The sequence below is a fragment of the Rhizobium sp. SVR5-2C genome (genome assembly GCF_056755115.1).
In genome coordinates, this window is the sequence record NZ_JBNDHT010000023.1 from 1 (window position 1) to 56723 (window position 56723).

The window sequence follows — 56723 nt, forward strand, 5'->3', positions numbered from 1 at the left end:
GCTCATCATGCTGACAGTTCTGGCCGCGGCCGCTCTGTTCGTTCTGGGCGTGCTCGACAGCCTGCGCAGTGCGGTAATGGTCAGGATGAGCTGCTGGCTGAACGACAGGCTGGGGCCAGTACTGATCTCGAGTGGCGTTCGGGCCCGGCTGGTCGGCGACAGTGCCGGCGCACAGCCTCTGCGCGACCTTGCCCAGGTGCAGTCCTTCCTGTCCTCGCAAGGCTTGACCGCGCTTTTCGATGCGCCGTGGACGCCCGTCTGCCTCGCCCTGATTTGGCTGCTTCATCCGGCACTGGGAATCTTTGCAACCGGCGCAGCACTGCTTCTGGCGCTGCTCGGACTGCTCAATGAACTGATGACCCGGCAAGGGTCTCATACCGCCAGCACGACCCAGATCGCGGCGTTCCAGCAGGCCGATTCGATGATCCGCAACGCCGAAGTGGTGCGCGCAATGGGAATGCTTCCCGGATTGCTCGAACGCTGGCGCAGGAGCAATGATTCCTCGCTCGAGGCAACCCGCTCCTCGGCGGAACGCGGCGCCACCATACTCGGGATCACCAAATTCCTGCGCTTCTTCGTCCAATCAGCCACACTCGGGCTGGGCGCCTATCTCGTCCTGCAGGGGGAAGTGTCCGGCGGTACCATGATCGCGTCGTCAATTCTGCTTGGCCGGGCGCTCGCGCCGGTGGAGCTCGCGATGGGAAGCTGGCGGAGCTTTCTTGCGGCGCGGATCGCCTATGACCGCCTGAAGTCGCGCCTGCAGGCCATCCCCGCCGAGCCACAAAGGACGCGTTTGCCCGAACCGCTCGGGAACATTTCGCTGAAGAATGTCTCCTACTCCGCGCCCGGGGCCAAGGCGCAAGTGCTGGACAATGTCAGCTTCCGCGTAACGCCGGGCGAAGCGCTGGCAGTGATCGGGCCATCGGCCAGCGGCAAGAGCACGCTGTGCCGTCTGATTGCCGGGATAGCCGCACCGTCGGGAGGAGAAATCAGGCTCGACGGATCCGAGCTCCACCACTGGAACCCGGAACAGCTGGGCCGCTATGTCGGCTATCTGCCGCAGGACGTGGAGCTGTTCTCCGGCTCCATTCGCGACAACATCTCACGCATGGCGAGGGCGGACGACGACGAAGTCGTTCAGGCAGCGATGCTGGCGCATGCCCATGAGATGATCCAGCGGCTGCCGCAAGGTTACGAGACGCCGATCGGTGATGCAGGCGCGCGGCTCTCGGGCGGGCAGCGGCAGCGCATCGGCCTTGCGCGTGCCGTCTTCGGGAATCCGAAGATCATCATCCTGGACGAACCCAATGCGAACCTCGACCAGTCCGGCGAGACGGCGCTTGCTGCAGCGGTGAGGGCTCTAAAGGAGCGTGGCGCCGCCCTCATGATCGTCGGCCACCGCCCATCGACCCTGGCTCAGGCCGACAAGATATTGTTTTTGCGCGATGGGCGGGTCGAAGTCTTCGGCACGCGCGAGGATGTTCTCGGCAAGCTTCGGCTGGCAGGCGGCGAATCAAAGCGCCGGGAGTTGCAGCTGCGCGATAGCTCGGCAGCTCCGCCACGGGCGATGGAAATAGGCGAGTGACCCCGCATGGACCGGCACGATCGCGGCGCTCTCAATAACCTCGGATCGAAGGACTACCCCGTGACAAACAGTAGATCGAATGTCGTTGCGCTTCCGGGAAGCACGATGCTGCGTCAAGAGGCTCTGCCGGAACTCACCACGGTACGCGAAGCGATCAAGGGCCCCGTTCGGCTTGGTTTTGCCGTGATTGTTGTATTCGTCCTTGGCGGTCTTGCCTGGTCCCTGCTTGTCCCGATTGCGGCTGGAGCGGTTGCGCCGGGCATTATCAGCCCGGACGGCAGCCGGCGGACGGTACAGCACCTGGAAGGCGGTATTATCCACGCGCTGAAAGTCAGGGATGGGGATCTTGTGCGAGCGGGAGATCCGCTTCTGATGCTCGAAAGCACTCAGGCGGCCGCGGCGAACGAACAGCTTCTGGAGCAGTCAAGAACCCTTGCAGCAACGCGGGTGCGTTTGCTGGCCGAACAGGTGGGCAGCGACGCGCTTCACTTTCCGGACGAAATGCTGGCCCGAGACGATGCCGGGCTGCGCGAGGTCATTCAGGGGCAGATCTCGATCTTTGAGATGCGCCGGGCATCGCTTGCGGCCCAGCTGCAGGTTCTCGACGACCGCGAGAAACAGTTCCAGGAGCAGATTAGCGCCCTGGAAGCACAAGTGCAGGGTGCCGACCGACAACTCGAACTCATCGCGGAGGATCTTGCGGCGAAGGAGAAGCTCCTTGGCCGGGCTCTTGTCACCAAGCCGGAAATACTGACGCTTCGTCGCTTCGAAGCCGCCCTTCAGGGCGACCGCGGCGAGTATCTCGGCGAGATAGCCGAGACGCAGCAGAAAATCGGCGAGATCGCGACCCAACGCATCTCCCTCCGCGCCACCCGGGCGGAGGAGGTCTCGACGGAACTTGAAAAAGTTCGCGCGGAGATGGCCGGCGTATCGGAACGCCTGAGCGCAAGCCAGGATATCCTCGATCGAACTACCGTGACCGCTCCGGTCAGCGGCAAGGTCGTCAACCTGCATTTCAAGTCGATCGGCGGCGTCATTCTCCGCGGCGAGCCAATCCTCGATATCGTCCCCACGGAAGAGCGGCTGCTCATCGATGCGCGGATAGCTCCTGGCGATATCGACGTCGTAACGGTGGGGCTCACAGCGACTGTTCACCTCACCGCATTTTCCAGCAGGGGCCTGCCGCGTGTGCAAGGCGTGGTCCGAAGCATTTCCGCCGATCGCATCGTCGACGAGAAGACAGGCCAAGCCTACTATCTCGCACGCGTCGAGGTCCCGCGCGAAGAACTCGCCGCGCTCGACAAGGGCATGGTCCTCGTTCCGGGGATGCCGGCGGAGGTCTTGATCGTGACCGCCGAGCAAACCGCCTTCGACTATATGGTTGAACCTTTCCGCGCAGCCTTTCGCAGAGGCTTCCGGGAAAGCTGAGGATGCCGGTCGGGCTGCCATTCCCGCTTCACGTCTTCCGCTTCGCTCCGGCGTGGTTCTGGCGTTTGAAACCGCACAAGCACGCGCAGGATAAAGCGCGGATAAGTGCCGGCGGCATACCGGATGCGCAGTTCGACCCTGGCGGAGCCTCCGTTTGGCTTCTCGGGAGAATTCGAGCTCTGCGCCGAAAGGATGAGCCGCGCGCGCCGCATCGCCGGCTGCAGCACAGACGGCGGGAAGAAGTGTCCGCCGTTCAGGATGAAGGTGAGGGCCTTAAGCGCGAGTTCCGGAGCGATACTGGTCGGCACGAAGCCTCTTACTCCGGCCTCGAATGCTTTGGCCATCTCGCCCGGATCGTCGAGATCGGAAATGACCACGACCGGCACTTTCACAGCTCGTTCGACAAGTTGCCGGAGTGAGATATCCAGACCCGCGCGGAAGACCGACGTGTTACCGATGTTCACGAGGATCATGGCCCGGTCGCCCGGCGGGTCCGCTAGGCACTCGACGCCGGAGATCTGTCCCAGCTCGATGCTGGCGCCGCAGCCGTCAGCCCAAGGCGTAAGCAGGGACGCGACAGCGGCGCGACGCAGACGCAGGTCGTCTATCAGCAGGATGACCGACTGCAGGGCAAGTTCGTTTGTTTTTTGCATCGACGCTCCCATGTCATCCACCGCGGAGCCGCGCTGATGCGCGGCAGGGCGTTGACGAAGCAATATTACGACAGCGCCGGAGAATTGTTTAGATCACCTTGTGGAACGGAAACGGCATTCACCTTTGTATAACAGCGGTTTACCGTTAGGAGGTGTCCCATATTTATAGAGAAGTCGTTCGGCTTTTGTTTCGTCGGTAGCAATAACGATGTAGTACGCAATAATCATCCGTTCGCCGTTTGCACGCTGGAAAGAAAAGCGGCTGGCAGTACCATCGAGAGAGCTCAATGAGTGCGCGGCCACTATCGCTGCAAGCGGCGGTTCGGGCTGGAACGGGACAAGTAGGACAAGCGGTGGCTGCTGTGGCAACGTCGAAGATTGATTTCTCCGCAGCGACGGAGTGGGCGGGACCGCTTATCGCTTATGCGGATCCTTATATTTCATTCGTGCTTGCCGCGATGATAGCCCTGCCACTGCTGATTGCCCTGTACTCGGGCCATGCTGCCAGTGTGATGGAAGCATTCGTCTTCGGCCTGCTGGGTTTGTTCGCGGCGGGCGAGGGGGAGCCTGTTTTCGTCCTGCTTTTCTTTGCAATGGCGGCTCGCGCGGCAGTCAACGGTTTCCGCCGGCGAAAGGACGAGCACTTCCAGGTGGAGATCAAGGAGGACATCGGTGACCTTCGCAGAAGGGTCGATGACTTTCTTGACGCGCTCGACCGCCGCACAAAGGACCTCGATCTGGCCATCGCGGACGCGACGCCCAATCGTGACCCGAGTGAGGCCGACGGGGTGGAGGAGCACGGCGGTACGCCGACGCGGCTGCATAACGGTCCTGCAGATTCGCCGGTCTGACTTCGTTGTCGAGATGATGAGGGCTCGCCGCGGCAGGCGACTTGCGCATGTGAACTCGCTTCCGGCTCTGACGCTATGGGTCCTCTTTCCGTTGGTCGGCCGCTTCTGCTTCCTCAGATGAGCTCTTGTCCTTGTCACCGACGGGAGCATCTGACTTGCGCAGATGAACGCGCACGCTCCGCAGCAGGACGAACCATGCCAATGCGATCAGGCAAACCCCAATTATTGACCAGGGCAGCACCCAGAAATCCACGACGCTCTCCCCTTTGCGACGCGGCCGCACCAAAATTGGAATGGAAAGAATGCGCTGAATCGCGCCGCTCATACAGCGCTCAATGGGAGATGCGTCTGATGAGGTAGATTGGATCCAAGTATTAATCAGTAATAAGCATATGCATCCGCCATGACCGCGCTGACACGCCGGTTCGTAGAACCGCATTGGAAAGACTATGTTTTCTTCTGGTAGGATTAGTGTGTATTATTAGCGCCTACTAACGTGGGTCCTGACGAACAGCGCAATGACAAACCGTAAGCAGAGACGTCTACCTTGATTTAATGACATTACCGGGTGGTTCAAATCAGCATGTTCAAGAAGATCATGATAGCGCTCGGAATTACTGTCGCCGGCTTTACACTCGGCGGTCTTCTTGTGCGCATCGCTTCTTGGCCGCCTGTGCCCAGAAGGGTTCAGGCCCGAATGCCCGGCTTGCAGTCGCGATTGGCGGATTGTCTCGGCGCGTTCGCCACATCGGCAGCACGGATGGCCTATTTTGCGCGCTCTTCGTGGAAGCGGCACAACCAGACAAAAGCGGCCCTCACTCGCGCATTTCCAAATGAGCACTTCGTCAGCCGCGTCTATGCCAGCGAGGATGGCCGGTACGGGTATCTACCCCTACGTGCCGGGGATGACATCTGGGACGAAAGGCACAAGGATCTCCATCAGGAAACGCGTTTGACGGCCCCCAGGCTCGGCGGGCAGGCCGGGCTCTACGACTTCGTTTTTGTCGAAAGAACCAACGGAAAGGGCTTCTCAGTCCTCCCGGCGACCTCAACGGAATGTTCCGCAGATATCAAGGTCATCTTCAAATACAGCGCGATGCGACGGTTGCTGATCTCTATTCTGGTCACGGTGCACCGCGTGTTTTCAGAAATCACAATCCCCGGGGTTGGACCCGCGCTAATCTCGTTTTGCGTGTCTTCGGTCAGCGCGATCCGGTTTGACCAGGAAGAACGATGGAAGGATTACTGTTCAACGGCGCTCTGGCCTTACGTGGCGATGCAAACGCCAGAATTGCCTGCGCCTCCATCGGGACTTTTTATCGGAGCTCTTGAAATAACTGCCGAACGCTCGAAGAGCGCTCCGCCAATCACGTTTCGAGAAGAGATCGCATACGGCCCGAAAGAAGCGGGGACGGCCATTCTCCAGACGATGCATCTCTTTCCGTTCGGAAGCCTGAAACAAGCGACGCTTGAGGAACCCAGGTTCATCGACGACTAGGGCTGAGGAGGGCGGTGCGCCGTTAGAGCCGCATAAGTCTTACGATCAGTTCGGGCCAGCTCCCGATGACCACTAGGCTCCAGCCAACTCCTTGTGAGATGTTTGATGCCACCGGAGTGGCATCAAACGAAACGGTATCTCGGCTCACTTCTTGGTCACCCAGGCGCCTGCATCGCCGTAGCGTTTGCCGGCGAATTTCTCCGGTGCCAGCATGTCGCCGAGCACCTCGAGCTCTTCAGGTGAAAGCGCGATATTCGCAGCGGCAATGTTCTGCTCCAGATGCGCGATCTTGCGTGCACCGGGAATCGGCACGATGAAATCTCCCTGGTTGATGACCCAGGCGAGTGCGAGTTGCGCAGCCGATATGCCCTTCTCGGTCGCCATCTCCTCCAGCAGCTTCACAAGCGAAGCGTTGGCGGCCATGTTGTCTGCGCTGAAGCGGGGAAGATTTCGCCGGAAGTCGTCGGCGCCGAAATCATCCGGCTTCTGAAGTTTGCCCGTCAGGAAGCCACGACCGAGCGGACTGAATGGCACGAAGCCAATGCCGAGCTCACGGCAGGTGTCGAGTATTTCGCCTTCCGGATCTCGGGTCCAGAGCGAGTACTCGCTTTGGAGAGCCGAAATCGGGTGGACAGCGTGCGCCCGGCGGATCATCTCGGCTCCCGCCTCGGAAAGGCCAAGGGCGTGCACCTTGCCTTCCTTCACGAGGTCCGCCATGGCGCCGACGGTGTCTTCGATCGGCACCTGCGGATCGACGCGGTGCTGGTAGAAAAGGTCAATCACCTCGACCCCGAGCCGCTTCAGCGACGCCTCGGCCACTTCGCGGACGTGTTCCGGCCGGCTGTCGACGCCGGACATGGCATTCACGCCCTCCTTGCTCGCGTCGATCCGGAAGCCGAACTTCGTGGCGATCACGACTTTGTCCCGATAGGGCTTCAACGCCTTGCCGACCAGGATTTCGTTTTCGAAGGGGCCATAGACCTCAGCCGTGTCGAAGAAGGTGACACCGCATTCGACGGCCCGGTGCAGTGTTCGAACGGACTCCTTCTCGTCCTGCCCACCGTAGGCGTGGCTCATGCCCATGCAGCCGAGCCCGACTGCCGAAACGGTGAGATGAGGGCCGAGTTTACGTGTCTTCATCGCAGTGCTGGCATTGCGGCCGCTTTCGTTACCTTCAGCGAGCGTTGGCCCGCCGTGCTCCAACCGGCTTTCGTCGGCGTTCTGGTGGTGCTGCGTCATAGTCCTTCATCCTTGTCGTTGTGCCGGCATAGCCGGCGATCTTGTTGTCGAGGACGAGAAGGCAATCCGACAATTCGGCAAGGCGGGCCCGCACGCGTTCGCGATGCTGTTCCAGCAGTATCCGTCGCTCCGCGTCCGTGCCGACGCCGCGCTCCCGCAAGGCTGCATAGCGCAACATCTCCCGGATCGGCATCCCGGTCTCCTTCAGGCGCCCGAGAAATTCGATCCAGTTCAGGATTGACGCATCGTAGTCACGCAGCCCCGATTGGTCCCTGTCCGCAAAAGGAAGCAGCCCGATCCGCTCATAGTAGCGGATGGTATGGGCCGTTAACCCCGAGCGTTTCGCCAGTTCACCAATCTTCATGGATGTCTTCTTTCGCCACGACGCTTCCAAGGCTAGGGGTTAGAGCGCACTCTAAGTCAAGGGGCAAAATGGTATTGCTGTTCTTCTGGCAGAAGCGACGGCTGTATGCGCGGCATCGGGCCGGATCGCGAGCCTTGTTCCATTCGGCACTAAGGTCGGGAGGCGAAGCGGTATCCGCGCTCAAAGCAAGTTTCGCGGATCTCATGCGGCCAATGGCGTTGATTGGAGCCTCCCAATGCCGGTCCTCGACCCTGCAAACGAATTCGCACGTTCTCTCGCCAAAGTGCTGGTGGACGAAGGGCATGACGCATCTGCTGATCTGGCGGCACACAAGGTTCATGCGGCGGAAACCTTCGCGACGAAGGCAGGGATGCAGGAGCAAACCGCCCGACTGCTTCGCGCCACTGGAGGCGTGGGCAACCGCATTGACGGGCTAATTAAACGGCTCGATCGCTTTTACGAGAACCAGCCGCGCCGCACGCGCTCTTAACTAACTACCGCCCCATCAGCTAGCTGCCCGAGGTGCGCTTTTTGCTCCGGTATTTAAACGGGTTTCTAGCCGCTTCTTCTCTTGCGAGGGCTACTAAATCGAAAATTTGAGCCCTGCTTAAATGCGGATATGCTGTTCTAACTTGCCTTACGAGATCCCTAAACTCTCGCTCTGACATTTTTGCACTGGGGTCAAACAGCTTGTCTTTGAGATAGTTGGAAACTGGTTTGCATAAATAGAGGCCCGCAACGGTACCCACGGCCCCAAGGGCTACTACGCCTAGGGGATTCATAGATTTGCGACCAACTTGCAACCCGACACTGGCTGCGCCGGCGACGCAAAGCGCGTAAGCCATGTGACTCCTGAAGTTTTCAGGAAAGAAGTCGAAATCATCAAGCGACATTCATCCTAGCTCCCTGAAAACGGAGGAAGAATGAGTAGGCCATGTTCGCGGTGCAGCATCAACTCGTCAATTAGAGCTAACGTGCCACCGCCCCATCATCGTGGAGAGGCGGCAGTGAGGGTGTCGAACAGCGCCGCTACACTGCCGATGCCTTGAAGCGCATCGCCCCTGTCATCACGGCGCGATAACGCAATTCGATTCATCGAAGCGGGGGATCCTTCAACCGCGCCCTATCGATAGCAAACGCGGGTCGACCTCGTGACCCATCTATCCTGACGTTCGCTATAATATCGCTCCTTCTTCGTGTGGCAGGAGGCATTCTGCGGCCGGTAACGGTCGCGATAATAACGGTGATGGTAACGCGGGTAGCTGTGATAGCCGGGACCGACATAGACCCCGCTCGGTCCAACCCGGAAAACGGTATCGGCAAGCGTTGGAGCTGCGGTACCCGTCAATCCAGTAAGCGCGACAATGGCTGCGATTAAGAGCTTTCTCATGTTCATCTCCATCCAAGTATCCGATTTGTCAAACACGTGCTGTCGCGGTGACAATCAGAAGCTTTCACTGTTTTTTCCTCACGTTGTAGTTGGAGGATCAACGAGGGAGATGAGAAACGGTTCCGTGCTTGGACTTCAGTCCGAAGGCGGCGGGACGAACGTCTCGCAGCGATAGTAGTTATTGCGGCAGCGCGCGGGAACGTGGAACGAAGTGGGATTTGCAAATGTTAGGCTGAAGCGAGCACTCAATTCGGGCCGGCTGATGAGAATATTGTTGATGCTGATAATCGCGGCGATGATAGCCTCCGTCCTGGATATCCTCGTCGTGCAACCATTCGATCGAGGGAACGGCAAGAGCGACACGCCTCCGGCGGTAATCCAGCAGCCCGAACCGAAGTAGGCTTTTGCCAGGCGCCATGATACCGAGAAGGGCCTGCCATGGCAGAAACGGACCCTTTGCCGGTTGGACCTAGTCGGGAAGAAGGGACGGCACCACCCACTCGATCCGCTGCTTCAATAGACAACTTTGTTCCTGTGCGGAAGCGCACGGTTGTCCGTTCAGTTGGGCTTGTAAGGAGAGAGCTTCGTACGCACGTGCTCTTACCGCCGGACAACGGTCATGGTACGTTCCTCCGGTTAACAGGGCCAGTCCCTTGGGACAAAAATGAACGCACCTAGCTAGGCGCTTGGTTCGCCATAGGGTTGCGAAGGCCCGATCACCTAGGGAGAAGCCTCATGTTCAGACCCACTGTTGCTGCAATATGTGTCGCATCGGTAGCTGGGACCGGATTCGCCGCTGACAAACCGCATAACGCCAAGGTCACCACGGTTTTCGACCACAAGCTTCCGAACGTTCCCGGGAAGAGCATGCGGGGCGTCCTGGTTGAATACGGTCCCGGTGGATCTAATCCCTCGCACACACATGCCAAGAGCGCCTTCATCTATGCAACGGTGATCGAGGGCCGCATCAAGTGCCAGATCAATGATGGCGAGCTCAAGGTCTACAATACCGGCGAAAACTGGATTGAGTCCCCTGGCGACCACCACCTCGTCAGTGCAAATGCCAGTGAGACGGAAAATGCAAAGATCCTTGCGGTCTTCGTAGTAGATACAGAAGAAACGGAACTAACTATCCCCGACAAATGATGGACTCAGTAAAGAAGGATGATCAGCAAGGCGCAGAGCGGACTTCTGGCGCCTGACATGGACTCTTCAAGCACTCTCTGATGATGTACTGAGGGCATGACAATGGCCCTCGGAGGACTGCAGAGCCTCTTCAGAAAAGCTGCCGCACGTCGCTGGGTAGTCTCAGATCAGTGTCGGGGTCGATCTGTTCGATGATATCGGGGCCGTCGGTCTTCGGTGATCCGACTTTTCTGTCGATCGGCCACATCATCATCAGTTCGGACAGGAACGGCTTCATCAGGTCGTTTGGATCCGGCTCTGGAGAGAGCCAGCGATGATGATCTTCGGGATGCAGAATGACCGGCATGCGGTCGTGGATCGCAGCCATCATCTCGTTCGCCGGGCAGGTGACGATGGCGAACGTGCGGATTTCGATGCCGGCCTGATCTCGGAATGTTTCCCAGACGCCGGCAAGGGCAAAGGGCTTTCCCGACTTCATAGCAATGGCATAGGGCTGCTTGTTCTTGCCCGTTCCGAAAGGCACGGATGGAGGATGGCGAAGGCACCGAGAGTGGGAGCCCTTGGACCTTGGTCCACTACACAGTCACGCTGATTAGCCTAGCTGTTGAGTGGCATCATCTTTTTGAGGACTTTCAGCGCATCGGTATGCGCGTATTGCATTTTCAAATGTTCTAGCAACAACCAGTGATGCGAGGATTGCACTGTCCGCGCGCCTTTTCGATCGCATAGGGCCAATATTTGAGAGTGATTTATAGCATTGCCGAGGCCATATGCCGGCAGTCTTTCGATTTTCATCGAAACAGGGGAGGGAACATGATGAAGCAAATGCTCTTGCTCCGCTGCAGAATTTCGGTCCAAAGTAAAACTTACCGCGTAGCCCATGCACATCTGAGGTTTGGCGAGACTTGAATCGTGATCGTCGCGAGGGAGGAAGCGATAAATTTTCGTCAGCTTACCTATTTCCGTAAAATAGTCGAAGCGGGAAATATTACCGCAGCGGCAGAGATATTGCGCCTTGCGCAACCCGCGCTGGGGGCGCAGATCCGGCGCCTCGAAGAGGAGTTGAATGTGGAGCTCATCGTTCGGCATTCCCGGGGGGTAACGCCGACGGAAGCAGGCAAGGTGCTCTACAAGCATGCCCAGCGCATTCTTGATGATCTCGAGCAGACGACGCGGGAGATGAAGGTCCTGAGCAGGGGAAGGCCGGAGCAACTGCGCATCGGCGTGAACTCCAGCATGATCCTTGTTCTTGGTCCCGATCGGCTGATCGATACGGGGCAGACCATACCCAACGTCGTCGTCAGCGTCCTGGAGGAGCGTACGGCGGTATTGCTCGACGCGCTGACACAGGGACAGGTCGATGTCGGCTTTCTCAACAATATCGATGAACAGACGGATCTGGAGCGAAAGGCCATTCTTGAAGAGGATCTACTGCTCGTCACCGCGCCAAATGCAGGACTGGACGACGATACGATCAGCTTCTCCGAGGCGTTGAAACATGACCTTGTGATCGGCGGCGAGCGCAGTGTTCTTCGCCACATCGTCGAAACTGAGGCCCGCAAGCTCGCCTTGACCCCCCGCATCGCCTACGAAGTCCATTCGCTGACCTCTATGAAGGTGATGATCATGGGCGGCGCCGTCGCATCCGTGATGCCCTATGGTGTCGTTTGCAAGGAGTTGCGGGAGGGGACCCTGGCAGGACGCCGGATTCTGCGTCCAGCATTGACGCGTATTCTTTATGTGGTGCGCCAGCGCCATCACAGCGGTTTGATGGATGATCCGCGGGTCGTGACCTATCTCGACGGGCTTGCCGACGCCTATGTCGATATTGCGGGCGCCTGGGCCCGGCGTATCATGTGAGAGGCCGGGCCGGTTTTCAAAGGCTCAGTATGAGATGTTCACGTTCTTAACCTGCGTATAGCTGAGCAGTTCCTCGGTCGAATGTTCCCGGCCGATGCCGCTGCTCTTGAAGCCGCCGAAGGGGGCTCCCTTAAAACGCTTGTTGCCGTGTCCATTGATCCAGATATAGCCGGATTCCACCGCATCGGCGAACCGCAACGCGTTGGTCAGGTCATTGGTCCAGATATTCGCACAGAGACCGAATTCGCTGTCATTGACCTCGTCGAGCATTGCGTTCGCACTATCCCAGGTGACGACGCTCATGACCGGGCCGAAGATCTCGTCGCGCTCGACGCTCATGCCGTGCCTGACATCGTCAAGCACCGTCGGATCGATGAAGAACCCGGACTCCAGATCCGCGCCCTTGGAGTGCGCTCCGCCGTAAACGACGCCTGCGCCTTCGTTTCGACCCAGATCGACATAGCGCATCACGCGGTTATATTGCTTGCGGGATACGACCGGACCCATCTGGGTCTCGTCGAGTTCCGGCAGGCCCACTTTGATTTTCTCCACGCAGGCAATCACTTCCGAGAGGAATGCATCGTGAATGTCCCGATGCACGAAGACGCGCGAGTTCGAGCCGCATGACTGTCCCTGCGATCGGGTGAAATTCATCCCCGCGACGGCCGCAGCCGCTGCCTTGCCGATATCGACATCCGGAAAGACGATGAGGGGGTTCTTGCCGCCGAGTTCCAGGCTGACAGGTTTGATGCCCGCGGTACTGACGATCGCCCTGCCAACCTCGACGCTCCCCGTAAAGGCCACGCGCCGGACGTCCCTGTGCGCGACAAGAGGGCCGCCGCAATCCGGCCCGTTGCCGACGACGATGTTGACCACGCCGGGTGGCAGATGCTCTTCGACAAGCCGGCCGAGAAAAAGTGCCGAAAGCGGCGTTTGCTCGGCCGGCTTCAGCACGACCGTATTGCCGGCGACCAGTGCCGGGGCGATCTTGCCGACGGCGAATGAAATGGGATGGTTGAAGGGAATGACACGGGCGACAACCCCGAAAGGTGTCGGACGGGTGTAGTTAAGCCCGCCGCCCGGCGTCGGGATGGTTTCGCCCTTGATCTCCATGCCGAGGCCGCAGAAGAAATCGTGCAGCCCGGCACCCTTTTTGGCATCGTCGATCATTGCCGTGAAGGGATTGCCGCTATCGAGCGTATCGAGCATGCCGAATTCACGGGCCCATTTGCGCACGCCGTCGGCAAAGGCCTTCAAATATTTCGCGCGCTCGTCGACATGTAGCCGGCTCCAGGCAGGAAAGGCCTTCTTGGCAGCTGCAACAGCAATGTCGACGTCCTCCGCGCCTGCATCAGGCACCTCGGCGAGAACCTCGTCATAGGAAGGATTGATCGTCCTTGTCCGCTTTCCGGAGCGGCTGTCGACCCATTGGCCCCCGATCATCATCTTCCAGCCACGGGTCTCTTTCTCAGCTATTTCCATGACTTCGCGAGCAAATGGATTGGCCGTCCTCATCTTCAAATCCTTCAAGGTAAATATTCGGTCCTTCCCGGACCGATCTCATGAGATCCGATGTCGTCCGCCGGGTCCTACCTTCGGTACCAGGCCGGCTTGCGCTTCTCGCGAAAGGCGGCGAGTCCCTCGATAGCTTCGGCGGAGCGCTCAAGTCCGGCGGGCGTTGCCCTTTCTATTGGGAAAAGCTTCTCCTGCGAAGGGTTCGCGAATTCCGCCAGGGTTTGCTTGAAATCGGCCAGAGCGCCTGGCGCATTGTGCAGGAACGAGTCCACAAGGGCTTCAAGTTTCGTTTCGACGGCATCCGCCGCAACGACCTGATGGACCAATCCCAAATTCCAGGCCTCGCCGGCTGTCATGCGAACGCCCGAGAGCCCGTAATAGCGCAATGCCCTATTGCCGATGGCGCGTGTGATCAGCGCGGCAAATCGCGGCGAGGGAGCGATTCCGACACGCAACTCGGACATTGCAAAGAAAGAGTCCTCAAGCGCAAGCACGGCATCGCAGCAGGCGACGATCGCCATCCCGCCACCGACGCAGCCGCCATGAACCACCGCAATCAACGGCTTCGGCAGGTTGTCCAGCCGGGCGAGGACCTGATTGAAAGTCACGTCGCCTTCCGAACGATGCTTGCTACCAGATGCATCTGCTCCGGTGCAGAAATGCCGACCATTGCCGCGCAGGCCAATGACGCGAACCTCCGGATCTTCGGCTAGGGCTGCAAAGCAAGCATCCAGCTCCTTTAGCATCGTTGCATCGTAAGCATTGCCCTTGTCGGGGCGATTGAGCGTAACCGTGACGATTTCTGCCTCACGCGCGGTCGTGATCGTCGAGGGGTCCATCATCTTACCTCCTCTTTCAAGACGACGAGCGCGTCGAGTGCAATGATCCCCTTTTGGCCCGGCACAGCGACGACAGGATTCAGATCGATGCTCTCCAGCCGGTCGCCAAGATCGGCAGCAAGTCGCGAAAGGCCGAAAAGTGCATCGACGACGGCATCGTGGTCGCATGGCGCGCTGCCCCGGAAGCCCGCGATCAGTTGGCTCACCTTCGTTCTGGCAACCATTTCCTCGGCCCGTGCCCGGGTAAGGGGGACCGCACCGAAGGCGACGTCCTTATAAAGCTCGAGCAGTATGCCGCCGGTGCCGAACATGATGACCGGGCCGACTTCCGGATCCGATTGCACGCCGAGCGCCACTTCGACGCCCTTTCCGAACTGTTCGGCGACAAGAACTCCCTCGAAGGCGGCATCCGGCCTGGCGGCGGAAAGGCTGGTACGAATTCGTTCGAACGCGCTCTCCACGGAGGCACTATCCCGGATATCGATGACCACGCCGCCGACTTCCGTCTTATGCTGGACATCGGGTGAAACCAGCTTCAGCACGACAGGATAGCCGATTGTATTGGCGGCAGCGGCCGCAGCTTCCGCGGTTGCGGCAAAGGTTTCCCGAGGGCCGCGAATGCCATAGGCGTCGATCAGGGCCTTCGAATCCGCCTCTCCGAGGATACGTCGGCCATCGGTTACGGTTCCAGCCGCCAAGATCGAAGAAAGAGTGTCGGATTGCGGCGTTCTCTCTTCTTCGGGGATCGTTCTGTCTCGCTCCCTGGCGATGTTCCAGCGGCTGACCGCAGCGATCGCCCTCAGGGCGCTGTCGATCTCATGCAGGACTGGAAGATTTGGAAATGTCTGGCGGTAGTCCCTCGTATAATCCGTATACATGTAAGAGGCCATGGAAACGACGGCGACCGGCTTTCCACCGGGAGAGGACGCGATATCGTCGACCAGCCTCAAATTGTCTGCCTTGGCATTTAGCCCTTCGCGGGACGGCAACTCCTCCTGCACGACCAGAAGGTCGAGGTTGGGATCCTCCTTGAGGATCTCAATGCACTTCAGATAGGCCTCGCCGCTGGTCAGTGCCGTGAAGCCGGCATCGAAAGGATTGCCGAGAGAGGTGCCGATCCCGACGATTTCGCTGAGGCGGCTGAGCGTTTCCGGGCTCAGTTTTGGAAAGGAGATGTCGTTGCGCGCCGCGGCTTCGAGCAGTAGCCCCTTGAAGCCGCCGGAAAAGGTGATCGCGCCTACCCTTGGGCCGTCGGGAAGCCTGCCATGGGTCAGCAATTCGACGACCTCGACGATGTCGTCGATCGTATCGACACGGATCACGCCGGTGGCGGAAGCCACGGCGTCGAAACAATCGAGCGAGCCCGCAAGCGATCCGGTATGGGCGAGTGCCGCCGCACGGCTTTCCTCGGATCCGCCGATTTTCAAGAGCACAACCGGCTTTCCGGCCCGGCGGGCGGCCATGCAGGCCTCGCGAAATGCAATGGGGTTCTTGATCGCCTCCACATAGCCGACGATGACGCGCGTATCCTCGTCTTCGGTGAGGTAGCGAATATAATCTGCCGAATTGAGGCCGATTTCGTTGCCGACCGTCAGTGCATAACCTGGCTGGATGCCTCGCCCGAGCAGCGCACGATAGGAAGCCGTAACGATGCCGCCGCTTTGACCGAAGATGGCGACCGGGCCACGTTGAAGTTGGTCGATGCGCGTATCCGTCAAGGTCATTAGCTTATGAGGTGCTGCGAGATTGCCGAGGCAATTAGGTCCTGAAACCGCAAGACCGGATTCCGCGATGGCGGTACGCAAAGCCGAACCGAGTTGAAGACCTTCGCCATCATTACCTTCGCCAAAGCCGCTGGAGAAGATCGTTGCGCTTCGGGCTCCCGCCGCACCCGCTTCTCTGATGACGTCGATGACGGCTGCACCTGGCACGAGGATGACGACATGATCCGGGGGCTCGGGCAGATCCGAAAGGCTTCGGTAGCACGTCTTGCCACCCCAAACGGTCTCGCTGCGAGGGTTGACGGGATAAATCGCGCCATCGAACCCCGTACGGGTCAAGGATCCGAAAACCCGCTTGGACCAACTTCCCGGCTTGTCACTTGCACCGACGATGACGACATTGCGAGGCGAGACCAGCGCTCTGACGCCTTCGGCACCCATTCTTGCCATATGCATTTCTAACACCTTCATTTCTGGTCCGATCATCAAACGGACCGCAATTACTTAGACAGAGCCTTGAGTGATGCCCGCGCGCCGCATGACCGCGTGGAGGATAACGGCGAGCAAAGTCATTGCGACGGTCCACATTAGGCCGAAGGCCGCAAGTTCCGGAACCTGGCCGTTGCTCCACAGATCGAACATTGCGACCGAGATCGTCTGTGAACCCGGGCCTGACAACAGGATCGGCAACGAGAGCGCACGCGTGGACAGGAGGAAGATGAACAACCATCCGGCAAGCATTGCCGGGCCGAGCAGCGGCATCACGATACGATAGAAGCCGCGCAGTGCCGATGCACCCGACATTGCTGCAGCCTCCTCGAGCTCACGGTGAAGCTGCAGCATCCCGGCGTGGCTGTAACGTCCGCCGAAGGGCAGATAATTGATGATGAGTGCCCAAATGATGATCCAGATCGTTCCGTAGATACCGACAGGCAGAGCCAGGAACAACTGCATGACGCCGACACCCAGCACGATACCGGGAATGACCAAGGGTATGTTCCCGAGATGGTCGAGAATGCGTGCGCCGGGAACGTTTCTTACCGACAGCCAGGCGGAAAGCACCGTCAAGCCCATCACGATCGAGGCAGTCACCATCGCGACGATGACCGTATTGATAATGAGGCCGCCGTAATGCGATGTCTCCAGGACGTTGATGTAGTTGACCAGAGAGAAGGACGAGATCGCCGACATCCGAACACCCTGATAGAAAGGAAGCAGCGACACCCACAGGAGCATTGCGAGAGGTAGCATGACGAGCAGCATGAAATTGACAACCAGAACCGCACCCGCAAAGGCACGCCACTTTCCGAGCCGGAAAAGATTGGGCCGAAAATTTTTGCCCGTGACGGTCGCGAAACGTTCGGCATTGCGGGTAAGGCGTCCGTAGAACCAGAGCAGCCCGACGACGATTACGAGAAGGATGATCGACAGGGCGCTGGCCGTGCCGGTGTCCGGCGGGATCTTGCGGTTCATCAACTGGTAGATGTCGGTCGTCAGAACGCGCACATTCGCGGGAACGCCCACCAGCGCCGGCACTTCGAATGCTTCGATCGTGCGGACGATGACGAGCATGAGAAGGGCCACCACCGATGGCATGGAGAGGCGGATCGTGACCCGTCGTACCGTGCGCCAAGCGCTGGCTCCGCACATCCGGGCTGCTTCCTCGAGTTCCGGATTGAAGTTCCTCAGCGTCGCACACAACAGCATGAAGACCAGCGGCGACCAGATCAGCCCTTCGATCCAGATCATGCCGCCGAAGCCATAGACATTGATGAGCACATTGTTCGTCCCGGTCACCGCCTTGAACCACGTATTGAATGGGCCGGAGCGCGCAAGAAGCATGAGCCAGGAGCTCGTATAGAGGACGTAAGGTGTTCCGAGCGCAATGAAAGTAGTGATGTAAGTCAGCGACTTGAACGGAGCATCGGTCCTTTCGACCAGCCAAGCCGCGACCCCGCCAATCAGCAGCGCGACAAATGCGCTGCCGATCGCAAATATGAAGGAGTCGCCGATGCTCGTCAGCAGACCACTTTGGCCGAGCAGTACTGCAAAACGATCGAAAGTGATGCGGACGACGCCATTTTCTTCTGCGGTGAAGGCGCTCTCCAGAAGGAAATAGACGGGCGGCAGAACGAGAACGGCAACGAGCAAGCCCACGATGACAAGGACAATGCTTTTTTCGCTGGGTATAAGCCTGAGCGAATGCCGGCGCTCCTGGGTCAGGGTGCTGTTTTCAGGGACGGTAGTTGCCGAACTTCTGTTCATCAGGCCGGCCTCCTAGCGGAAGAGCTGGTTGTAGATGTCCACCCAGGCCGGCATTTCCTTTTCCAGCTGTTCCGGGGTTTTGACGATCAGTTTGTAACCGCCTTCATGCGGCTGGAGCGTCGGGTCTTTCGGCCGCACGGAATCGACCACCGGAATATAGTCGGCGTCACGATGCAGCTTCTGACCTTCGTCCGACAGCAGGAATTCCACCAGAAGCCGGGCAGCGTTCGGATGCGGCGCATCCTTCGTTACCGCGGCGATCGAAAGCGTGCCAAGCAGCGGGCTCATGCGGATCCAGGAGACAGGCGCTCCCTTGCCGGCGCTGATGACGGCATGATGGCTGAACACATTAAGAGCTAAGGAATATTCGCCGGCGACCACTTGGTCGAGAACCTGGCGTGCCGCAACACCGAGGCCGACAGGCTGTTGTTCGGCAAATTTCTTGAGGAATTCCATACCTTTTTCCTGGCCCCTATCGGCAAGAACGAGGCCGATGAAGCCGGGCGCACCGGAGGCGGTCGGATTGGAATTCCAGGCGATTTTGCCCTTCAATTGCGGGTTCAGCAGATCTTCGTAAGTCTTCGGTTCCGTACCCGGAGGGATGAGTTCCGTGTTGAAGGCCGGTGACATCACATAAAGATTGGTCGCGACCCAATAGCCGTCTTGGTCGATATATTCGGGAGGTAGGGCGCTGGCATTCTTCGGAAGCCAGTGTGCGACGAGGCCCGCATCCTTCAGCGCGCTGATGCCATTGGTCAGCGTGAAGACATCGGCCTCCATGTGGCCGGCTTTCCCTTCGTTCAGGATGCGCAGGACGGTGTCGGTATGGTCCGTCCTGAGATAGTTGACCTTGATCCCATATTTCTTTTCGAAGGCCTCCGAGACCGGGACAACGAACTGATTGATGATCTGCGTGGCGTAAAGATTGACTTGGCCTTCCTTCTTGGCCGCATCAATGAGTGCCTGATCGGGTTCTTCGGCGAAAACCGATGTGACCAACGTGCTGAGAGCAAACCCTGTCGCCAGGGCCAAACCTAGTTTCGTCATCGATTTCCTCCTAAAAGATGACAGGTTGATCCAATGCCGACCAGGCTCCCACCTGGTCATGCTTTTTGCTAACTTGTTAAGTTAGATGCCGGGCCATCAGCTTCCTGAGAGAGCTCCCCGGGACTGAGCTTTCGCCTCCGACTAACGCTGATATTGCGAAAGGCCGGGCTTGAAGCTCTTTTCGTCGAGAAACTGCTTCATCGCCTTCTGCCGACCGCCTTCCGGATCCTTGAATTTCAGTGCGTCGCTCTTGGCGGTGAGATAATCGAAGGCCTGCTCCTTCGTCATGTTGCGAACCATCCGCACGGCCTCCTTCGTATATTGAACCGCGGCCGGGCTCTTTGCCTCAAGCTTGCGGGCAAGCCCCAGAACCTCGTCACGAAGATTTTCAAGCGGAACGGAGCGGTTGACGAATTTCATCGCCGCGGCTTCCTTCCCGGTAAACTGATCGCCGGTGACCGAATAGTAGATCGCATCGCGATAATTCATGACCTGGGTAATGGCCCAAGCGACCAGTCCACCCGGAATGATACCCCAATTGACCTCGGACAGACCAAAGGTCGCATCGTCGGCTGCGATTGCGAAATCGCAGGCGATGACTGGCGTGAAGCCACCGCCAAAGCAGTAGCCGTGAACCATCGCAATCGTCGGCTTCGAGAAATTCGAGAGCCTGTCCCACCGCCAGGTGTGGGCGGCCCGGCGCGCCCGTATCCGAGCCTTCGGATCGTTTTCGGTGCCGCGGAAATAAAGCTTCAGATCCTGCCCTGCACAGAAATTTCCGCCCGCACCGGTAATAATGACAACTTTGGTGTCGTCATCCATTTCGGCCCAATCGAGCGCATCACACATGTCCATATGCAACTGCGGGCTCATCGCATTGCGCTTGTCCGGACGATTGAGGATCACGAAGGTCGTGGCACCGTCCCGCTCGATCTTCACATTTTCAAGAGTAATCGGTTCAGCAGTCAAATCTTCCTCCCGTCGCAGCCGAAGACGGCGCGACCTCTCAACGTCACTTTCCTGAGTCGCAGAATGCAAAGGCCTGAGCCATCGAGGCGCCATCCTCCTGTCAGCCTTTGGCCGATGAGCGCCCGTGCAAAAGATTGAAATCCAATTATCGCGGCTTGCACAACAACAAAAAACCTTTGGATGCTACAAGAAAAACTTTGGTTGATTCAGCGCGATAGCCACTGGATCATGCATGTCAGACGTCTTTTGCGGGTAGCGGGCGGCATCGAGTATGGGGGTGCGTTCTTCATTCGACGCCGTTGGAGGAGATCCCGCCGACGACAACGCCAATGCTGCGGCTTCGTTTCCCGTCGCCATGATCGCCCAAAGCGGTCACGATGACGCACGGGCGATGGTCTGTTGGGAGGAATTGAATGCTTGCTGTGAGAAACTTGGTCACGGCTTACAAGACGGCTGGAAAGCCTGTCATAGCCGCCGACGATGTGACGTTTGAAGTTCCTAGGGGTTCCCTGTTCACGCTCCTCGGTCCGAGCGGCTGCGGAAAGACAACCACCTTGCGCTCCATCGCCGGGTTGGAGAGGCCGGTGTCGGGAGAAATCCGCGCCGTCGACCGCGTCGTGTATTCATCGGCCGGCAATGTTTTCGTCGCGCCCAATCACCGCGGTTTCGGCATGGTCTTCCAATCCTACGCAATCTGGCCGCATATGACTGTTTTCGAGAACGCTGCGTTCCCACTGGAGGAGAAGCGACTTTCGAAAAAAGAGATCCGCGACAAGGTTATGAAACTGCTCGAGACTGTCTCTCTCGACCAATATGCGGACAGAAACGCCACGCGCCTGTCAGGTGGGCAACAGCAGCGGCTTGCGCTTGCGCGTGCCCTTGCGATGGAACCCAGTCTTCTGCTTCTCGACGAACCGTTGTCGAACCTCGACGCAAAACTGCGCGAAAAGATGCGCTTCGAGCTGAAGCAAATGCAGCGGAACCTCAATATCACGACGATCTATGTTACTCATGATCAGGCCGAGGCCCTTTCCCTCTCGCACCAGATCGCGGTCATGAATAGAGGCAAGATCGTTCAGATCGGCTCGCCGCGCGACATCTACGAGCGCCCGGCGACGACCTTCGTCGCCGACTTCATCGGCAATACCAATTTCGTGAGCGGCAACCTGCGTGAGCGGAGAGACGGCCACCTTTTGATCGACACACAAATGGGTGTACTCAGCGTCAAGTCGACGATGGATGTGGCGGTCGGCAATCGCGTATCGCTCGCGATCCGTCCTGAAAACCTGTATCTCTCCGACAAACCCATTGAGGACGGCAGCGAAAATCGCTTCCAAGCAATGGTGGCGGCCAAGAGCTTCCTCGGAGAAACCCTCGAATTGCGGCTCGACATTAACGGTGCTGAGCTTCTGGCGCGTGCCCATCCCTCGCTGCCTTCGCCTGTTGGAAAGCCTCTTCATATCGCGATCGATCCCGGCAAGTGCACGGTGCTTTGCGACCCCGCCTGACAGAGAATATCTCACAACGCATAAAGCAGGACGCAATTCAGTTTGCGCCTGGCGGAAGAATATTGACCTTCCCCATAGGCACCGGAGTTCGCATGAGACGCCTTACCTCGCAGGACTTTCCACAAGAGCTTCTCGATCTCTATGACGGCTATGCGCATGGTGAAATTACAAAATATCAATTTCTCAACCGTGCCAAAAAATATGCGGACGGCGGTTTGACGGCGGCGGCCATTCTGGCTTCCATGAGCCCAAATTATGCGCTTGCACAACAGGTCGAATTCGACGATCTGAATTTACAAGCCGAATATGTGACTTATCCATCCCCGCATGGGCATGGCCAAGTGCGAGGATATCTCGTCATGCCGACCACCGGAAAAGAAAGACTTCCGGCTGTCGTTGTCGCCCACGAGAATCGAGGGCTTAATCCCTATATCGAGGATGTCGCGAGGCGCATCGCCAAAGCGGGATTTATCGCGCTGGCGCCCGACGGCCTGACTTCCGTGGGTGGCTATCCCGGGAGTGATGAAAAAGGCAGGGAGCTTCAGCAGAAAATCGATCCCGATAAACTGAGAAGTGATTTCTTTGCCGCGATCGAATATTTGGCGAAGAGCGAGCACACAACCGGAAAGGTCGCCATAATCGGCTTCTGTTATGGCGGAGCCATAGCAAATGCCGCGGCGGTCGCTTTTCCTCAACTTACTGCCGCCGTTGCCTTCTACGGCCGTCAACCGTCGCTTCCCGACGTCTCGAAGATAAACGCGCCTCTGCAACTACACTATGCAGAACTCGATCAGCGCATCACCGAAGGATGGCCTCCCTATGAGGAGGCGCTCAAAGCCAGCGGCAAGACCTATGAGACCTATGTCTATGCCGGTGTAAACCACGGATTCCATAATGATTCGACGCCACGCTACGATGAAAAGGCGGCTGTTTTGGCTTGGGATCGCACGGTGGCTTGGCTCAAGAAATATCTCTGATACCAATCCCCAACTTATCCTTTATCGATAAATCTCGAAAACCCGTAGCGTCTCGCGATCGACATCCGTCCGAAGGAATTCCGGACGATCATAAAGCATGATCAGGTTTGGGTGCGGCATCGGCCATGCAAATCGAGAGGCTTCGGAAGGAGGTCACCGAAAGGAGATATGCCCTAGAGGTCGTCAAAGAAGCTGCCAGGGCGTGGTCGACCGAATGGGAAACCCTCTGCGGTGGATGCTGGCTTCGCGAACTCGGTCAAGCTCCAAATGTCGGCGCCGTTGCAGAGATCCTGAGTGTTCTCGAACGGTTAGCCGGCGGCTTTTTCGCATCTCCCGCGACAGCGCGATCCGGTCGATCGGGAGTCGGACGCTCGCGGCGGCTATCGCGCTATGGCCTACCGTCCTGTTCCGAAATGGCGTTCGGGTCAAAGCTGATGCTGTCCTACACGCTCGACATGTGGGACTTCAACGAGTCCGTGATCGGCTTTTTCTTGAACTGGGCCTCGATAATCGGACTTCCCGCAGTGCGCGCTCACGCAGCCAACACTTATTTATGAATGGCATCGATAAGGCCATGCGGCAGATGGCACTTAATCATTGCTGTTGAAGGCCCTATGTCAGGAAACAACCTGATTGCATTTCGCCTTAGCTCACCCACGCCACCGACGGGAGCCGACATGTCGAATTACAACCAACTGGAACTTTCTCGCCGAGAGCTTCTTATATCCTCCGCAGCTACGGTCGTGGTCACGGGGACCGCTGCAAGTAGCGCGGCGGCCCAGCCAGCGGAAGACGATATGAAATTCACGACGCCTGTGGCGTTCACCGTTAACGGTGAACGGCGGGAACTGGAAGTCGACAACAGGACGACGCTCCTCGACGCCTTGAGGGAACACCTGCATCTCACCGGGACCAAAAAGGGCTGCGACCACGGCCAATGTGGAGCCTGCACCGTCATAGTCGACGGTCACAGGATCAACTCCTGCCTGACGCTCGCTGTCATGCACGGGGGTGACGAGATCACCACGATCGAAGGTCTCGGGCAGCCCGGTAATCTTCACCCGATGCAGGCGGCCTTCGTCAAGCATGACGGCTTCCAGTGCGGCTACTGCACGCCCGGTCAGATCTGTTCCTCAATTGCTGTTCTCGAAGAGATCAAGGCGAATATTCCGAGCCATGTTACCGCCGACCTGACAGGCCCGGCGAAGCTCACCGCCGCCGAAGTCCGCGAACGCATGAGCGGCAACATCTGTCGCTGCGGGGCCTACTCCAACATCCTGGACGCCATCTCGGAAGTCGGAGGGTTCGAAGTATGAGAGCCTTTACCTACGAACGCGCCACCTCCGTTGAAGGGGCTGCAAAAGCGGCCACGTCCAATCCGGATGCAAAGTTCATCGCCGGGGGCACCAATCTTCTCGACCTGATGAAGCTCGAGATCGAACGGCCGGCCCACCTGATCGACGTGAACGGGCTCGGCCTCGACAGGATCGAACCGACCAAGGAGGGCGGTCTCCGCATCGGTGCCCTGGTCAGAAACACGGCGCTTGCCGCGCACGAGACGGTGCGCCGCGACTACGGCCTCCTATCACGTGCCCTGGTCGCAGGTGCGTCCGGCCAGCTTCGCAACAAGGCGACGACTGCCGGAAACCTATTGCAGCGGACACGCTGTCCGTACTTCTACGACCCGAACCAGCCGTGCAACAAGCGTCAGCCAGGCAGCGGCTGCTCGGCAATCGGCGGCTTCACCCGACAGCACGCGGTGGTAGGAACGAGCGACGCCTGCATCGCCACACATCCGAGTGACATGGCGATCGCCATGCGGACGCTCGACGCAGTGGTAGAGACCATCAAGGCGGACGGGACGACACGCTCGATCCCGATTGCCGATTTTCATCGTCTTCCCGGAGAGACCCCACATATCGAGACCGTTCTCGAAGCTGGCGAGTTCATCACCACTGTCGTCCTTCCACCGCCGATCGGCGGCAAACACATCTACAGGAAGGTAAGAGACCGCGCGTCCTACGCCTTTGCCCTCGTGTCGGTTGGGGCGGTCATCCATCCCGATGGTACGGGCCGTGTCGCTGTCGGCGGCGTCGCCCATAAGCCCTGGCGCGTCGAAGAGGCTGACGGAAAACTTCCGCAAGGCACCAAGGCTGCAGTCGCCGTCCTGATGGCAGACGCCCGTCCGACCGAGCAGAACCGCTTCAAGGTCGACCTCGTCGAGCGTACACTCGGGGCTGTCATCGCGGAGGCAAGGGGGTAATCATGCAGTTCGACAAGCCAGCAACGACCAACCCGATCGACCAGCTCAAGATGGTGGGTAAACCGATCCATCGCATCGACGGCCAACTCAAGACCACTGGCCGGGCGATGTATGCCTACGAATGGCATGACCAGAACACGCCCTATGTCTATGGCTACCCGGTCGGGACTGCCATCGCCAAAGGTAGGGTGAAGTCGATCGATGCGTCCGACGCGAAGAAGTCGACTGGGGTGCTCGCGGTTGTCACGACCCTCGACGTCGGCAACCTGGAGAAGGGCAAGTTCAATACCGCCAAACTGTTCGGCGGCGCCGAGATCCAACACTACCACCAGGCCATCGCCGTCGTTGTCGCGCAGACATTCGAACAGGCCCGCGCAGCCGCGGCGCTGGTCAAGGTGGACTACGAAGAAGAAGCGGGCATTTTCGATCTTCGGGCAGCGATGGCGTCCGCCGCAAAGCCGGACGAATCCACTGAGCCTGACACCGCCGTCGGCGATTTCGAAGCTGCCTTTAAGTCAGCACCCGTTACCCTGAACGAGAGTTACACAACACCGGACCAGTCTCACTCGATGATGGAGCCGCATGCGTCCATAGCCGTCTGGGACGGTGACGAGGTGACAGTCTGGACTTCGAGCCAGATGATCGACTGGTGGCGGACCGATCTGGCGACGACGCTCGGGATCGAGAAGGAGAAGGTCCACCTGATGTCGCCTTTTATCGGCGGAGGCTTCGGCGGCAAGCTCTTCCTACGTGCCGACGCCGTTCTTGCAGCCTTCGGTTCGAAGGCGGTCGGCCGTCCGGTCAAGGTCGCGCTCCCGCGTCCCTTTGTGCCGAACAACACGACCCATCGTCCGGCGACGATCCAGCACATCCGCCTCGGTGCCGAGCGCGACGGCAAGATTACGGCGATCGCTCACGAGAGTTGGTCGGGCGATCTTCCAGGAGGCGGGCCGGAGACGGCGGTCAACCAGACGCGGCTTCTCTACGCGGGCGCCAACCGCATGACAGCCATGCGGCTTGCGACGCTCGATCTTCCGGAAGGAAATGCGATGCGCGCGCCGGGCGAAGCACCAGGGCTGATGGCGCTGGAGATCGCTATCGACGAGATGGCCGAAAAGGTGGGGATGGACCCCATCCAGTTCCGTATCGTCAACGACACGCAGGTGGATCCGGAACATCCGGAGCGTCCATTTTCCCAACGCAACCTTAATGGTTGCCTTACCCTCGGCGCCGAGCGGTTCGGTTGGAGTGAGAGGCCGAAAACGGCATCGCGCAGGGAGGGTAACTGGCTGGTCGGCATGGGCGTTGCGGCTGCCTTCCGCAACAACCTCGTGATTCCGTCGGGCGCTCGTGTGAAGCTCGACCGCGAGGGCGTCGTCACGGTCGAAACCGACATGACGGATATCGGCACTGGCAGCTACACGATCATTGCGCAAACCGCTGCAGAGATGATGGGCGTCGGCATCGACAAGGTTGCCGTGCAGCTCGGCGACTCGCGCTTCCCGGTGTCGGCAGGATCCGGCGGCCAGTTCGGTGCGAACTCTTCGACGTCGGGCGTCTATGCGGCCTGTGTGAAGCTCCGTGAGGCAGTCGCAAGCAAGTTGGGCTTCAACTCCGAGGACGCCGTGTTCGAGAACGGGCAGGTCCGCTCCGGCAATCGGTCCGTTGCGCTCGCCGACGCCGCTGGCGACGAGGGACTCGTCGGCGAGGACACGATGAACTGGGGCGACCTGACGAAGACGCACCAGCAGTCGACCTTCGGAGCCCACTTCGTAGAAGTCCGCGTCGACGGCGCCACGGGCGAGACGCGCATCCGCCGCATGCTGGCCGTCTGTGCAGCCGGGCGCATCCTCAACCCGATCACCGCCCGGAGCCAGGTTATCGGTGCGATGACCATGGGAGCTGGCGGGGCACTGTCGGAGGAGCTTGCCGTCGACACGCGTCGCGGCTTCTTCGTCAATCATGACTTGGCGGGGTACGAGGTGCCTGTGCATGCGGACATCCCCCATCAGGAAGTGATCTTCATGGACGAGGCCGATCCGATGTCGTCGCCGATGAAGGCCAAGGGCGTTGGGGAGCTTGGCCTTTGCGGGGTGTCTGCGGCGATCGCCAACGCGATCTACAACGCGACTGGCATCCGTGTCAGGCACTATCCGATCACGCTCGACAAGCTGATCGGCGAGCTGCCCGACGTGACGTAGTAAAGCAGATCAAATTGCGCCCGCGATGCCCTTACGGATTCGCACTCCTGCTGAAGTACAAGGAAATCGGCGCATGCAGCGATGCGCCGATTTCTTCTCCAGCTCCTTAAATCGTGACCAGAGTGTCTATAAGATCTAAACCTGATACCTCGGCAAGCGGAGGCGCTGCGACCGATATCCGTTTGGCCGGGCGGATACTCATCATCCGCTCCCAGTCGATCTCCCATCCCTTCAACGCCGACAACATTGCCAGTCTCATCGCCTGCCCAACGGCAGGGACGACGGCATTCCCGAGCTGATCGGTGACAGATCCGATGCCGCCGATGAATTCCCACGTGTCAGGGAATCCCTGGCGGATGCGCCTCGCTGCTGCGCGGCCCCGGCGCGGTCGTGAGCCAATTTCCTCCATAGCCGATTCGCTGGGCTACCTTTCCGATAGCGCGTTTAGCGCCACCTTTCGGTGGATTATGGGCGTTTCTCCGACGCAATATCGAGCCGATCACGCAAAGGGCAGCCAATGACTAGCCTTGCTTCTCGGACAACACAGCCCCGTGAACCGCAAGGCCTTGATGCCGATAGCGTAGAGAGAAGAGATCAGCGCTTGAGGCCGGAAGATCAGGGAGAGCCACACGAGCCCGGCTGGGGAATGTGGCGCTGAATGAAGTGCGACCTGCCGATAAAAGCAGCCGAAACTCGCTTGCGTAAATTCTCCAAGGCGACCTATCCCATGGCATGGCGGATAGTTTTCGAAAGGCGCCGCAGGACGTTGGGCCTCGATGAGGCGACAAGCTTCCATGACAGGATGGCTTTCGCCATGTGACGAGGGAGGACGCCGACGGAAAGGAACCAGGCTGCCAGCATCGCACGGCGTCGTCGGGATGCGTTCATTTCCAGGCTGGCAACCGCGCCGGCAGTCGCCAGGGCAAACCTGGAGTCGCCGGCGACAGGGTGTTGCTGCCTGTCGATGCAAAGTGATGCCAAGCGCTCCTCCAAATGGATGGGATCATGGAGGTCGACGTCCGGCCGCACCTCCAGGCCGATCTCGGCTGCCTGATCCGACAGGGCCTCCAGCCGATGAAAGTCATGCTGTACCCGCCAACGTGCGCGTTGGCCGAGTTGTTCTGCAAAGGCAGAATGGTTGGCGCCATGCATGCGATAAGCACCGAGGCAGTCATCGATCGACGTCACGTCTCCATGTAGGGGCGCAACGGTGACCAAATATCCATCGGCCCCTTGCCTGAAATCCTTTTCCGGAATTGGCATGATGGTGTCAAGAACGGACCGTTTGAATGCCAGGCCGCTCGTGACGGTGGTCTGATAGCGGCCTTTTTGCAGCAGCTTCGGCGTGACATCGCCAGAATCGAACGGTACCTCCGGACGCGGAAACACATCCTTTTCATGCATATGCTCATCGACGATGTGCAATCTGAACTGCACCTGGGCCGTATTGTTTTCCCAGGCATCGATTACCTCAGATATCGCATTTGGATAGAGGTAATCATCGGCGTCGAGAAACATCACGATCTTACCGTGGCTCAACGCGAAACCGGTGTTGAACGCTGCGGCATGCCCGCCATTTACTCCCCGCGGACATGTCTTGATTCGCGGCCAATACGAGGCGACGACATTGGCCGTGTCGTCCGTCGAGGCATCATCGATGACAATGACTTCTACATTGTCGTAACTTTGCTCCAACGCGCTGTCGATGCAGCGTCCATAATTGTAGTTCGCAATAACAATGGAAACTGAAACAAGGTCTGGGCGGGAATACATTGCATTGAACCTCGCAATCTGCTTTGGTTCGCGGCGAACCTTCTCATTCAGGTCCTGTGGATAAAATTTGTTCCTGGCAAGCGCGGCCTTTAAGGCGAAAACGCTGCCCTCACGGACATGCTGACCAACCGGTGATGAAGATCATGCTTGATCCGTTTGTACTGCCACGAGCGTCTTCAGCTTTATGGCTTCTGAATGACCGGCCACCCGGAACAGCCACATAGCGATCGCCAATCGTCTCGTCCACTCCGAGCTCGGATACCTGCCATTTAGCGCGTCAGGCGGCGCGCTGCTCCTCCATATGCTCAGCAAGCTTTACGAGCGCACTAGCGTCATCATCACCACCAACCTCAGCTTTAGCGAATGGGCCAGCGTCTTCGGCGACGCCAAAATGACGACGGCTCTCCTCGACCGCCTGACCCCATGGTTGTCATATCTTGGAAACCGGGAACGACAGCTTCCGCTTCAAAGCCAGCTCGGCCACAGCAGCCCAGAAGAGAGGAGAAAACGGCAATCCCTTGACCAAACCCTGATCAGAAAACCATACTCAGAGGTGGCTCACTTCTCGGTGGAAAAACCGGCTCAGGTCCGCACGGAAATCAACACGAAAACCGCCAGATAGAAGCCCGAGGCAACCTGGAACGTGCGATAGAAGTCCATCTGCCGGGATCTCCCTCGCCAGGCCAGGCCCAGGCCACTTCCTATCTGAGCGCACCATGCGTCGCGGCGGGGCACTCCGAATTCTGCCTCTCGCGATAGCATGTGCCATCGCTGGCATTGAGAACCTCTAATTGGAGCGTTAGTAGTAGTCACCAAGAGTGCGCTGAATTCTCGCCGCTCCGAGGGGCAAGTTCGCGAACTCTGTTGAGGATGTCGGACGGCTCTTGGCGGATCGTAAAATCAGGCTCGACGAAGGAGTCTCTGATTATGCCGTCTTGATCGATCACGAAAGTCGCCGGAATTGGCAGCATCCACTCCGTCGATCCGTGACGGTGCCCGAAATCGTAACCCTGCCCCGAGTAGTGCGCCTTGGTTTCCTCAGGGACGCGAAACAAGACACCATAAGATATCGCCACGCCATGGTCGACGTCCGCGAGCATCGTCAGGTCGAGGTTCAACTGCCGTTTCAGTTGCCTCGGCAGATCACGGGTCTCGGGAGACACCACGACGAGGTTCGCCTTCAGACTATCAAATTCGGCCTTGACCGCCTGAAGAGCGCGAAGCTCCGCGTTGCAGAATGGACACCATCCCCCCCGATAGAAGCTAACCACAAGCGGCCCTTCACCACGAAGCTGTTCGGACGAATGAAGTCGTCCATTTGCATCGGGTAGAAGAAAATCTGGCGCCGTGTCGCCAACCTGCAATGCGTGCGAGGCGATGTCTGCCTTGCGGAGCCAATCGACGAGAAAGAGGTAGGATTCCCGGTCGGCGTCACTGAACCCGGCCATGAGCTCGTTACGCACTTGATTGAGGGTCCTGGTTAAGTGGTCAGACATCAATTCGACGGTCATCGGCATACCGGGTATCGTAAGAAATGGGCAATATGTGGACTCATGCGGACATACCGGTCGCTTCGAGGTGGCTGTGACGCTCGGTTTGCAGAGGCGATCCCGTATGAAGAGACCAGTCGCGCAACCGCGCGACCTTTACAAAGGCGTCAAGCGCTGGCGAGTAGCGTCGGCCCTGGACCGCAAGAAGCCGGACCTCTCGCCATACCGGGTCACCCTCAATCGGAAGCGCCTTTAGCGAGGGTAAACGGGGCATATGCTCGGGAGCGAGGACTATTCCAAACCCCGCCGCTGCCAAATGTTGCAGGTGCAAGTCCCGGCAGCTTCGATGATTGTGATGCGGCGGCGCGTCGGGAAAGCAGAGACGGCGAAATTTCCGAGCCACGTCACAGTAGGAGCGATTCAGGATAGCGGCTTCGCGAAGCGCTTCGATTCCGATCGCCGGAAGATCGGCAAGTTCATGCGACGGGGCGAGAACCGCGACATAGCGCTCTTCGAACAGCGTCCAATCGTCGATTCTTTCTGGTCTCTCGTCGAGATCACCAACCAAGGCGACATTTACTTCGCCCTCCAGCAGAAGCTCGACAAGGCGGCTTGGCGGCTCTTCTCGAAGCTCGACATGGAGGCCGGGGACGAATTTGCGGATCTCAGCGATGGGCTCGACAACGAGCGAAGCGGAAATGGATGGGGCGAGACCGATCGTTAAGGGAGCTACTTCCTTTTGCTGAAATTCACGCGCTCGGCGTCGAACCGCCTCAGTCGATGCAAGTGCGCGCTCAAGCATGGGCAGCACCGCCTTGCCCAAGTCAGTGAGGTGAGTAAGTTGACGTTCTCGGTAGATGAGCTCGCCCCCAAGTTCCTGCTCCAGCTTTTGCACGCCCTTGGTCAGCGCCGGTTGCGTCACGTTACACATCTCCGCCGCACGCGTGAAATTCATCGTGTTTGCAAGGGCCAGAAAGTACCGAACCTGATGGAGTTCCATTGGTGTTCACCGTCTCCTATTCAAGTCGCTGATGAGGACATGTAATCGCGTTGGCGAAACCGCAGGAAGCATTGGCCGCTCCGCATGCACGAAAATGTGCTTGTGATCAGGGCCAACTCGCATCCCTTGTCGAGGCCCCGCGGCGAGAGTGGGAGAATTTGAGGTGATATTGACAACGCCCCGCGACGCTGCCCTGGTGGAATTGCATGTGTCGTTGACTAGCATCCTGGAAACCTCCACCTTTCGATGCAGTCTTTATTCATGAAAACTTGGCGGTTGGAAACTATACAGTGGTTTGCTTTAACTACCCCTTAGAAAAAGGGGTTATTGCAGTCGCACCACTCCATTGAATTTGGATGGCCGCGTTCGTGGGCGGATCGGATGAGTACTTCTTCCGGTCACACCGGCCTCGGGGGTATCTTCCGGACGGCGTTTTGACGTTCTCAGCCGCGGAATTCTTCCGCATCCGCGACATTAATAGCGACTGTCACTCGCTCGACCAAAGGAGAGCGTCGAACGCTAGCGCTGTCTTGGAAGTCAGACTGGTCACGTCAATCTCTAGATAATCGAGCGGAAATTGCTGCGTACGAAATGCGCCGGATCTTCGCGTGCAAGCACGTCGCCTTGACGTCGCCGAACGCCGTCTGGGATTTCTTGATGATGCCAAGGGCAAAAAAAGCTCGCTGATCGACTCCTTGAGCTTCGCATCACGGACGTGATGTCGCTGGCCCGGAGCGCGTCCCTGCTATCATGATCTCGAGGTTCTCGACATCAGGCGCCGACATTTCCTTCAACATCGATCCCGACGCTGCCGACAAGTTCAAGCCCGACCAAAATATGCTTCCGGATCGCGCAGCCACCTGACGCTTTTCGGATCAGCCGACCCGACATCCAAGGACATCCTCGATACAGGCGATCAGCTGCGCGCTATCGATCGGCTTCTCGATCAATGGGAAATGCTCGCCGAGGCGGCGTGCATCGTTCGCGCGCTCAGGGAAGGCCGTCATGATGATGACGGGCACGACATCTGCCTGGTCGTTCAAGAGGCGCCTCAGCTCGAGGCCGCTGGTCCCGGGCATCTGGAGATCAGAAACGACGCAGTCGAAGCCGTTTGCGCCGGCCACGAGCAGCGCATCAGCGGACTCAAAGGCCGCAGTCCGAATGCCAAACGAGCGCAGCAAGCCGGCTATCGAGGTCCGGACAAGCTCATCGTCGTCGACGATCGCGATGGCGATACTCGCGCTCAAGGGGTTCCTTTCAGGAAGCATGGAAATACGGATTGCAGTTTAACGTCGATGAGAGGCACGACAATCGAACGTGTGTTTGCCTGGCCTATACTGGAGTATGGTCTTGGAGGGTGCCTCGCTCGATCGCTTCCATCATCCTGATGACCTGTGCGAGCGTCTGAGCGCACATCTTGCGCATCGCGCTCCCGCGATGAAGCTTGACCGTTATCTCGCTTAACCCGAGCTCGCTTGCCACTTGCTTATTGAGGAGCCCGGACGAGACCAATTGCAGAACTTCGCGCTCGCGCGATGTCAGCGATTCGTATCGCGCACGGAGGGATTCGAGCTCGCTCTCCAGCTCCTTCAACCGAATATCCTCGAGCAACGCGCATGCGATCGCGTCCATTAGATCCTGGTCGCGGAACGGTTTCGATAGGAAGTCCACCGCACCGGCCTTCATCGCCCGCACCGACATCGGTATGTCTCCATGACCCGTTATAAACAGGATGGGTACGCGCTCTCCGCGCTTGGCGAGTTCGGCTTGAAGGTCGAGCCCACTCACGAGGGGCAGGCGCACGTCCGCAACCAGGCAGCGGACGCCCTCAGGCAGGGGCTTTGACAAGAGTTCGACCGCACTTGCGTAAAGAGCGGACCGATATCCCGCGGATCTGACAAGACCATCGATGGACTTTAGGACCAGCTCATCGTCGTCAACGATGAGTACGATCGGCGCGGCGCTAGAGCTCGGTTGCATGGCGGACGTGTTCGACATTACGCGCAATCTCAGCCCCATCGCTCGCAGGGTTGGTATTCTCGAATTTGCCAATAAAACGGCGTTTTCGACTTAACCTAAGCCTGGAGCGCCGCCTATTGAACATTTGTATAGTTTGAGAAACGAAGGTCTTGGTCATGATGGTCACCACGGACGTCAACTAGGCTCGATCGGAAGCGCGAATCCTACAGTCGCCCCACCGGCCGCATTTGCGCCGGCGAACATCCGGCCACCATGCGATTCGGCGATCGACCGGCAGATCGACAGCCCCATTCCCATGCCGTCGTTTTTCGTTGTGAAGAATGGTTCGAAGATGTTCGCCAGATGCGCCTCATCGATCCCGAGCCCGTCGTCGCTGACACGAAGCGTGACGCAGGCCTCATCCCGCGCGGTTTCGATGGTGATTCGACGTTCGCCCGCATCAGATTTCCTCGGGGCCTGCAGTCCGTTCGCCAGGAGATTGATGACGACCTGCTGAATCTGCACGGGATCCGCGAAAATTGCTGGAAGGTCGTCCGCCAAGTCGAGACTGATCGAACCCCGATGGTGATTGATAAGCGAACGCAGCAGCGGCAAGGTGCTCCTCACCAGGTCGTTCAGGTCGAACTTGGTCGGAGCCGGCTCCTTGCGGGTGAAGATCGCTCGAAGCTGCCGAACGACATCGCTGACGCGTCGGGCACCGACGACGACTCGCTCAATCGCCTCTCTCGCCTCCGCGATGTCTGGTTCGGCGCGATTGAGCCAGCGCAGACTTGCCTCGCCGTTGGTGAGGATTCCGGAAAGGGGTTGATTGATCTCGTGCGCGATCGACGCGGTCAACTCCGCCATCGTAGCGATGCGTGTGACGCGAGTAAGTTCAGCCTGGGCGCGATGTATTTCCTGTTCGGCCATCTTCGCTGAGGTGACGTCCATGATGACGCCGACGGCGTTCAGCTCGTCCTCACCCGGCGCCGGCTTGACCAACACTCGCAAGTACTTGATCCGACCGTCGGGGAAGGAAAGTCGGTGCTCGAATTCCACGTCGCTTTCGTTGCGCTTTATGTGTTCAAGCTTGTCCCGAACGAGGTCGATATCGTCGGGATGAACACGCTGGAGATATGGCTCGAACCCTGGCGTCACTTCCCGGTCAAACTCCAGAATCCGGTAGGCTCCGTCCGACCAGTGATGCTCACCGGTCCGAAGGTTTGCGCCAACGCTGCCCGACTTGTTGATTAGCTGGCCTTGGCGGAGAAATGCTTCATTCCGGCGGAGCTGGTGTTCAGCACGCCTTCTGTCCTCGATGTCAAAGGTCGCGCCATACCACTGAACAACATTCCCGTTCTCGTCGCGGCGAGGTGTGGCGATGGAGAGATACCAACGATATCCGGTCTCGGGGGAGCCTGCGCGGAACTCATACATTCCGTCAGCGTCGGTTCCGATGTGGTTGGCCCAGTAGCTTACGATGCCATCGCGATCATCGGGATGAACCGAGTCCTTCCACCCCCCGCCAATGATGGTGGCGAGTGTTTGACCCCAGCGCGCGAGATATCGTTCGTTTGCATAGTCCATCTCGCCGGCCGCCGTCGTGCGCCAAATCATGGTAGGCATGTTTTGGAGCATCATGCGGATGTCTGCCGAATCCGCATCTCGTGCAGCTTCGGAAGCCTTGCGTTCGTTGATCGGAAGCGCGACGAGAGTCTTCGACGAGCAGGGGAGATGGGCGTCGGTGGGCAGGGCGATATTGACTAGAAACCAATGATACTGACCATTTCGGTCCTGAATCCGGATGTCGACCGAGCGCGTGTCCTCTTCCGAGCCGGCGGCATAGCCGAGGGTCTCGCGATCCTCTTCATGCACCGCGTTCAGCCACGCGTCGCCGAGGAGGTCTGCAGGGGCGATTCCAGTGAAGAGCTCCCAGGCGCGATTGAATCTGCGCCCGCCGCAATCGAGATCGATCTCGCAGATCAATGCCGGGACGCTGTCGCACCCAAAGCCGGTATGGGGCGAGTCGCTCCCCAACGCGGATCGCGCCTCACTCATGTCCGATACATCTCTCTCGCGCCAGCCGGCGCAGCGTTGAATCACGTATCATCGCGAATTAACTTCGCAGGCTTGAATGGAAGACACCGTAATTCCGGTGAACTCCCACTCGGGTTGCTTTGAATTTCGATGCCCGCGCGTCGCACTGGTCCGTGATTGGTGTCAAAGCAACCGGCGAGGGTTGCTTCAGCCGAAGCTTCCTTCGAGTACGTTGGCGCGCAAAATAACCACTTCGTCCCAGAGGTGCTAGATCGTGAAAATGAGTTTGAGTTATTCATCCGGATGATGAACGACCCTCAGTGCCTCATATCCGTATCCGCGTCCGGCGCTCGATGTGCCATGTCACTTTGGTATAGATCGAGCGCTAAAGTTTCCGGTGTGATGTAGCCGGTGCTGTGTCAAGGACGACCAATGCGTCGTTCATTGCTGCCGTACTTGGCGGTCCAGTTGTGTTATACTCCTCGTGTGTCGCTGATACAATAAGCCTCGCTATGCGACGCCTTTGATCACAAGCTTCCTTCCGTTGAATTCCACGGCCTCGCCAGCCCGTGCTCCTTCAATTGCCTCGAAAATCGGGGCCATACCCTCTCAAGCTCGGCCGACAAGTCTGCAACACGTCGATGTTGCTCCAGCGTCGCACGAGCCGCATCCTTGTTCTCGTCTGCCTCAGCCATATCGCCTCTCTGAGGATATCGGGACGAAGATAGATCATCTGGTGAGGTAAGAAAGAGCGGGGTTCGCAATGACCGCAATGGGCCGGCAGCGGACACTTGGCTCTGATTGCGCCAGCTTCGTGCACAAAACAACCGCACATTACCTTCATCAATGAAAATTCCTCGCCTTCACCTTCAGGGTATCGATGTGCAGGTCGGGAATGAAGATGCTTCGTCCACCGCCTTCAACCGATCGAAACGCGTTGTCACTTTTCGGTTGGCTTGGTTCGTGATAAATTTAACGCCCCACTTCGATGCCGACCATCTGCTAAGCCACTGATAATCCTAGGAGGAAAGATCATGCGCGATGAGGATGTGACAAAATTCGCTGGAACAATTCGCGGCAGTGTCATTCAACGCGGCGATGCTGAGTATGAAGAGGCCCGCAAGCTTTACAATGGCATGATCGACAAGCACCCATTGATGATTGCTCGCTGCGCTGACGTTGCTGATGTGATTTCTGCGGTGAGTTTTGGTCGAGACAACGAGCTGCTCGTCGCCATCCGCGGTGGCGGCCACAACGGCCCTGGCCTTGGCAGCTGCGATGATGGGTTGGTCATCGATCTATCGACAATGAAAGGTGTGCGCGTCGACCCGTCAACCCGGACTGTGCGGGTTGGCCCCGGCTGTACGTCAGGTGATGTTGACCATGCCACCCATGCCTTTGGGCTCGCTGTCCCCTTCGGCATCGTTTCCACAACCGGGGTCGCGGGGCTGACGCTTGGCGGCGGCTCGGGCTATCTGACGCGGAAGTATGGCCTCACCATTGACAACCTGCTTGAAGCTGACGTGGTTTTGGCCGATGGCAGCTTCATGACAGCGAGTAAGAAGGAGAACCCGGATCTGTTCTGGGCCCTTCGAGGCGGCGGCGGCAATTTTGGGGTGGTGACGAGTTTTCTGTTCCAGGCCCATCCGGTAAAGATGGTATTTGCCGGGCCGATTTTCTGGGACGCCGCGCTCCACGGCAAGGAAATCATGCGTGCGTATCGCGACTTCCTGCCGAAGTCGCCCGAAGAGCTCGGTGTTTTTGTCGGGCTGAAGACGGTGCCGTCGATGGACCCGTTCCCGCGCGAGGCGTGGGGCAAGCGGGCCTGCGCCATAATCTCCAGCTTTAACGGGACCGAAGAGGATGGCAGACGCGCGCTGGCGCCGCTCCTCGACAAGCTTCCGGCGCCCTTCTTCAATTGGATGGGGGTGATGCCGTTCCCGGCTATGCAGGGGTTATTCGACCCGTTTTTTCCGAAGGGCCTGCAATGGTATTGGAAGGGCGATTTCGTGAAGGACCTCCCGGACGCGGCAATCGATACCTACATCTCGGAATCGGCAAAGGCGCCGAGCGAACTATCGCTGATGCATCTCTACCCAATCGATGGCGCCGTTCGCCGTGTCAGAAGTGACGAGACGGCTTGGGGGGCGAGGGATGCCAACTGGTCAATGGTGATCGCGGGGATCGATTCCAATCCGCAGCAGGCAGGGGCCTTGACGCGCTGGGGCCGGGCCTACTGGGAGGCGGTCCACAAATTCAATCCCGGCGGCGCCTATGTCAACTTCATGATGGACGACGAAGGCGAAGCGCGCGTTAAGGCAAGTTATGGCGACAACTACCCGAGGTTAGCTGCGATCAAGAAGAAATACGATCCTGCCAATCTCTTCCGAGTTAACCAAAATATTCGACCAGCCGCCTAAACCAAGACAGACGCTCAGTTGGTCAATCTAGGCTGTAGAAGCGCGACCCTGTTTTCGTGAAACCTACACTTATCGCCGAGATCGAGTATCGCGCCTGGACCTATAACGGGAAGCTGCGGCACGCGTCGTATAAGGGGCTACGGGAGGAGCAGGACGAAGCCGCGATCGACCAATTGATGGACTTTGCCCCCGACGGGTCAGAGCTTTGATTTCTTGCCGCAGTAAGTCGTTGGCGGCGGCAGCGCCTCGTGTGCTTGTGCCAGTGTTTCCAACCAGGCAGCCAAACCTGCGGGAATTTGCTCATTCCCGGCTTCGAGCGCTTCGATCCACGACAGCTCGCATTGGAGCGCCGATGCGATGTTGATCGGCGTCCATCGGATATGCAGAAGGCATTCGGAAAATCGTTCTGGGGTCATGGCTGTAACTGCCAGTGATTTTGAGCTAAGCCACAGTCGCACACAGGCCTGGGGAGTCAATCGTCATCCCAGTTCTCTTTGCCATAAGGGGCGAGCCGAAGCCCCGCTTGTACGCCGGAAGAGCGAATGGCCTTCCATATCTCCGAATACATGAGGGCCGCGGAGGAAGTCGATCCGCGTATCGTTCGCTGGGAGATCATTGAGGACCTGCCTCCGCGAGCGAATTTGGCGTGCGCGGTCTTGATTGCCGCGTTCCGGTCAGACACGCGGGAGAAAGTGTGACCCAAAGTGGGACTGGGCCTTGGTGTTCTATTTTATCGTGAAATATCAACTATATGAGTAAGCACCTGGCGGAAGAGGTGGGATTCGAACCCACGGTACGGTTTCCCGCACGCCGGTTTTCAAGACCGGTTCCTTAAACCACTCGGACACTCTTCCTTGCGCGCCTTATGGCGCAAAGGTCGTGGCCAATGCAAGGGTCGGATGGAAAAATCTTGGTTTGAGGACCAGCAACGGCGGCGGTCACAAGCAGCGCATTAGCAACTCGTTAACTATAACCATTAAAATTGTTCGCATTCCGCCGAAAACATCCGCAAATTCAACGCCGAAACCACAGAATTAAAGTCTCGTTAGGTGGATGGAGATAGGCGTGACTGGTCCATTTCGGGCAACTCCTTCACCATAATGATTTGAGCGGCGTGGGGCATATGAGACTGAGATACGGGGCGGCGTCTTTCGCAACGGGTACGCGGTGGCTTGGATTGGCGCTTATGTGCGCAACCGTCACGGCTTGTGGCACGACATCGCAGGTGCCGAAGAAGCGGGCCCATGGCAAGGAATATTTCTCCGAAAAGGAATACGGCGTTAAGGCCAGCCCGCGTGTTGCCACCGGCAACAGCATACCCAAAGGCGGCGGCCGCTACATGGTCGGCAATCCCTATGAGGTCAGGGGCAAGTGGTATTACCCCAAGGAAGACTTCAGCTATAGCAAGGTCGGTGTGGCGTCCTGGTACGGCTCGGCCTTCCATGGCCGCCTGACGGCAAATGGTGAAGTCTACGATCAGATGCATCTGTCCGCCGCGCATCCGACCTTCCCGTTGCCGAGCTACGCGCGCGTGACGAACCTCGAAAACGGCTCCTCGGTCATCGTTCGCGTCAATGACCGTGGCCCCTATCACGAAGGCCGCATCATCGATCTTTCCAACAAGACGGCGGATATGCTCGACCTGCAGCATAGCGGTACTGGTAAGGTGCGCGTGCAATATGTCGGCAAGGCGCGCATGGATGGGCATGACATGCCTTACCTGATGGCATCCTACATACCGAAGGGCAGCCGCATTCCGGCCGTCAATCCGGAAGGCCAGATTGCAACGGGCGTGATGGTCGCATCCAACAGCAAGAAGATCACCGGCGACCAGCTCCAGAGCCTTGGGACATTGACGGTCGATCCGTCGAACGTACCTGTGCCTTTCTCCGCAACGGCCTATGGCGGCGCAACGCCGAGTGCGCCCTACAATGCAGCGCCGGTACCGAGGCCGGCTCCCGCCTTCGCCAATGCCGGGCAGGCTCCGGCTTTCGCCAGTGCCGAGCAGGCTTTCGGGCAGATGGTCGTGCTGCCGGAAATCGGACCTATTCCTTATGAGCGTCCTTACGGAGCCGGGCAGGGAGGCTCGCTCGCCTTGGGCTACCAGGATGAGGTTGTGAAGACGGTGCCCGTCGAACTTGCCTTCGACGCCGTCCTGGTTCGCAATGACAGGCTGACGCAGAATTCAATTCGAGCCTCCTACAAGCGCCAGCAGGCAAAACAGATCGCACGCTGAACGGAAGCGATTGCGCCCGGCGCGCACTGTCTCTAACGTTTGGAGTCGAAACTTCTGTCCAATGGAGCTCCGATGTTGAAGCGCCTGCTTCGCCTCTGCGCATGCCTTCTATCCTTCGCTTCGCCATCTTACGCCGCAGAACCCGCGCCCGCGGGTTTTGTCACGAAAGCCGCGCAGGCCTATATGGTCGAGGCGTCGACGGGGACGGTGCTGCTTGCAAAGAACGAGGATCAGACTTTCTCGCCCGCCTCGCTCGCAAAGCTGATGACGATGGATCTTGTCTTCGGCTCGTTGAAGAACGGCGAGATCACGCTCGACACCGACTATCCGGTTTCTGAATATGCCTGGCGGACGGGCGGTGCACCCTCGCGGACGGCTACGATGTTTGCGGCGCTGAAATCGCGCATTCGCGTCGAAGACCTGGTCAAGGGCGTTGCGATCCAGGGCGCCAACGACGCTTGCATCATTCTTGCGGAGGGCATGAGCGGCACCGAGGGTAATTTCGCGGCAGCGATGACCCGGCGGGCGCAAACGCTCGGAATGGAAAAAACGATCTTCGGAAACTCCACCGGCCTGCCGGACGGCAAAAGCAAGGTGTCCGCGCGTGACCTAGTGACGCTCGCGACGGATCTGCAGCAGTCTTATCCCGAGTATTATCATTATTTCGCGCAGCCGGATTTCGAATGGAACAAGATATTCCAGCGTAACCGCAACCCCTTGCTTGACTTGGGGCTTGGCGCCGACGGATTGGCAACCGGCTTTGCAGAAGGCGAGGGGTATTCGCTCGTGGCGTCGGTGGAGCGTGATGGAAAGCGGCTTTTCCTGGCGCTCGGTGGCATGCCATCCGACAAGGAACGGACCGAAGAAGCCAAACGCATTCTGGAATGGGGCCTGACGGCCTTCGAGAGCCGCCAGCTTTTTGCCGACAAGGAGGCCATTGGCGCCGCCAGCGTCTATGGCGGCACGGCCCGGACCGTGGATCTCGTCGCGAAGGGTCCCGTCAGCGTCTACATTCCAGTGAGCAACCCTGAGCGGCTGTCGGCGCGGATCGTCTACCGGTGGCCGTTGACGGCTCCCGTTGATGCCGATACGGAAGCCGGCACGCTGGTCATCGCGGCAGGCGGCCGCGTGTTGCGCGAGGTACCGCTTTACACAGCGCAGAGCGTCGGGGTGGGATCGCTCAGAAGCCGTGCCGTCGATGCGCTGCTGGAGCTTGGTGAATCGTTGTTATTTTCCTGGCTCTGGGACAGGGCAGAACCGACCTGATCCGCCAATGGCGGATTGCGGAGAACGCATGGAGGTCACTCGGACGGTTTCGCTTGGCCCTGTCTTTCGATAGATAAGAAAAGAGCCCGGCGCGCCGCCGGCGCCAGAATGCGGGAATGAGTCATTGTCATCCGGTACGGGATTGTTCGTTACGTTTGAGGGCGGGGAGGGTGCGGGAAAATCCACGCAGATCCGCCGCCTTGCAGAGGCGTTGAGGGCGCGGGGGCTCGACGTTCTGCTGACGCGGGAGCCCGGCGGCTCACCCGGCGCCGAAGCCGTGCGCCACGTCCTGCTATCGGGGGCGGCCGAAGCTTTCGGCACGCGCATGGAAGCCATTCTCTTTGCCGCAGCCCGCAACGATCACGTCGAGGAGGTCATTCGCCCTGCACTTCGTCAAGGCAAGATCGTCCTTTGCGACCGGTTCATGGATTCATCGCGTGTCTACCAGGGCGTCACAGGCAATCTCGAGGCGGATTTCATCGAGACGCTGCAGCGGATCGCTGTCGACGGGGTCGTGCCGAACTGCACGTTGATCCTCGACATTCCGGCACGGCTCGGCTTGGAGCGCGCCAAAAAGCGCAGTGCGGCAACGGCGGATGGGCCGGATCGGTTCGAGAAGGAAGAACTTGAGACACACGAAAAGCGCCGGGAAGCCTATCTCGATATCGCCGCCCGTGAACCAGAGCGGTGCCACGTCATCGACGCCACGCAGAGCGAAGAGGCTATAGCCGCAGAGATTCTCGCGATCGTCGATAACCGTCTCGCGCCTGTACTCACCGAGAGAATGCCGGAAGCTGCGAATGAGTGACGAGCGGCCGGGGCTTCTGGAGGGCGCAATCTCGCCAGCCGAAAATACAAAACTCTTCGGGCATGACGAAGCGCAGGCCTTTCTTTCCCAATCCTATCGGTCGGGCAAAGGCCACCATGCGGTCCTGATCGAGGGGCCGGAGGGAATTGGCAAGGCGACGCTCGCATTCCGCTTCGCGAATTACGTTCTGTCGAATCCCGATCCGGCAACAGCGCCGGAGGTGGTCGGAGATCCCGATCCTGCGTCTGCTGTCAGCCGCCAGATTGCCTCGGAGGCGTCGCATAACCTCCTCTATCTTTCACGTCCTGTGGACGAAAAGACCGGCAAGGTGAAGTCGGCGATAACGGTGGACGAGGTGCGGCGGGCCGGCCGCTTCTTCTCGCAAACATCAGGAACGGGCAACTGGCGCATCGTAATCATCGATCCGGCAGACGACATGAACCGCAATGCGGCAAACGCCATCCTGAAAATCCTCGAGGAGCCGCCAAAACGGGCGCTCTTTCTCGTGTTGTCGCACGCGCCGGGCAAGCTTCTGCCTACGATCCGGTCGCGGTGCTTGCCGCTCAAGCTTGCGCCACTCGACGACAGAGCATTGGGCGCGGCCCTCGCCAATCTTGGCACGCCAGCCGGCGATGCAGCGGTGCTTTCGATGGCGAAGGGCAGCGTTGGTGAAGCATTGAAGCTTCTGAACTACGGCGGAGGCGAAATCATCGCCGCCTATAACGAAGTGCTGTCTGCTCAGGGTCCGGCGGCCCGCAAAGCGATGCATCGTTTGGCGGACGCGCTCTCCGGCAAGGACGGCGACACCATCTTCGAATTTTTCGTGAGCCATATCGCGGATGACCTGATGAACCGAGCGCGAAATGCGGCGCGGGCAGGCGAGCTTTCCTCCGCAGAGCGGCTGGCGCGACTCCAGTCCGACATCAATGAGCGGCTTGCCGTTTCCGACGCCTACAACCTCGACCGCAAACAGACGATCCTCAGCATTCTCGGCGATATCAAGCAGCCGGGGCCTTGATCAGCCGGCAAGCAATTTCCAGGCGACGATCGCCAGCGTGACCGCCAGGACCATACGGATGGTGCGTTCGTGCAGCTTCGGCGCCACGAGGCTGCCAGCAATGATGCCGGGAATGGAGCCGATCAACAGTGCCAGCAGCATCAGCCAGTCGACCTCTCCGATGAACCAATATCCTACACCGCCGATCAAGGTCAGCGGTACCGCATGAACGATATCGGAGCCGACGATTTCGCGGACGTCGAGCTTGGGATAGAGGATCAGCAGGATCGTTACCCCGAGCGCACCGGCGCCGACCGATGTCAGCGTGACGAGAACGCCGAGCGCCAGTCCGAGAACGACGGTGAGGGCGGCAATCGTCGCTGGGCGCGGCGGCGCACGCTCGCCGATGGTGCGGCGAGCGAAGGCGAGAACCTGCGGACGGAAGATCAGCAACACCGCCGTCATGACAAGCAGCCAGCCCAGTGCCACAGTCACTGTCTGGGTGACTTCGAGGCTCTTGCGGTCGACACCGGCCATCAGCCAGAGCATCAGAATCGCTGCCGGAACGCTGCCTGCCCCCAGCGAGCCGACAACGCGCCAGTTGACGCGGCCATGCATGCCATGAACGGCAGTACCTGCCGTCTTGGTGATGGCCGCGTAGAGCAGGTCCGTGCCGACCGCGGTTGCGGGATGAACGCCAAAAAGCAGAACGAGCAGGGGGGTCATCAGTGATCCGCCACCCACACCGGTGATGCCGACAAGCGCGCCGACAACAAAGCCCGAGAGCGAATAGAGAGGCTGAAAACTTTCGAGAAACGTCAAGCAGCGGACCTCTGGTAGACCGAGAGACTGCTGTAATGCGCTGTTGGAAATCTCACGTCGACTGCGCCTCGTTCTTCAGTGTCGCAACGCGTAGAATGCGGCACAAAGTGAGTCAAGCTCACAGCCTCGCCGAACCGGCGAATCGCAGGCGCTTTCGAAACTTAGTGTTTCTCTTCTTCCTGACATGCGCTAAGAGCGGCTGACATTTTTAGAGAGTAAGCCGGACACGATGGCCGCCATGACAGACAAGAAGCCCTTCTACATTACGACCGCGATTTCCTACCCGAACGGCAAGCCGCATATCGGCCATGCCTACGAGTTGATCGCGACGGACGCCTTGGCGCGCTTTCAGCGCCTCGATGGACGCGATGTCTTCTTTCTGACGGGCACCGACGAACACGGCCAGAAGATGCAGCAGACGGCGCGGGCGGAGGGCATCACGGCTCAGGAGCTCGCGGACCGCAACTCCGGTGAGTTCCAGGCGATGGCCAAGCTGCTGAACGCCTCGAACGACGACTTCATCCGGACCACCGAAGAGCGTCATCACGAGGCTTCCAGAGAGATCTGGAACCGGATGGCGGAGAACGGCGACATCTACAAGGATTCCTACGCCGGCTGGTATTCCGTGCGCGACGAAGCCTACTACCAGGAAAACGAGACGGAGCTCCGCGCCGACGGGGTACGCTACGGACCGCAAGGCACGCCGGTCGAATGGGTGCAGGAGGAAAGCTATTTCTTCAAGCTTTCCGAATATCAGGACAAGCTCCTCAAGCACTATGAGGAGAACCCCGATTTCATCGGCCCCGCCGAGCGGCGCAACGAGGTGATCTCTTTCGTCAAATCGGGATTGAAGGACCTCTCGATTTCAAGAACCACGTTCGACTGGGGCATCAAGGTGCCGAACGATCCGTCGCATGTCATGTATGTGTGGGTCGACGCGCTGACGAATTACATTACCGCGACTGGCTATCTGGATGATCCGAAAGGCCTGAGGGGGAAATACTGGCCGGCCAACATCCATGTGATCGGCAAGGACATCATCCGCTTCCATGCTGTCTACTGGCCGGCTTTCCTGATGTCGGCGAAGCTGCCACTGCCGAAGCGGGTTTTTGCGCATGGCTTCCTGCTCAACAAGGGCGAGAAGATGTCGAAGTCGGTCGGCAACGTCGTCGACCCGGTCAATCTGGTGAACCATTTCGGTCTCGATCAGGTACGCTATTTCTTCCTGCGCGAGGTGTCCTTCGGCCAGGACGGCAGCTACAGCGAAGAGGCGATCGGCACGCGTATCAATTCCGATCTTGCGAACGGTATCGGCAATCTCGCAAGCCGCTCTCTCTCGATGATCGTCAAGAACTGCGACGGCCAGATACCGGAATGCGGACCGCTCACCGACGAGGATAAGGCGATGCTGGCGCAAGCCGATGCGCTGCTCGCTTCGACCCGCGAGGACATGGACAAGCAGCTGATTCACAGGGCGCTGGCATCGATCATCGCGGTGGTTTCGGAAACCGACCGCTATTTCGCCGGTCAGGAGCCTTGGGCGCTGAAGAAGACCGATCCGGCGCGTATGGGCACCGTGCTTTACGTTACGGCAGAGGTCGTGCGCCAGATTGCAATCCTGCTGCAGCCGTTCATGCCGGAATCGTCGGGCAAGCTACTCGACCTCGTTGCTGCGCCTGCGGAAAAGCGCGATTTCGCCGCATTGGGCGAAGCCGGGCGTCTCGTACCGGGGACCCCGCTGGAAGCACCGAAGCCTGTGTTCCCGCGCTATGTGGCGCCGGAAGCTTAGGGGTCTGCCATGCTGATCGACACGCATTGCCATCTGGATTTCGCCGACTTCGAGGAAGAGCGCGACGATATCATCTCGCGCGCGCACCAGGCCGGCGTGAAGCAGATGGTGACGATCTCGACACGCGTGCGAAAGCTCGAAACGCTGCTTGCGATTACGGAAAAGTATCCCTCGGTCTTTTGCTCCGTCGGGACGCATCCGAACAATGCGGACGAGGAGCTCGACATTCAGACCGAGGATCTCGTACGCCTCGCCAACGCCCACGAAAAAGTTGTCGCAATCGGCGAGGCTGGGCTCGATTATTTTTATGACACGCAGAAACCGGAAGACCAGCAAACCGGCTTTCGCCGGCATATTGCTGCCGCGCGGGAAACGCAGCTGCCGCTGGTGATCCATAGCCGCAGCGCCGACGAGGATATGGCGGCGATCCTGACTGAGGAAACAGGGAAGGGGGCCTTCCCCTTCATTCTCCATTGCTTCTCCGCCGGTCCGGAGCTTGCCCGTACCGGTGTCAAACTCGGCGGTTACATTTCCTTCTCCGGCATCCTCACCTTCCCTAAATCCGAGGAGCTTCGGGCGATCGCAAAGACGATCCCGCATGACCGTCTGCTGATCGAAACCGATGCGCCTTACCTTGCGCCGAAGCGCTGGCGCGGCAAGCGCAATGAGCCATCCTATGTCGTGAATACGGCCGAGGTACTCGCTGAGACACTCGATCTCAGCTATGCCGACATTGCGCGTATTACGACCGAGAACGCGTTCCGGCTCTTCTCGAAAATGCCGAGGGTCTAGCGCGTGGGATACCGGCGGCGCTTCACCATTCTCGGCTGCGCGTCGTCGCCTGGCGTGCCACGCATTACCGGCGATTGGGGTGCCTGCGATCCAGCCAACCCGAAGAACCGGCGCACGCGTGCAGCCTTCCTCGTGCAGCAATACGACGACAATGGCGGCGTCACGACCGTCGTCATCGATACCGGACCGGATTTCCGCGAGCAGATGATCGCCGCCAAGGTGCAGCACGTCGATGCCGTGCTCTATACGCATCCGCATGCCGATCACATCCACGGGATCGACGATCTGCGCGGCTTCTTTCACAACGCTCAGCAGCGCGTGCCGATCTATGCCAATCCGTTCACGATGGAACGCATTCGCCAGGGCTTCAGCTACTGCATCGAAACGCCGCCCGACAGCAATTATCCGCCAATCGTCGAACCGATCCTGATCGAAGACATCAATAAGCCGATTTCAATCACAGGCGCCGGTGGGGCGATTTCGTTCAAGCCGCATCTGCAGCAGCACGGCGATATCCATTCGCTCGGCTTCAGGATCGGCGCGGTCGCTTATTGCAGTGATATCAGCGACTTTCCGCCCGAAACGGTCGCAAAGCTTGACGATCTCGACGTCCTTGTCATCGATGCCCTGCAATACCGCTATCACCCGAGCCATCTGTCCGTGGAGCAATCGCTTGACTGGATCGGGCGGCTGAAGCCGAAGCGGGCCATCCTGACTCATATGCACACGCCGCTGGACTACGACACGGTGATGACCGAGACGCCGGAGAACGTCGTACCGGCGTACGATCAGATGCAGTTCGAGATCGAACTGGACGAACTTAGCGATTCCTAGAGGGTTAGCGACCGCCGTGTCGCGGGGCGAGGGCGCATCGGATGCCGCTCATGCCGCTCGGCGACCTCCCCCAATTGCACTACCTTACCGTTTGGCAGTTTCGACATATATTTCCCGGTATGAGTGCTTGTCGAACGATGGCCTTGCGTTCCGCGCTTTGGCGGCCGGTGTCGCCAATCCTCGCGCTCGTATTCGGTCTGCTGACAGCGTTCATTTTACCGGGCTACCCGGCAGCCGAAGCGGAACGCGTGGCCGTGCTCCTGAGAATAAACGGCGCGATCGGCCCGGCGGTCGCCGACTATGTCAAACGCGGCATTCAACGGGCCAACGACCGCAACGCCAGCCTGATCATCCTGCAGATGGACACGCCGGGGGGCCTCGACACGTCGATGAGAGACATCATCCGCGCGATCCTTGCCTCGTCCGTGCCGGTCGCAGGGTTCGTGGCGCCCAGCGGGGCGCGCGCCGCCAGCGCCGGAACATATATTCTTTACGCCAGCCATATCGCGGCAATGGCGCCGGGGACCAATCTCGGCGCGGCGACACCAATCTCGCTCGGCGGGCCGCCACCCGATAACGCCCCCCGTAGCCCGAGCGACACAAACGAGAAAGACGGCAAGGCGCCTCCGGCGCCGCGCGACGCGGGCGAGGCGAAGGCGATCAACGATGCGGTGGCCTATATCCGTGGGCTGGCGGAACTCCGTCACCGCAATGCCGACTGGGCCGAGCGCGCGGTTCGCGAAGCTGCAAGCCTTTCGTCGCCTGCGGCTGCGCGCGAAAGCGTCATCGATTTTACGGCCGACAGCATCACCGATCTCCTGGCACAGGCAAATGGGCGTGTCGTCCGGACAGCTCAGACGGATGTCCGGCTGGACACTGCTGGCCTTGCCATCGAGGAGCTCGAGCCGGATTGGCGTACCCGCTTTCTTTCAGTGATCACCGATCCGAATATCGCGCTGATCTTGATGATGATCGGCATCTACGGCCTGATCCTCGAATTTCTGACGCCGGGCACACTCGTTCCCGGAACGGTCGGCGGTATCAGCCTGCTGCTCGGGTTTTATGCGCTGGCTTTGCTGCCGGTCAGCTATGCCGGGGTAGGGTTGCTCGTCCTCGGTGCGGGCCTGACGGTTGCGGAGGCGCACTCGCCCTCGTTCGGCATTCTCGGCGGCATCGGCGGGCTCGCCTTGGTATTGGGCGCTGCCATGTTGTTCGACGTCGATATACCAGGCCTGTCGGTCTCCTGGCCCATGTTAGGCGGGATCGGCATCGCTAGCCTGGGCTTCAGTCTTGTCGTCGCGCGTCTCGCCTTGACCTCGCGCTGGCGAGCGGTCGTCACCGGCGCGGAGCAGATGATCGGCCTTCCAGCCAAGGTTGACAGTTGGACGAGCACAAGCGGTTACGTGATCGTGCATGGCGAGCGCTGGAAAGCGGTCTCCGTCGAGCCGCTGGTCGGCGGCGACTGGGTCAAGGTCACAGGCCGCAACGGGCTGACGCTCGAGGTCAAACCCGGTCCGCAGCCGGCTTTGGAGGAAAAGTCATGAGCATGTTCGCAGATCTGGCCTTTTATCTCGTCATCATTGTCGTACTTCTCATCATTGTCGCCGCCGCGATCAAGATCCTGCGGGAATACGAGCGCGGTGTGGTTTTCACCCTTGGCCGCTTCACCGGCATCAAGGGACCCGGGCTGTTTCTGCTCATTCCGTATGCGCAGCAAATGGTACGAGTCGACCTTCGCACGCGTGTTCTCGATGTCCCCAGCCAGGATGTCATCTCGCACGACAACGTCTCGGTTCGCGTCAGCGCCGTGATTTATTTCCGTGTCATCGATCCGGAAAAGGCAACCATCCAGGTCGCGGATTTCATGATGGCCACAAGCCAGCTCGCCCAGACGACGCTGCGCTCAGTCCTCGGAAAGCACGATCTCGACGAGATGCTGGCAGAACGGGACAAGCTCAACCATGACATCCAGGAAATCCTCGACACGCAGACCGACGCCTGGGGCATCAAGGTCGCCAATGTCGAGATCAAGCATGTCGACATCAACGAATCCATGATCCGCGCCATCGCCCGCCAGGCGGAAGCCGAGCGCGAGCGGCGCGCCAAAGTCATCAATGCCGAAGGCGAGCAGCAGGCGGCGGCCAAGCTGCTGGAAGCTGCCGAAATTCTGGCCCGGCAACCACAGGCCATGCAGCTACGCTATTTGAGCACGCTGAATGTCATCGCCGGCGAGAACAGTTCCACGATCGTATTTCCGTTCCCAATCGACTTAGCCAATCTGTTTCCGGCCAAAACCGATAGAGGGACGGAATGATGGGCATGACATTTGTTCCATAATGCGCCTATCAGAATTGGGAGGAATGACGTTGGTCACAACGCTTCGGCTTCATATGCCCCAATGGCAGGGCGGCAATCTGGCGGAGTATCACTTAAGCTCTCAACTACTTTCGTGGCTGCTTCCTCCGACGGAAGGTCCAAGTGAAACCGTGCCGGTGCCTGCACCGCACGATCTAGCCGCCCTTAAAATCGAGGATGGCATTCTCGCCAAAAATGCCCTGCTGGAGCAGGCCCGCGCCGCCCGCGCGGCAATCGAGAAGCATCAGCCCGATAAGGTGCTGACCATAGGCGGCGACTGTCTGGTTGATCTCGCGCCCATCGCCTATCTGAACAAGCGATACGGCGGGAAGGTCGGCGTTCTCTGGATCGATGCACACGCTGACGTTCAGACGCTGAAAGACTTCCATCACGGTCACGCCCAAGTGCTTGGCATGCTGCTTGGCGAGGGTGACGCGGATTTCGTGCGTGAGGTCGATAGCCCGATCCAGCTCGCCAAGGTCATGTATGCCGGGCTGGATGAATGGTCTCCGGCCGAAAACGAGGTGCTAAGCAGGCTGGGCCTCCGGCGGACAAGTTCGAAAGAGCTGGCCTATGGTTCGGCGCGGATCCTGGATTGGATCAAAGCTGAAGGCATTACTCACATGGCAGTGCATCTCGATGTGGACGCCATCAGCCCACGCAGCTTCAGACCGATCCTGTTCAACAAGCCGGAGCAGGAAGACAGCTTTCTGGCAGGTGTTCCGCGCGGCCGTCTCGAGCCTGCGCATGTTGTCCGGCTCCTGCAAGACGTGGGCGAAGCCTGTGATATCGTGGGGCTGGCGATCACCGAGTATATTTCGTGGGATGCTCTGCAAACCCAAAAGCTTCTGGCACAGCTGCCTCTGGTACAAGCCTAGGCTTTTAGTTCCATAATCTATCTTATGTGATCTTGATATCGCCAACAAACGACCGCCCTTGCCTTCGACGAAGCTTCGTCAATCTACAACCGGCAGACACCCACATCGGAGGTTCTCTTGCCCTGGATCGCTTACATCGTTCACTTCATCGCCGCCGCGTTCATGACGAACGGTATTCCGCATTTCGTCGCCGGGGTCAGCGGCCGGCCGTTTCGAACGCCGTTCGTGCGCATGAGCAGCTCCAGCCTCAGTTCGCCCGAAACCAATGTCATCTGGGGCTGGCTGAACTTCCTCATCGCCTTTCTGCTCTTTGCCAATATCGGGCCGCTCTACATCGGAACGCTCGGCGACACGATCTTCCTCGCCGCAGGCATACTGGTCACGGGCGTGTTGCTTGCTCGCATTTTTGCCGGCGATGCGAGCTGAGAAGATACTTGCATGATGCAAGTTACTGCTATAGTGACTTGCATCATGCAACGGACAAGTTTTGCCAGTTTCAAATGCCCGGCGGCGCGCGCTCTCGAGAGCGTCGGCGACTGGTGGAGCATCATGATCCTGCGGGATGCGTTTCAAGGGCTGACGCGCTTCGACGAGTTCCAGAAGAGCCTCGGCGTTGCACCGAACATCCTAACCCGCCGGCTGGCGCATCTGGTTGAGGAACGCATCTTCGAGAAGCGGCTCTACAGTGAGCGCCCTGCGCGCCATGAATATGTGCTGACCGACAAGGGCCGCGATTTCTTCCCGGTTCTGATGGCGCTGTTTTCATGGGGCCGCCGCCATGTGCCTGAAGACGACCTTGCCTTTCTCCTTGGCAATGCAGCGTCCGGCACGGAACGGCACACCAAACTCGTCGACGCCGAGACCGGCGAAGAACTTACCCCCAAAAATACCTGCCTGCTTCCCGGCCCGGCGGCCGAGGAAAGCGACCGCGAACGCATTGCGCGCGTCAAGGCCTGGTATCTCGGCATTGATGCCTAAGAAGGAAAGAGAGCATGGATCGGATCGTCGTGACCGGCATGGGACTGGTGTCGCCGCTTGGCACGGGTGTTGAAACCGCCTGGCAGCGGCTGCTTGCCGGCGGTTCGGGGCTGCGGGTTCTGCCCGACGATATCGTCGGCGACCTGCCGGCCAAGGTTGGCGGCGTGGTGCCGCCTGCGGCGGAGGACGCCGAAGCCGGATTCGAGCCGGACCGCTACATTCCGCCCAAGGATCAGAAGAAGATGGACCGCTTCATCCAGTTCGCGATGGGCGCGACGGAAGAAGCCGTCCGCCAGGCCGGATGGATGCCGCAGGATACGGTCTCGCGTGAGCGTACGGCAACCATCATCGCCTCGGGCGTCGGCGGCTTTCCGGCGATCACCGATGCGGTCCGCGCTGCCGAAACGCGCGGCGTTCGGCGGCTGTCGCCGTTCATCGTCCCCTCGTTCCTGGTCAATCTCGCAGCCGGTCAGGTCAGCATCCGTTACGGCTTCAAGGGCCCGCTCGGCGCGCCCGTGACCGCCTGCGCCGCGAGCGTTCAGGCGATCGGAGACGCCGCCCGGCTGATACGATCGGGCGAAGCCGATGTGGCGATCTGCGGCGGTGCCGAGGCCTGCATCGACAAGGTCAGCCTTGGCGGCTTCGCCGCGGCACGGGCGCTATCGACCGGCTTCAACGACAGGCCGGAACTTGCGTCGCGCCCGTTCGATACCGCCCGTGACGGCTTCGTGATGGGCGAAGGGGCCGGCATCCTCGTCATCGAGACCCTGCAACACGCCCTCGCCCGCGGCGCAATGCCGCTCGCCGAGCTTGTCGGCTACGGCACGGCGGCTGACGCATACCACATGACGGCAGGCCCGGAGGACGGCGACGGGGCGCGCCGCGCAATGGAGGCGGCAATTCGGCAGGCCGGGATAGCGCCGTCGGAGATCAAGCATCTCAACGCACACGCGACCTCCACACCTGTCGGCGACCGCGGGGAGATGGCGGCCATCGGCACGGTCTTCGGCCGCAATGGCGAGATTGCGATCAGCGCCACGAAATCCGCGACCGGCCATCTGCTGGGCGCAGCCGGTGGGCTCGAGGCGATATTCACGATCCTTGCGCTGCGCGACCAGATCGTGCCGCCGACACGCAATCTCGATGAAGCGGACCCCGCCGCCGAAGGGCTTGATATCGTCGGCAAGACAGCCCGCAAGCTTGCCGGGGAATACGCGATCAGCAACGGCTTCGGCTTCGGCGGCGTCAATGCGAGCGCCCTCTTCCGGCGCTGGAACTAAACCTCCAACGACTGGCGGCAGCTGGCGAGAAAAGCACCGGCTGCCGCTACTTTCCAATTCCTGCAAATGCCCTACACTCCGCTCTATATGGCCGGAGTTTAATCCATGCGCGCTTTATCCGCAGTGCTTCTTCTGTGTGCCGCATTCGCCATCGCTTCCATGCCTGCGCGAGCCGAAGATCCGCTCGAAACGACGCGGCATGTCATCGAGGATCAGATCACGGCCTTCCTGAAGGACGATGCCGATACCGCCTACTCCTTTGCAGCGCCTGGCATCAAGGCGATGTATCCGGACAAGACTACCTTCTTTGCTATGGTGAAGAAGAGCTACGAGCCGGTCTATCATCCCGGCAACTATGCCTTCGGCCGCAGCAGGTCGATCGCCGGTGGGGCGACGATCTATCATGAGGTGCTGATATCGGGCCGCGACGGCAAGGACTGGACGGCGATCTACCAGATGACGCGGCAGCCTGACGGCAGCTACAAGATCAACGGCGTGCAGATCATGCCGAATACAGACAGCAAAGGTATCTGAGCCTCAGGCTGGCTCGAGATCACCCCTCGCCCATTCTTCCTGCGTTTCCGCCATGAAGTCGGCGAAGCGGCCTTCTGCGATCGCCTTGCGGATGCCCTGCATCAGTTCCTGATAGTAAGCAAGATTGTGCCAGGACAAGAGCATGCCGCCGAGCGCTTCGTTGGCGCGAACGAGATGGTGCAGATAGGCCCGCGAATAGTCTCGTGACGCCGGGCAGTTCGATTGTTCGTCCAGCGGACGCATATCCTCGGCGTGGCGGGCGTTGCGGATATTGACCTTGCCGCGACGGGTGAAGGCCAGGCCATGGCGGCCGGAACGGGTCGGCATGACGCAGTCGAACATGTCGATGCCGCGGGCGACCGATTTCAGGATATCGTCCGGTGTGCCGACGCCCATCAGGTAACGCGGCTTCTCGCCCGGCAGCACAGGCAGCGTTTCCTCGAGCATCTTCAGCATGACGTCCTGCGGCTCGCCAACCGCGAGGCCGCCGATCGCGTAGCCCTTGAGGTCAAGCTGGGTCAGCGCTTCGGCCGAGCGGATGCGAAGTGCCGGAATGTCGCCGCCCTGCACGATGCCAAACATCGCCTTGCCCGGCTGCTTGCCGAAGGCGTCCTTGCAGCGTTCGGCCCAACGCAATGACAACTCCATGGCGCGCTCGATTTCACGCGGCTCGGCTGGAAGCGCCACGCATTCGTCAAGCTGCATCTGAATGTCGGAGCCGAGCAGGCCCTGGATCTCGATCGATCGCTCCGGCGACATATGGTGCAGGCTGCCGTCGACATGCGACTTGAAGGTGACGCCCTGCTCGTCGAGCTTGCGCAGCCCCGCGAGAGACATGACCTGGAAACCACCGGAGTCCGTCAGGATCGGATGTTCCCAGCGGATTAGCTTGTGTAGTCCGCCAAGGCGCGCGACGCGTTCCGCCGTCGGGCGCAGCATCAGATGATAGGTATTGCCGAGGATGATGTCGGCACCGGTCTCGCGAACCTGATCGAGATACATCGCCTTGACCGTGCCGACGGTGCCGACCGGCATGAATGCCGGGGTCTGGATCGTGCCGCGCGGCATGGAAATTTCGCCGAGGCGCGCACCGGTATCTGTCTTGTTGAGCGTGAACTGGAAATTCTCGGTCATTGGTCTTTCCGGAAAAGAAGGCTCGCGTCGCCATAGGAGTAGAAGCGGTAGCCTGTCGAAATGGCGTGTTTATAGGCTGCCTGCATGGTCTCGAAACCCGCGAAGGCGGAAACCAGCATGAAGAGCGTCGAACGCGGCAGATGAAAATTGGTCATCAGGATATCGACCGCCTTGAAGCGGTAGCCGGGTGTGATGAAGATGCCGGTGGCGCCAGCCCAGGCTTTGATTTCACCATCATCCCCGGCCGCACTTTCGATCAGCCGCAGTGAGGTCGTGCCGACGCAGACGATGCGTCCGCCCCTCGCCTTGACGGCGTTGAGCTTTGCGGCTGTTTCGGCGCTGACATAGCCGCTTTCGAGATGCATTTTGTGATCGTCAGTGTCATCGGCCTTGACCGGCAGGAAGGTGCCAGCGCCGACATGCAGTGTCACGAAATGACGTTCGATCCCAACCTTATCCAGCGCTTCGAAGAGCCGGGGCGTGAAATGCAGGCCGGCGGTGGGGGCTGCGACGGCACCCTCGTCGCGGGCGTAGATCGTCTGGTAATCGGTGCGGTCGCGTTCGTCTTCCGGGCGCTTTGCAGCGATATAGGGCGGTAGCGGAATATGGCCGACGGCGGCGATCGCCTCGTCTAGCGCCGGCCCGGACAGATCGAAGGCAAGGGTAACCTCACCCCCCTCGCCCTTCTCCTCGACGGTCGCATCGAGCTGGCCGAGAAAGCAGCTTTCGCCGCTGTGGCCGAAGGCGATGCGGTCGCCGATCTTGATGCGCTTGCCGGGCTTGGCAAAGGCCTTCCAGCGGCTGGTGCCGATGCGCATATGCAACGTCGTCGAGACCTGCTGGCCGGGCGCGCCTTCGCGATAACGAATGCCCTCGAGCTGGGCGGGAATGACCTTCGTATCGTTGAAGACAAGCGCATCCCCTGCCCGCAGGAATGAGGGAAGCTGACTGACAATATGGTCGCTGAACATGGTTTCGGCATGCGGATCGACGACGAGCAGGCGCGCGCTGTCGCGCGGCTCGGCCGGCCGTAGGGCGATCCGTTCATCCGGCAGTTCGAAATCGAAAAGGTCAACGCGCATCAGGCACTTCCAGGCAAAGCGAAACCCGCCCGCGTTTTTCACGCAAGGGCGGGTTTCAGCAGAAATCACAATCAGACGTCGGCGGCAACCCGCATGGAGACGATGGAATCCGGATCACTGACCGGTTCGCCCTTCTTGATCGCGTCGACGACGTCCATGCCTTCGATGACCTGACCCCAGACGGAATACTGCTTGTTCAACCACGGCGCATCGGTGAAGCAGATGAAGAACTGGCTGTTTGCCGAGTTCGGATTCTGCGACCGGGCCATGGAGCAAGTGCCGCGGACGTGCGACGTTGCCGAGAATTCAGCCTTGAGGTCCGGCTTCGACGAGCCGCCCATGCCAGCGCGGTTCGGGTTGAAGTTCTCGCCGCCCTTCTTGCCATATTGCACGTCGCCGGTCTGCGCCATGAAATCGGCAATCACGCGGTGAAAGACCACGCCGTCGTAAGCGTTCTCGCGGGAAAGCTCCTTGATGCGCGCCACGTGTTCCGGTGCCACCTGCGGCAGAAGCTGAATGACCACCTTACCCTTGGTGGTTTCCAGGATGACGGTGTTTTCCGGATCTTTGATTTCGGCCATTCTTACTCTCCTCGTTTTCTTGGAATTACTTGCCGACCGTGACTTTGACCATGCGATCGGGATCCTTGACTTCGCCGTTCTGGCCTTCCCCGCGCTTGATCTTGTCGACATTCTCCATGCCGGAGACGACCTTTCCGACGACCGTGTACTGGCCGTTCAGGAACGAACCGTCAGCGAACATGATGAAGAATTGCGAATTTGCTGAATTAGGATCCTGGGCACGCGCCATGCCGACCGTGCCGCGTACGAACGGCGTCTTGGAGAACTCCGCCGGAATGTCCGGCATATCAGAGCCGCCGGTGCCTGCCAGGCTCGGCTCGTAACCCTTGGCCATGTTGCCATACTGCACGTCGCCGGTC

Annotated in this window: 55 protein-coding genes, 1 tRNA gene and 3 pseudogenes (1 of these 59 running past the window's edge); 31 read left to right on the forward strand and 28 right to left on the reverse strand. The window is 59.3% G+C overall.

The genetic code is table 11. The features are described from left to right. Positions 1–1585, forward strand: a 1585-nt coding sequence (locus ACPYOI_RS09095; RefSeq protein ID WP_481422808.1) for a type I secretion system permease/ATPase, incomplete at its 5' end; no start/stop codon positions are given. Between the two features lie 60 nt (positions 1586–1645). After that, complete coding sequence (locus ACPYOI_RS09100) at positions 1646–3013, forward strand: HlyD family type I secretion periplasmic adaptor subunit (RefSeq protein WP_481419604.1); 1368 nt, start codon at positions 1646–1648, stop codon at positions 3011–3013. Here ACPYOI_RS09100 and ACPYOI_RS09105 read toward each other — a convergent pair. Beyond that, positions 2959–3666, reverse strand: coding sequence for a hypothetical protein (locus ACPYOI_RS09105; protein WP_481422809.1), 708 nt, complete (start codon positions 3664–3666; stop codon positions 2959–2961). The genes ACPYOI_RS09100 and ACPYOI_RS09105 overlap by 55 nt on opposite strands. 353 nt (positions 3667–4019) lie before the next feature. Here ACPYOI_RS09105 and ACPYOI_RS09110 point away from each other — a divergent pair, with 353 nt between their 5' ends. Next, complete coding sequence (locus ACPYOI_RS09110) at positions 4020–4517, forward strand: hypothetical protein (RefSeq protein WP_481419606.1); 498 nt, start codon at positions 4020–4022, stop codon at positions 4515–4517. A 73-nt stretch (positions 4518–4590) separates the two neighbouring features. Here the strand turns inward: ACPYOI_RS09110 and ACPYOI_RS09115 are convergent, their stop codons facing one another. After that, positions 4591–4842, reverse strand: a complete 252-nt coding sequence (locus ACPYOI_RS09115; RefSeq protein WP_481419607.1) for a hypothetical protein — start codon at positions 4840–4842, stop codon at positions 4591–4593. Between the two features lie 258 nt (positions 4843–5100). Here ACPYOI_RS09115 and ACPYOI_RS09120 point away from each other — a divergent pair, with 258 nt between their 5' ends. Beyond that, the gene (locus ACPYOI_RS09120; RefSeq protein WP_168831267.1) at positions 5101–6015 is read left to right on the forward strand and encodes a hypothetical protein; all 915 of its coding nucleotides are present in this window, start codon (positions 5101–5103) and stop codon (positions 6013–6015) included. 144 nt (positions 6016–6159) lie between these two features. Here the strand turns inward: ACPYOI_RS09120 and ACPYOI_RS09125 are convergent, their stop codons facing one another. Both ACPYOI_RS09125 and ACPYOI_RS09130 read right to left on the reverse strand, forming a co-directional pair. After that, on the reverse strand, positions 6160–7155 hold the full coding sequence (locus ACPYOI_RS09125) for an aldo/keto reductase (protein WP_481422824.1): 996 nt from the start codon (positions 7153–7155) through the stop codon (positions 6160–6162). Positions 7156–7189: 34 nt separating this feature from the next. Then, on the reverse strand, positions 7190–7618 hold the full coding sequence (locus ACPYOI_RS09130; RefSeq protein WP_481420250.1) for a MerR family transcriptional regulator: 429 nt from the start codon (positions 7616–7618) through the stop codon (positions 7190–7192). A gap of 235 nt (positions 7619–7853) precedes the next feature. Between ACPYOI_RS09130 and ACPYOI_RS09135 the strand changes: the two genes are divergently transcribed. Then, positions 7854–8108 carry a hypothetical protein gene (locus ACPYOI_RS09135; protein WP_481415285.1) on the forward strand — a complete coding sequence of 85 codons (255 nt, stop codon included), beginning with the start codon at positions 7854–7856 and terminating at the stop codon, positions 8106–8108. A 19-nt stretch (positions 8109–8127) separates the two neighbouring features. Here the strand turns inward: ACPYOI_RS09135 and ACPYOI_RS09140 are convergent, their stop codons facing one another. Beyond that, positions 8128–8511, reverse strand: a complete 384-nt coding sequence (locus ACPYOI_RS09140) for a hypothetical protein (protein WP_481415284.1) — start codon at positions 8509–8511, stop codon at positions 8128–8130. 230 nt (positions 8512–8741) lie between these two features. Next, positions 8742–9008: a hypothetical protein gene (locus ACPYOI_RS09145; RefSeq protein WP_481422810.1), complete on the reverse strand. Its 267-nt coding sequence runs from the start codon at positions 9006–9008 to the stop codon at positions 8742–8744. A 277-nt stretch (positions 9009–9285) separates the two neighbouring features. Here ACPYOI_RS09145 and ACPYOI_RS09150 point away from each other — a divergent pair, with 277 nt between their 5' ends. Both ACPYOI_RS09150 and ACPYOI_RS09155 read left to right on the forward strand, forming a co-directional pair. Beyond that, positions 9286–9408, forward strand: coding sequence for a hypothetical protein (locus ACPYOI_RS09150; RefSeq protein WP_481422811.1), 123 nt, complete (start codon positions 9286–9288; stop codon positions 9406–9408). A gap of 335 nt (positions 9409–9743) precedes the next feature. Beyond that, positions 9744–10154, forward strand: a complete 411-nt coding sequence (locus ACPYOI_RS09155) for a cupin domain-containing protein (protein ID WP_481422812.1) — start codon at positions 9744–9746, stop codon at positions 10152–10154. 130 nt (positions 10155–10284) lie between these two features. On the opposite strand, the pseudogene ACPYOI_RS09160 reads toward ACPYOI_RS09155, so the two are convergent. Both ACPYOI_RS09160 and ACPYOI_RS09165 read right to left on the reverse strand, forming a co-directional pair. After that, a pseudogene (locus ACPYOI_RS09160) lies at positions 10285–10671 on the reverse strand (SOS response-associated peptidase); the annotation flags it as partial. Between the two features lie 80 nt (positions 10672–10751). Beyond that, on the reverse strand, positions 10752–11243 hold the full coding sequence (locus ACPYOI_RS09165; RefSeq protein ID WP_481415292.1) for a hypothetical protein: 492 nt from the start codon (positions 11241–11243) through the stop codon (positions 10752–10754). Here ACPYOI_RS09165 and ACPYOI_RS09170 point away from each other — a divergent pair. Beyond that, on the forward strand, positions 11142–12014 hold the full coding sequence (locus ACPYOI_RS09170; RefSeq protein ID WP_481422825.1) for a LysR family transcriptional regulator: 873 nt from the start codon (positions 11142–11144) through the stop codon (positions 12012–12014). The genes ACPYOI_RS09165 and ACPYOI_RS09170 overlap by 102 nt on opposite strands. Before the next feature lie 24 nt (positions 12015–12038). Here the strand turns inward: ACPYOI_RS09170 and ACPYOI_RS09175 are convergent, their stop codons facing one another. The 6 genes from ACPYOI_RS09175 to ACPYOI_RS09200 form a co-directional block, all read right to left on the reverse strand. Then, the gene (locus ACPYOI_RS09175) at positions 12039–13529 is read right to left on the reverse strand and encodes an aldehyde dehydrogenase family protein (protein ID WP_481415282.1); all 1491 of its coding nucleotides are present in this window, start codon (positions 13527–13529) and stop codon (positions 12039–12041) included. Positions 13530–13603: 74 nt separating this feature from the next. Next, positions 13604–14371 carry an enoyl-CoA hydratase-related protein gene (locus ACPYOI_RS09180; RefSeq protein ID WP_481422813.1) on the reverse strand — a complete coding sequence of 256 codons (768 nt, stop codon included), beginning with the start codon at positions 14369–14371 and terminating at the stop codon, positions 13604–13606. Next, on the reverse strand, positions 14368–16545 hold the full coding sequence (locus ACPYOI_RS09185) for an acetate--CoA ligase family protein (protein WP_481422814.1): 2178 nt from the start codon (positions 16543–16545) through the stop codon (positions 14368–14370). Before ACPYOI_RS09185 ends, ACPYOI_RS09180 begins: the two co-directional genes overlap by 4 nt. 48 nt (positions 16546–16593) lie before the next feature. Continuing rightward, positions 16594–18354 (reverse strand): ABC transporter permease, encoded by a 1761-nt coding sequence (locus ACPYOI_RS09190; RefSeq protein WP_481422815.1) that lies wholly within the window; start codon positions 18352–18354, stop codon positions 16594–16596. A 12-nt stretch (positions 18355–18366) separates the two neighbouring features. Continuing rightward, entirely contained in the window at positions 18367–19401 is a 1035-nt protein-coding gene (locus ACPYOI_RS09195) for an ABC transporter substrate-binding protein (RefSeq protein WP_481415278.1), read from the reverse strand. 141 nt (positions 19402–19542) lie between these two features. Continuing rightward, positions 19543–20370 (reverse strand): p-hydroxycinnamoyl CoA hydratase/lyase, encoded by an 828-nt coding sequence (locus ACPYOI_RS09200; RefSeq protein WP_481415277.1) that lies wholly within the window; start codon positions 20368–20370, stop codon positions 19543–19545. Between the two features lie 413 nt (positions 20371–20783). Between ACPYOI_RS09200 and ACPYOI_RS09205 the strand changes: the two genes are divergently transcribed. The 5 genes from ACPYOI_RS09205 (at position 20784) to paoC (ending at position 27319) form a co-directional block, all read left to right on the forward strand. Then, entirely contained in the window at positions 20784–21878 is a 1095-nt protein-coding gene (locus ACPYOI_RS09205) for an ABC transporter ATP-binding protein (RefSeq protein ID WP_481422816.1), read from the forward strand. 92 nt (positions 21879–21970) lie between these two features. After that, entirely contained in the window at positions 21971–22855 is an 885-nt protein-coding gene (gene yghX / locus ACPYOI_RS09210; protein ID WP_481415275.1) for a YghX family hydrolase, read from the forward strand. A 677-nt stretch (positions 22856–23532) separates the two neighbouring features. Next, entirely contained in the window at positions 23533–24171 is a 639-nt protein-coding gene (gene paoA, locus ACPYOI_RS09215) for an aldehyde dehydrogenase iron-sulfur subunit PaoA (RefSeq protein WP_481415274.1), read from the forward strand. After that, entirely contained in the window at positions 24168–25118 is a 951-nt protein-coding gene (locus tag ACPYOI_RS09220; protein WP_481415273.1) for an FAD binding domain-containing protein, read from the forward strand. The genes paoA and ACPYOI_RS09220 overlap by 4 nt, the downstream gene beginning before the upstream one ends. A 2-nt stretch (positions 25119–25120) precedes the next feature. After that, positions 25121–27319, forward strand: coding sequence for an aldehyde oxidoreductase molybdenum-binding subunit PaoC (gene paoC, locus ACPYOI_RS09225; RefSeq protein WP_481415272.1), 2199 nt, complete (start codon positions 25121–25123; stop codon positions 27317–27319). Positions 27320–27425: 106 nt separating this feature from the next. Here the strand turns inward: paoC and ACPYOI_RS09230 are convergent, their stop codons facing one another. Beyond that, on the reverse strand, positions 27426–27728 hold the full coding sequence (locus ACPYOI_RS09230) for a DNA cytosine methyltransferase (protein WP_481415271.1): 303 nt from the start codon (positions 27726–27728) through the stop codon (positions 27426–27428). On the opposite strand from ACPYOI_RS09230, the gene ACPYOI_RS09235 reads away from it, so the two are divergent. Continuing rightward, entirely contained in the window at positions 27676–27840 is a 165-nt protein-coding gene (locus ACPYOI_RS09235) for a helix-turn-helix domain-containing protein (protein ID WP_481422817.1), read from the forward strand. The two genes, ACPYOI_RS09230 and ACPYOI_RS09235, sit on opposite strands and share 53 nt — an antisense overlap. A 199-nt stretch (positions 27841–28039) precedes the next feature. Here the strand turns inward: ACPYOI_RS09235 and ACPYOI_RS09240 are convergent, their stop codons facing one another. Then, entirely contained in the window at positions 28040–29092 is a 1053-nt protein-coding gene (locus ACPYOI_RS09240; RefSeq protein ID WP_481422818.1) for a glycosyltransferase family 2 protein, read from the reverse strand. A gap of 226 nt (positions 29093–29318) precedes the next feature. Between ACPYOI_RS09240 and ACPYOI_RS09245 the strand changes: the two are divergent. Further along, a pseudogene (locus tag ACPYOI_RS09245) lies at positions 29319–29625 on the forward strand (ATP-binding protein); the annotation flags it as partial. A 276-nt stretch (positions 29626–29901) separates the two neighbouring features. On the opposite strand, the gene ACPYOI_RS09250 reads toward ACPYOI_RS09245, so the two are convergent. From ACPYOI_RS09250 to ACPYOI_RS09270, 5 genes are all read right to left on the reverse strand, one after another. Further along, a complete protein-coding gene (locus ACPYOI_RS09250; protein ID WP_481415268.1) occupies positions 29902–30609 on the reverse strand; it encodes a peroxiredoxin-like family protein in 708 nt (235 codons plus the stop codon). Positions 30610–30643: 34 nt separating this feature from the next. Further along, a complete protein-coding gene (locus ACPYOI_RS09255) occupies positions 30644–31582 on the reverse strand; it encodes a LysR family transcriptional regulator (RefSeq protein ID WP_481415267.1) in 939 nt (312 codons plus the stop codon). An 875-nt stretch (positions 31583–32457) separates the two neighbouring features. Beyond that, a complete protein-coding gene (locus ACPYOI_RS09260) occupies positions 32458–32829 on the reverse strand; it encodes a response regulator transcription factor (RefSeq protein ID WP_481415266.1) in 372 nt (123 codons plus the stop codon). A gap of 85 nt (positions 32830–32914) precedes the next feature. Further along, entirely contained in the window at positions 32915–33601 is a 687-nt protein-coding gene (locus tag ACPYOI_RS09265; RefSeq protein ID WP_481422819.1) for a response regulator transcription factor, read from the reverse strand. 135 nt (positions 33602–33736) lie between these two features. Continuing rightward, positions 33737–35599, reverse strand: a complete 1863-nt coding sequence (locus tag ACPYOI_RS09270; protein ID WP_481422820.1) for a PAS domain-containing sensor histidine kinase — start codon at positions 35597–35599, stop codon at positions 33737–33739. 1013 nt (positions 35600–36612) lie between these two features. Here ACPYOI_RS09270 and ACPYOI_RS09275 point away from each other — a divergent pair. Further along, positions 36613–37998 (forward strand): FAD-binding oxidoreductase, encoded by a 1386-nt coding sequence (locus ACPYOI_RS09275; RefSeq protein ID WP_481415264.1) that lies wholly within the window; start codon positions 36613–36615, stop codon positions 37996–37998. A 38-nt stretch (positions 37999–38036) separates the two neighbouring features. Beyond that, positions 38037–38207 (forward strand): annotated as a pseudogene (locus ACPYOI_RS09280) (ATP dependent DNA ligase); the annotation flags it as partial. On the opposite strand, the gene ACPYOI_RS09285 reads toward ACPYOI_RS09280, so the two are convergent. Both ACPYOI_RS09285 and ACPYOI_RS09290 read right to left on the reverse strand, forming a co-directional pair. Beyond that, positions 38196–38414, reverse strand: a complete 219-nt coding sequence (locus ACPYOI_RS09285; protein WP_168833668.1) for a hypothetical protein — start codon at positions 38412–38414, stop codon at positions 38196–38198. The pseudogene ACPYOI_RS09280 and the gene ACPYOI_RS09285 sit on opposite strands and share 12 nt — an antisense overlap. A gap of 348 nt (positions 38415–38762) precedes the next feature. Next, positions 38763–38852, reverse strand: a tRNA-Ser gene (locus tag ACPYOI_RS09290). 269 nt (positions 38853–39121) lie between these two features. Here ACPYOI_RS09290 and ACPYOI_RS09295 point away from each other — a divergent pair. The 4 genes from ACPYOI_RS09295 to ACPYOI_RS09310 all read left to right on the forward strand — a co-directional run bounded on the left by ACPYOI_RS09295 (position 39122) and on the right by ACPYOI_RS09310 (position 43326). After that, entirely contained in the window at positions 39122–40234 is a 1113-nt protein-coding gene (locus tag ACPYOI_RS09295) for a septal ring lytic transglycosylase RlpA family protein (protein ID WP_481415250.1), read from the forward strand. A 72-nt stretch (positions 40235–40306) separates the two neighbouring features. Beyond that, on the forward strand, positions 40307–41500 hold the full coding sequence (locus ACPYOI_RS09300; RefSeq protein WP_481415249.1) for a D-alanyl-D-alanine carboxypeptidase family protein: 1194 nt from the start codon (positions 40307–40309) through the stop codon (positions 41498–41500). A gap of 124 nt (positions 41501–41624) precedes the next feature. Next, positions 41625–42308 carry a dTMP kinase gene (gene tmk, locus ACPYOI_RS09305; RefSeq protein WP_481415248.1) on the forward strand — a complete coding sequence of 228 codons (684 nt, stop codon included), beginning with the start codon at positions 41625–41627 and terminating at the stop codon, positions 42306–42308. Next, complete coding sequence (locus ACPYOI_RS09310; RefSeq protein ID WP_481422821.1) at positions 42301–43326, forward strand: DNA polymerase III subunit delta'; 1026 nt, start codon at positions 42301–42303, stop codon at positions 43324–43326. Before tmk ends, ACPYOI_RS09310 begins: the two co-directional genes overlap by 8 nt. Here the strand turns inward: ACPYOI_RS09310 and ACPYOI_RS09315 are convergent, their stop codons facing one another. Beyond that, complete coding sequence (locus ACPYOI_RS09315; protein ID WP_481415246.1) at positions 43327–44127, reverse strand: sulfite exporter TauE/SafE family protein; 801 nt, start codon at positions 44125–44127, stop codon at positions 43327–43329. A gap of 238 nt (positions 44128–44365) precedes the next feature. On the opposite strand from ACPYOI_RS09315, the gene metG reads away from it, so the two are divergent. The 10 genes from metG (at position 44366) to ACPYOI_RS09365 (ending at position 53567) form a co-directional block, all read left to right on the forward strand. Next, positions 44366–45916, forward strand: a complete 1551-nt coding sequence (gene metG / locus ACPYOI_RS09320) for a methionine--tRNA ligase (protein WP_481415245.1) — start codon at positions 44366–44368, stop codon at positions 45914–45916. Between the two features lie 9 nt (positions 45917–45925). After that, a complete protein-coding gene (locus ACPYOI_RS09325; protein ID WP_481415244.1) occupies positions 45926–46708 on the forward strand; it encodes a TatD family hydrolase in 783 nt (260 codons plus the stop codon). A 3-nt stretch (positions 46709–46711) separates the two neighbouring features. After that, positions 46712–47542, forward strand: coding sequence for an MBL fold metallo-hydrolase (locus tag ACPYOI_RS09330; RefSeq protein ID WP_481422822.1), 831 nt, complete (start codon positions 46712–46714; stop codon positions 47540–47542). Between the two features lie 167 nt (positions 47543–47709). Further along, positions 47710–49086: an NfeD family protein gene (locus ACPYOI_RS09335; RefSeq protein WP_481422826.1), complete on the forward strand. Its 1377-nt coding sequence runs from the start codon at positions 47710–47712 to the stop codon at positions 49084–49086. Then, a complete protein-coding gene (locus tag ACPYOI_RS09340; RefSeq protein WP_481415242.1) occupies positions 49083–49856 on the forward strand; it encodes a slipin family protein in 774 nt (257 codons plus the stop codon). Before ACPYOI_RS09335 ends, ACPYOI_RS09340 begins: the two co-directional genes overlap by 4 nt. A 46-nt stretch (positions 49857–49902) precedes the next feature. Further along, a complete protein-coding gene (locus ACPYOI_RS09345) occupies positions 49903–50775 on the forward strand; it encodes an arginase family protein (protein WP_481415241.1) in 873 nt (290 codons plus the stop codon). Between the two features lie 117 nt (positions 50776–50892). Next, positions 50893–51201: a hypothetical protein gene (locus ACPYOI_RS09350; RefSeq protein ID WP_481415240.1), complete on the forward strand. Its 309-nt coding sequence runs from the start codon at positions 50893–50895 to the stop codon at positions 51199–51201. 45 nt (positions 51202–51246) lie between these two features. Continuing rightward, a complete protein-coding gene (locus tag ACPYOI_RS09355) occupies positions 51247–51753 on the forward strand; it encodes a winged helix-turn-helix transcriptional regulator (RefSeq protein ID WP_481415239.1) in 507 nt (168 codons plus the stop codon). Positions 51754–51767: 14 nt separating this feature from the next. Beyond that, entirely contained in the window at positions 51768–53033 is a 1266-nt protein-coding gene (gene fabF / locus ACPYOI_RS09360; RefSeq protein WP_481422823.1) for a beta-ketoacyl-ACP synthase II, read from the forward strand. A gap of 105 nt (positions 53034–53138) precedes the next feature. Continuing rightward, a complete protein-coding gene (locus tag ACPYOI_RS09365; protein ID WP_481415237.1) occupies positions 53139–53567 on the forward strand; it encodes a DUF4864 domain-containing protein in 429 nt (142 codons plus the stop codon). Between the two features lie 3 nt (positions 53568–53570). Here the strand turns inward: ACPYOI_RS09365 and tgt are convergent, their stop codons facing one another. The 4 genes from tgt to ACPYOI_RS09385 form a co-directional block, all read right to left on the reverse strand. After that, positions 53571–54701 (reverse strand): tRNA guanosine(34) transglycosylase Tgt, encoded by a 1131-nt coding sequence (tgt, locus tag ACPYOI_RS09370; RefSeq protein ID WP_481415236.1) that lies wholly within the window; start codon positions 54699–54701, stop codon positions 53571–53573. Further along, positions 54698–55783, reverse strand: a complete 1086-nt coding sequence (gene queA, locus ACPYOI_RS09375; protein ID WP_481415235.1) for a tRNA preQ1(34) S-adenosylmethionine ribosyltransferase-isomerase QueA — start codon at positions 55781–55783, stop codon at positions 54698–54700. Before queA ends, tgt begins: the two co-directional genes overlap by 4 nt. Before the next feature lie 71 nt (positions 55784–55854). Further along, positions 55855–56364, reverse strand: coding sequence for a peptidylprolyl isomerase (locus tag ACPYOI_RS09380; protein WP_168832714.1), 510 nt, complete (start codon positions 56362–56364; stop codon positions 55855–55857). A gap of 25 nt (positions 56365–56389) precedes the next feature. Beyond that, positions 56390–56723, reverse strand: partial view of a peptidylprolyl isomerase gene (locus ACPYOI_RS09385; RefSeq protein WP_481415234.1) — the 3' portion only. The gene runs 236 nt beyond the window's last position; 334 of the gene's 570 nt are visible here — the last part of the coding sequence; the start codon falls outside the window, past its right edge; the stop codon is at positions 56390–56392.

Excerpts from the sequence above, each read along its gene's own strand:
- ACPYOI_RS09105 (WP_481422809.1), bottom strand. The coding sequence starts at position 3,666 with ATGCAAAAAACAAACGAACTTGCCCTGCAGTCGGTCATCCTGCTGATA.
- ACPYOI_RS09115 (WP_481419607.1), bottom strand. The coding sequence starts at position 4,842 with ATGAGCGGCGCGATTCAGCGCATTCTTTCCATTCCAATTTTGGTGCGG.
- ACPYOI_RS09120 (WP_168831267.1), top strand. The coding sequence starts at position 5,101 with ATGTTCAAGAAGATCATGATAGCGCTCGGAATTACTGTCGCCGGCTTT.
- ACPYOI_RS09125 (WP_481422824.1), bottom strand. The coding sequence starts at position 7,155 with ATGAAGACACGTAAACTCGGCCCTCATCTCACCGTTTCGGCAGTCGGG.
- ACPYOI_RS09130 (WP_481420250.1), bottom strand. The coding sequence starts at position 7,618 with ATGAAGATTGGTGAACTGGCGAAACGCTCGGGGTTAACGGCCCATACC.
- ACPYOI_RS09135 (WP_481415285.1), top strand. The coding sequence starts at position 7,854 with ATGCCGGTCCTCGACCCTGCAAACGAATTCGCACGTTCTCTCGCCAAA.
- ACPYOI_RS09140 (WP_481415284.1), bottom strand. The coding sequence starts at position 8,511 with ATGTCGCTTGATGATTTCGACTTCTTTCCTGAAAACTTCAGGAGTCAC.
- ACPYOI_RS09145 (WP_481422810.1), bottom strand. The coding sequence starts at position 9,008 with ATGAGAAAGCTCTTAATCGCAGCCATTGTCGCGCTTACTGGATTGACG.
- ACPYOI_RS09150 (WP_481422811.1), top strand. The coding sequence starts at position 9,286 with ATGCTGATAATCGCGGCGATGATAGCCTCCGTCCTGGATATCCTCGTC.
- ACPYOI_RS09155 (WP_481422812.1), top strand. The coding sequence starts at position 9,744 with ATGTTCAGACCCACTGTTGCTGCAATATGTGTCGCATCGGTAGCTGGG.
- ACPYOI_RS09165 (WP_481415292.1), bottom strand. The coding sequence starts at position 11,243 with ATGCCGAACGATGAGCTCCACATTCAACTCCTCTTCGAGGCGCCGGAT.
- ACPYOI_RS09175 (WP_481415282.1), bottom strand. The coding sequence starts at position 13,529 with ATGAGGACGGCCAATCCATTTGCTCGCGAAGTCATGGAAATAGCTGAG.
- ACPYOI_RS09180 (WP_481422813.1), bottom strand. The coding sequence starts at position 14,371 with ATGATGGACCCCTCGACGATCACGACCGCGCGTGAGGCAGAAATCGTC.
- ACPYOI_RS09185 (WP_481422814.1), bottom strand. The coding sequence starts at position 16,545 with ATGCATATGGCAAGAATGGGTGCCGAAGGCGTCAGAGCGCTGGTCTCG.
- ACPYOI_RS09190 (WP_481422815.1), bottom strand. The coding sequence starts at position 18,354 with ATGAACAGAAGTTCGGCAACTACCGTCCCTGAAAACAGCACCCTGACC.
- ACPYOI_RS09195 (WP_481415278.1), bottom strand. The coding sequence starts at position 19,401 with ATGACGAAACTAGGTTTGGCCCTGGCGACAGGGTTTGCTCTCAGCACG.
- ACPYOI_RS09205 (WP_481422816.1), top strand. The coding sequence starts at position 20,784 with ATGCTTGCTGTGAGAAACTTGGTCACGGCTTACAAGACGGCTGGAAAG.
- yghX (WP_481415275.1), top strand. The coding sequence starts at position 21,971 with ATGAGACGCCTTACCTCGCAGGACTTTCCACAAGAGCTTCTCGATCTC.
- paoA (WP_481415274.1), top strand. The coding sequence starts at position 23,533 with ATGTCGAATTACAACCAACTGGAACTTTCTCGCCGAGAGCTTCTTATA.
- ACPYOI_RS09220 (WP_481415273.1), top strand. The coding sequence starts at position 24,168 with ATGAGAGCCTTTACCTACGAACGCGCCACCTCCGTTGAAGGGGCTGCA.
- paoC (WP_481415272.1), top strand. The coding sequence starts at position 25,121 with ATGCAGTTCGACAAGCCAGCAACGACCAACCCGATCGACCAGCTCAAG.
- ACPYOI_RS09235 (WP_481422817.1), top strand. The coding sequence starts at position 27,676 with ATGCGCCTCGCTGCTGCGCGGCCCCGGCGCGGTCGTGAGCCAATTTCC.
- ACPYOI_RS09230 (WP_481415271.1), bottom strand. The coding sequence starts at position 27,728 with ATGGAGGAAATTGGCTCACGACCGCGCCGGGGCCGCGCAGCAGCGAGG.
- ACPYOI_RS09240 (WP_481422818.1), bottom strand. The coding sequence starts at position 29,092 with ATGTATTCCCGCCCAGACCTTGTTTCAGTTTCCATTGTTATTGCGAAC.
- ACPYOI_RS09250 (WP_481415268.1), bottom strand. The coding sequence starts at position 30,609 with ATGCCGATGACCGTCGAATTGATGTCTGACCACTTAACCAGGACCCTC.
- ACPYOI_RS09255 (WP_481415267.1), bottom strand. The coding sequence starts at position 31,582 with ATGGAACTCCATCAGGTTCGGTACTTTCTGGCCCTTGCAAACACGATG.
- ACPYOI_RS09265 (WP_481422819.1), bottom strand. The coding sequence starts at position 33,601 with ATGGGGCTGAGATTGCGCGTAATGTCGAACACGTCCGCCATGCAACCG.
- ACPYOI_RS09270 (WP_481422820.1), bottom strand. The coding sequence starts at position 35,599 with ATGAGTGAGGCGCGATCCGCGTTGGGGAGCGACTCGCCCCATACCGGC.
- ACPYOI_RS09275 (WP_481415264.1), top strand. The coding sequence starts at position 36,613 with ATGCGCGATGAGGATGTGACAAAATTCGCTGGAACAATTCGCGGCAGT.
- ACPYOI_RS09285 (WP_168833668.1), bottom strand. The coding sequence starts at position 38,414 with ATGACCCCAGAACGATTTTCCGAATGCCTTCTGCATATCCGATGGACG.
- ACPYOI_RS09295 (WP_481415250.1), top strand. The coding sequence starts at position 39,122 with ATGAGACTGAGATACGGGGCGGCGTCTTTCGCAACGGGTACGCGGTGG.
- ACPYOI_RS09300 (WP_481415249.1), top strand. The coding sequence starts at position 40,307 with ATGTTGAAGCGCCTGCTTCGCCTCTGCGCATGCCTTCTATCCTTCGCT.
- ACPYOI_RS09310 (WP_481422821.1), top strand. The coding sequence starts at position 42,301 with ATGAGTGACGAGCGGCCGGGGCTTCTGGAGGGCGCAATCTCGCCAGCC.
- metG (WP_481415245.1), top strand. The coding sequence starts at position 44,366 with ATGACAGACAAGAAGCCCTTCTACATTACGACCGCGATTTCCTACCCG.
- ACPYOI_RS09325 (WP_481415244.1), top strand. The coding sequence starts at position 45,926 with ATGCTGATCGACACGCATTGCCATCTGGATTTCGCCGACTTCGAGGAA.
- ACPYOI_RS09340 (WP_481415242.1), top strand. The coding sequence starts at position 49,083 with ATGAGCATGTTCGCAGATCTGGCCTTTTATCTCGTCATCATTGTCGTA.
- ACPYOI_RS09345 (WP_481415241.1), top strand. The coding sequence starts at position 49,903 with ATGACGTTGGTCACAACGCTTCGGCTTCATATGCCCCAATGGCAGGGC.
- ACPYOI_RS09355 (WP_481415239.1), top strand. The coding sequence starts at position 51,247 with ATGCAACGGACAAGTTTTGCCAGTTTCAAATGCCCGGCGGCGCGCGCT.
- fabF (WP_481422823.1), top strand. The coding sequence starts at position 51,768 with ATGGATCGGATCGTCGTGACCGGCATGGGACTGGTGTCGCCGCTTGGC.
- ACPYOI_RS09365 (WP_481415237.1), top strand. The coding sequence starts at position 53,139 with ATGCGCGCTTTATCCGCAGTGCTTCTTCTGTGTGCCGCATTCGCCATC.
- tgt (WP_481415236.1), bottom strand. The coding sequence starts at position 54,701 with ATGACCGAGAATTTCCAGTTCACGCTCAACAAGACAGATACCGGTGCG.
- queA (WP_481415235.1), bottom strand. The coding sequence starts at position 55,783 with ATGCGCGTTGACCTTTTCGATTTCGAACTGCCGGATGAACGGATCGCC.
- ACPYOI_RS09380 (WP_168832714.1), bottom strand. The coding sequence starts at position 56,364 with ATGGCCGAAATCAAAGATCCGGAAAACACCGTCATCCTGGAAACCACC.